Source organism: Massilia agilis (assembly GCF_024756255.1).
Classification (GTDB): domain Bacteria; phylum Pseudomonadota; class Gammaproteobacteria; order Burkholderiales; family Burkholderiaceae_D; genus Telluria; species Telluria agilis.
In genome coordinates this window covers 1-57,671 of sequence record NZ_JANUHB010000004.1, presented here as the reverse complement: position 1 = coordinate 57,671, position 57,671 = coordinate 1, and the positions used below count along the sequence as shown (strand labels likewise).

General features: G+C 66.9%; 30 protein-coding genes (1 of these 30 running past the window's edge). 18 read left to right on the top strand and 12 right to left on the bottom strand.

Annotation, left to right across the window (positions count from 1 at the left end):
* From NX774_RS16780 to NX774_RS16765, 4 genes are all read left to right on the top strand, one after another.
* Positions 1–1,389: the 3' portion of a M20/M25/M40 family metallo-hydrolase gene (locus NX774_RS16780; RefSeq protein WP_258823405.1), read on the top strand. The gene continues 9 nt to the left of window position 1, outside the view; 1,389 of the gene's 1,398 nt are visible here — the last part of the coding sequence; its start codon lies off the left edge, out of view; the stop codon is at positions 1,387–1,389.
* A gap of 143 nt (positions 1,390–1,532) precedes the next feature.
* Positions 1,533–3,542 carry a S9 family peptidase gene (locus NX774_RS16775; RefSeq protein ID WP_258823404.1) on the top strand — a complete coding sequence of 670 codons (2,010 nt, stop codon included), beginning with the start codon at positions 1,533–1,535 and terminating at the stop codon, positions 3,540–3,542.
* Positions 3,543–3,677: 135 nt separating this feature from the next.
* Positions 3,678–4,892: a 6-phosphofructokinase gene (locus NX774_RS16770; protein ID WP_258823403.1), complete on the top strand. Its 1,215-nt coding sequence runs from the start codon at positions 3,678–3,680 to the stop codon at positions 4,890–4,892.
* Positions 4,889–5,401 (top strand): GNAT family N-acetyltransferase, encoded by a 513-nt coding sequence (locus tag NX774_RS16765; protein ID WP_258823402.1) that lies wholly within the window; start codon positions 4,889–4,891, stop codon positions 5,399–5,401. Before NX774_RS16770 ends, NX774_RS16765 begins: the two co-directional genes overlap by 4 nt.
* Positions 5,402–5,413: 12 nt before the next feature.
* Here NX774_RS16765 and NX774_RS16760 read toward each other — a convergent pair whose 3' ends face one another.
* From NX774_RS16760 to purM, 3 genes are all read right to left on the bottom strand, one after another.
* On the bottom strand, positions 5,414–17,176 hold the full coding sequence (locus tag NX774_RS16760) for an Ig-like domain-containing protein (protein WP_258823401.1): 11,763 nt from the start codon (positions 17,174–17,176) through the stop codon (positions 5,414–5,416).
* A 244-nt stretch (positions 17,177–17,420) separates the two neighbouring features.
* A complete protein-coding gene (locus tag NX774_RS16755; RefSeq protein ID WP_258823400.1) occupies positions 17,421–25,451 on the bottom strand; it encodes an Ig-like domain-containing protein in 8,031 nt (2,676 codons plus the stop codon).
* Between the two features lie 194 nt (positions 25,452–25,645).
* On the bottom strand, positions 25,646–26,689 hold the full coding sequence (purM, locus tag NX774_RS16750; protein ID WP_258823399.1) for a phosphoribosylformylglycinamidine cyclo-ligase: 1,044 nt from the start codon (positions 26,687–26,689) through the stop codon (positions 25,646–25,648).
* 116 nt (positions 26,690–26,805) lie between these two features.
* Here purM and NX774_RS16745 point away from each other — a divergent pair, with 116 nt between their 5' ends.
* The 9 genes from NX774_RS16745 (at position 26,806) to NX774_RS16705 (ending at position 34,706) form a co-directional block, all read left to right on the top strand.
* The gene (locus NX774_RS16745) at positions 26,806–27,879 is read left to right on the top strand and encodes an AI-2E family transporter (protein WP_258823398.1); all 1,074 of its coding nucleotides are present in this window, start codon (positions 26,806–26,808) and stop codon (positions 27,877–27,879) included.
* 34 nt (positions 27,880–27,913) lie between these two features.
* The gene (hda, locus tag NX774_RS16740; RefSeq protein ID WP_258823397.1) at positions 27,914–28,606 is read left to right on the top strand and encodes a DnaA regulatory inactivator Hda; all 693 of its coding nucleotides are present in this window, start codon (positions 27,914–27,916) and stop codon (positions 28,604–28,606) included.
* Positions 28,603–29,277, top strand: coding sequence for a histidinol-phosphatase (locus tag NX774_RS16735; RefSeq protein WP_258823396.1), 675 nt, complete (start codon positions 28,603–28,605; stop codon positions 29,275–29,277). Before hda ends, NX774_RS16735 begins: the two co-directional genes overlap by 4 nt.
* Positions 29,270–30,655 (top strand): polynucleotide adenylyltransferase PcnB, encoded by a 1,386-nt coding sequence (gene pcnB / locus NX774_RS16730; RefSeq protein ID WP_258823395.1) that lies wholly within the window; start codon positions 29,270–29,272, stop codon positions 30,653–30,655. Before NX774_RS16735 ends, pcnB begins: the two co-directional genes overlap by 8 nt.
* Positions 30,652–31,125, top strand: coding sequence for a 2-amino-4-hydroxy-6-hydroxymethyldihydropteridine diphosphokinase (gene folK, locus NX774_RS16725; protein ID WP_258823394.1), 474 nt, complete (start codon positions 30,652–30,654; stop codon positions 31,123–31,125). The genes pcnB and folK overlap by 4 nt, the downstream gene beginning before the upstream one ends.
* 2 nt (positions 31,126–31,127) lie before the next feature.
* Positions 31,128–31,475 (top strand): DMT family protein, encoded by a 348-nt coding sequence (locus tag NX774_RS16720; protein ID WP_258823393.1) that lies wholly within the window; start codon positions 31,128–31,130, stop codon positions 31,473–31,475.
* A gap of 170 nt (positions 31,476–31,645) precedes the next feature.
* Positions 31,646–32,503, top strand: a complete 858-nt coding sequence (gene panB, locus NX774_RS16715) for a 3-methyl-2-oxobutanoate hydroxymethyltransferase (RefSeq protein ID WP_258823392.1) — start codon at positions 31,646–31,648, stop codon at positions 32,501–32,503.
* A 16-nt stretch (positions 32,504–32,519) separates the two neighbouring features.
* Entirely contained in the window at positions 32,520–33,026 is a 507-nt protein-coding gene (thpR, locus tag NX774_RS16710) for an RNA 2',3'-cyclic phosphodiesterase (RefSeq protein WP_258823391.1), read from the top strand.
* A gap of 90 nt (positions 33,027–33,116) precedes the next feature.
* The gene (locus NX774_RS16705) at positions 33,117–34,706 is read left to right on the top strand and encodes a response regulator (RefSeq protein ID WP_258823390.1); all 1,590 of its coding nucleotides are present in this window, start codon (positions 33,117–33,119) and stop codon (positions 34,704–34,706) included.
* 84 nt (positions 34,707–34,790) lie between these two features.
* Here the strand turns inward: NX774_RS16705 and NX774_RS16700 are convergent, their stop codons facing one another.
* The 3 genes from NX774_RS16700 to NX774_RS16690 all read right to left on the bottom strand — a co-directional run bounded on the left by NX774_RS16700 (position 34,791) and on the right by NX774_RS16690 (position 39,935).
* Positions 34,791–36,128: a glutamine synthetase family protein gene (locus NX774_RS16700; RefSeq protein ID WP_258823389.1), complete on the bottom strand. Its 1,338-nt coding sequence runs from the start codon at positions 36,126–36,128 to the stop codon at positions 34,791–34,793.
* 343 nt (positions 36,129–36,471) lie between these two features.
* A complete protein-coding gene (locus tag NX774_RS16695; RefSeq protein WP_258823388.1) occupies positions 36,472–38,346 on the bottom strand; it encodes a transthyretin-like family protein in 1,875 nt (624 codons plus the stop codon).
* A gap of 101 nt (positions 38,347–38,447) precedes the next feature.
* Positions 38,448–39,935 (bottom strand): aldehyde dehydrogenase, encoded by a 1,488-nt coding sequence (locus NX774_RS16690; RefSeq protein WP_258823387.1) that lies wholly within the window; start codon positions 39,933–39,935, stop codon positions 38,448–38,450.
* Between the two features lie 130 nt (positions 39,936–40,065).
* On the opposite strand from NX774_RS16690, the gene NX774_RS16685 reads away from it, so the two are divergent.
* A complete protein-coding gene (locus NX774_RS16685) occupies positions 40,066–41,526 on the top strand; it encodes a high affinity choline transporter 1 (protein ID WP_258823386.1) in 1,461 nt (486 codons plus the stop codon).
* Positions 41,527–41,653: 127 nt separating this feature from the next.
* Here the strand turns inward: NX774_RS16685 and NX774_RS16680 are convergent, their stop codons facing one another.
* The 6 genes from NX774_RS16680 to NX774_RS16655 form a co-directional block, all read right to left on the bottom strand.
* Entirely contained in the window at positions 41,654–42,808 is a 1,155-nt protein-coding gene (locus NX774_RS16680; protein WP_258823385.1) for an ankyrin repeat domain-containing protein, read from the bottom strand.
* A 79-nt stretch (positions 42,809–42,887) separates the two neighbouring features.
* Positions 42,888–44,333 (bottom strand): aspartate aminotransferase family protein, encoded by a 1,446-nt coding sequence (locus NX774_RS16675; protein WP_370660450.1) that lies wholly within the window; start codon positions 44,331–44,333, stop codon positions 42,888–42,890.
* A 56-nt stretch (positions 44,334–44,389) separates the two neighbouring features.
* Positions 44,390–45,760: a glutamine synthetase family protein gene (locus NX774_RS16670; protein ID WP_258823383.1), complete on the bottom strand. Its 1,371-nt coding sequence runs from the start codon at positions 45,758–45,760 to the stop codon at positions 44,390–44,392.
* 118 nt (positions 45,761–45,878) lie between these two features.
* Entirely contained in the window at positions 45,879–46,637 is a 759-nt protein-coding gene (locus NX774_RS16665; protein ID WP_258823382.1) for a gamma-glutamyl-gamma-aminobutyrate hydrolase family protein, read from the bottom strand.
* Between the two features lie 248 nt (positions 46,638–46,885).
* Positions 46,886–48,778, bottom strand: coding sequence for a S8 family serine peptidase (locus NX774_RS16660; RefSeq protein ID WP_258823381.1), 1,893 nt, complete (start codon positions 48,776–48,778; stop codon positions 46,886–46,888).
* Between the two features lie 90 nt (positions 48,779–48,868).
* On the bottom strand, positions 48,869–50,500 hold the full coding sequence (locus NX774_RS16655; protein ID WP_258823380.1) for a S41 family peptidase: 1,632 nt from the start codon (positions 50,498–50,500) through the stop codon (positions 48,869–48,871).
* Between the two features lie 180 nt (positions 50,501–50,680).
* On the opposite strand from NX774_RS16655, the gene NX774_RS16650 reads away from it, so the two are divergent.
* From NX774_RS16650 to NX774_RS16630, 4 genes are all read left to right on the top strand, one after another.
* A complete protein-coding gene (locus tag NX774_RS16650; RefSeq protein ID WP_258823379.1) occupies positions 50,681–52,135 on the top strand; it encodes an NAD-dependent succinate-semialdehyde dehydrogenase in 1,455 nt (484 codons plus the stop codon).
* 333 nt (positions 52,136–52,468) lie between these two features.
* A complete protein-coding gene (locus tag NX774_RS23405; RefSeq protein WP_307731323.1) occupies positions 52,469–54,067 on the top strand; it encodes a methyl-accepting chemotaxis protein in 1,599 nt (532 codons plus the stop codon).
* Between the two features lie 162 nt (positions 54,068–54,229).
* The gene (locus tag NX774_RS16635) at positions 54,230–55,810 is read left to right on the top strand and encodes a methyl-accepting chemotaxis protein (protein ID WP_258823378.1); all 1,581 of its coding nucleotides are present in this window, start codon (positions 54,230–54,232) and stop codon (positions 55,808–55,810) included.
* Between the two features lie 243 nt (positions 55,811–56,053).
* Positions 56,054–57,670, top strand: a complete 1,617-nt coding sequence (locus NX774_RS16630; RefSeq protein WP_258823377.1) for a methyl-accepting chemotaxis protein — start codon at positions 56,054–56,056, stop codon at positions 57,668–57,670.
* Position 57,671 lies beyond the last annotated feature (1 nt).

Genomic DNA, 57,671 nt, shown 5'->3' with positions numbered 1-57,671 from the left:
CGCACCCTGTTGAAGATCCTCTTGCTGGCCTTGCCGGCCGCCGTGCAGGCGACACCCCAGAACGACCAGTGGCACGCCAAGGCGCGCGCGCTGCTCGAGCATGCGGTGAACGTGCCCACGGTCGCGGGCCGCGACCGGGTGCCCGAACTGGCCAACTGGCTGGCCGACCAGTACCGCGCGGCCGGCATCCCGGATGCCGACATCCACGTCATGCCCTACGAGAAGACGGCCGCCCTGATCGTGCGCTGGCGCGCGCCCGGCAAGCCGGCCGCCAAGCCGATCATGGTCATGGCCCACATGGATGTGGTCGAGGCCAAACGCGAGGACTGGTCGGACACCGATCCGTTCGTGTTCACCGAAAAGGACGGCTACTACTACGGCCGCGGCACCACCGATATCAAGTCGGGCATTGCCGCCACCACCGCCGCCATCCTCAAGCTCAAGGCCAGCGGCTTTACGCCCAGGCGCGACATCATCGTGTTCTACACCGGCGACGAGGAGACGGTCGGGATCGGCGCCACGCTCGGCGCGACCAAGTGGCACGACCTGCTGGACGTCGAATACGGCCTGAACGCCGACGGCGGCGGCGGCGGCTTCACGCCGGACGGCCGCGCGCTGGGCTTCACCATGCAAAGCGCCGAGAAGACCTTCGCCGACTACACCTTCACCGTGAAGAACCGCGGCGGCCACTCGTCCAAGCCGCGCGCCGACAACGCCATCTACCAGCTGGCCAACGCCTTGCATCGCCTGGAGACCTATCGCTTCGAGCCGGTGCTCAATGAAACGACGCGCGCCTACTTCGCGGGCCGTGAAAAGACCGAGACCGGCCCGCTGGGCGACGCGATGCGCGCCTGGCTGAAGAACCCTGCGGACGGCAAGGCTGCCGACTTCATCGAAGCCGATGAAGGCGAGGTTGGCCTGACGCGCACGCGCTGTGTGGCCACGCTGCTGTCCGGCGGCCATGCCGACAACGCACTGCCGCAGACGGCCACCGCCAACATCAACTGCCGCATCATGCCGGGCGTGTCGCCGGATGCGGTGCGCGCCGAGCTGGAAAAAGTGGCGGCCGATCCGGGCGTGGCGGTCACGCGCGCCGACAAGTACGTGACCTCGCTGGCTTCGCCGCTGCGTCCGGACGTGGTGGCCGCGTTCACCGAGGCGGTCCACACGCACCATCCGGGCGCGCCGGTATTCCCCGAGATGAGCACCGGCGCCAGCGACGCGCGTCCGTTCCGCGAGGTGGGCATTCCGGTGTACGGCGTCGATGGCGCCTGGTCGATCGTGCCAACCGACCTGCGCGCGCACGGCCGCGACGAACGGCTGCCGGTGAAGGCGCTGGACGACAACGTGGACCATTGGGTGGTGCTGCTGAAAAAGCTGGGCGGGTAGGATCGCCGGCTGGGCGCGTGGGCAGGGGGCGTCATCCGCCGCGCATGAAATGGCAACAGCGCATAGCGTCATGGAAACCTAGCTGTTATTCTTGAGCGAGCCGCCCGGCGGCACAACGACCAGAATAACAAGGACGAAAACCCATGCCGTTCCCTTTCCGTACCGCGTGCGCCAGCATGCTGCTCGCGCTTGCCATTTCCACCGCCCACGCCCAACCGGTCGCCGCGCCCGCCGCGCCGCCATCGGTCGAGGCGTTCTTCGCCAGTGCCAAGTTCGGCGGCGCGACCCTGTCGCCGAGCGGTAAATACATCGCCGCCCGCGCCGGCGCCGAAGGCCAGCGCGACATGCTGATGGTGGTAGACCTGACCACCAACACCGGCAAGGTGGTGGCCGCCTACAACGATGCCGACATCGACACCTTCCGCTGGGTGAACGACGAGCGGCTCGTCTTCAACGTGCAGGACAAGGACCTGGGCACGGGCGACAAGTACTACGCGCCCGGCCTGTTCGCGGTGAACCGCGATGGCAGCAACCTGGTTCAGCTGGCGGATCGCTTCCGCGGTGCCCAGTCGCTCGGCCGCAAGATCCTGCCCTTTTACACCTACCTGTTCGAGCAGCCCGGCCCCAGGAATTCCGAATGGGTGTACGTGTTCCAGCCGGAGTGGGCCGAAACCGGAAAGCTGAGCCATATCTCGCTGATGCGCCTGAACACGGTCACTGGCCAGACCGAGATGGTGCCGCGGCCGGCCAAGGTGCAGGGCTGGATGCTCGATGAGAAGGGCGAGCCGCGCCTGGCCACGGGCACGGACAAGAACCTGACCACCATCTACTACCGCGATCCCGCCAACAACGAATGGCGCAAGCTGGCCAGCTTCGACCCGTACAAACAAGACACCGACAAGATCCTCCCGGTCGGTTTCGGTCCGGACGGCACGCTGTACGTGACGGCCCAGGCCGGCAAGGACACCCGGTCGCTGTACACCTTCAACTTCAAGACCGGCAGCATCAACCCGGATCCCGTGATCGTCACCGCCGGGTACGACTTCAACGGCAAGCTCATCACGAGCAAGGACAAGGTGCTGGGCCTGGACTTCACCACCGATGCCCATTCGCAAGAATGGCTCGACCCGGGCATGAAGGCGCTCCAGCAAGAGGTGGACAAGGCCCTGCCGGCCACCGTCAACCTGCTGCTGTCCACGCCCAAGAAGGAAGCGCCGTGGGTGCTGGTGGTGGGCTATTCGGACGTGATTCCGCCCGCCTACTGGCTGTACAACAAGGACACCAGGCAGGTCAGCAAAGTGGGCGACTCGCACCCCGCCATCAACCCGCGGCAGATGGGACACCAGCAGCCCATCCGCTACAAGGCGCGTGACGGCCTCGATATCCCTGCCCTGCTGACCCTGCCGCCCGGCGGCAAGAGCAACCTGCCGCTGGTGGTGCTGGTCCACGGCGGCCCGTGGACCAACGGCACCGCCTGGGGCTGGAACCCGATCAGCCAGTTCCTGGCCTCACGCGGCTATGCGGTGCTCGAGCCGTCGTTCCGCGGCACCACCGGGCTGGGCTCCAGGCACATGCTGTCCAGCTTCAAGCAATGGGGCCTGGCCATGCAGAACGACGTGGCCGACGGCACCCGCTACCTGATCGGCAAAGGCATCGCCGACCCGAAGCGGATCTGCATTGCCGGCGCCAGCTACGGCGGCTACGCCACACTGATGGGCCTGGTCAACGACCCGGACCTGTACAAGTGCGGCGTGAATTGGGTTGGCGTGACCGACATCAACCTGATGTACAAGGGCAGCTGGAACTACCGCTCGGACATGACGGACGAATGGAAGCAGTACGGCATGCCCGACATGATCGGCGACCCGGTCAAGGATGCGGCCCAGCTCAAGGCGACCTCGCCGATCGAACAGGCGTCGCGCATCACCCAGCCGGTGCTGATGGCCTACGGTGGCGTGGACGAGCGCGTGCCGATGTACCACGGCAAACAGTTCTATGATGCGGTGACCAGGACGAACAAGAACGTCGAATGGATCGAGTATCCGGACGAGGGACACGGTTGGCATCTGCCGAAGAACAATTACGATTTCTGGACCCGGGTCGAGAAGTTTTTGGACAAGAACATCGGGCCGGGCTCGCAGAAGCAGCAATAACCAGCCGTCGTTCCGGCGAAAGCCGCGGCCCATGCTGAGCTTGCGAAGTTGTCGGCACTGCTGTACTGCGAACTCAGCATGGGTCCCGGCCTGCGCCGGGACGACGTATCAACGCTAACAAGTCGCGAGGATGCTATGTCGTCAGGCAAAATATTGGTCGCACAGGGAGGCGGTCCCACCGCCGTCATCAACCAGTCGATGGTCGGGGTCACGCTCGAGGCGCGGCGCTTTCGCAACGTCACCCGCATCTATGGCGCGCTGCATGGCGTGCGCGGCATCGTCAACGAGGACTTCCTCGACCTGACCCAGGAGACCAGCCACAACCTCGAGCTGGTCGCCGCAACCCCGTCGTCGGCGCTCGGCTCGACGCGCGACAAGCCGGACATGGCTTACTGCCAGAGCATCTTCGAGGTGCTGCGCGCGCACGAGATCGAGCACTTCTTCTACATTGGCGGCAACGACTCGGCCGACACCGTGCGGATCGTCAGCGAAGAGGCGCGCAAGGCCGGCTACCCGCTGCGCTCGATCCACATTCCCAAGACCATCGACAACGACCTGGTCGGCAACGACCACACGCCCGGCTTTCCGTCCGCCGCGCGCTTCGTGGCGCAGGCCTTTGCCGGCGCCAACCTCGACAATGCCGCGCTGCCGGGCGTGTATGTCGGCGTGGTGATGGGGCGCCACGCCGGCTTCCTCACGGCCGCTTCGGCATTGGGCAAAAAGTTCCCCGACGACGGCCCACACCTGATCTACGTGCCCGAACGTACCTTCGAGCTGGAGCGCTTCCTTGCGGACGTGAAGGCGATGTATGAGCGCCATGGCCGCTGCGTGATCGCGGTGTCCGAAGGCATCCACGACGCCTCGGGCCAGCTGGTGGCCACGCTGCTGGCCAAGGAGATCGAGCGCGACCAGCACGGCAACGTGCAGCTGTCGGGCACCGGCGCGTTGGCGGACCTGCTGTGCGACGAGATCAAGTCCAAGCTGGGCATCAAGCGGGTGCGCGGGGACACCTTCGGCTACCTGCAGCGCTCCTTCATCGGCTGCGTGTCGGACGTGGACCAGCGCGAGGCGCGCGAAGTGGGCGAGAAGGCGGTGCAGTTCGCGATGTGGGGCGACCGCGACGGCTCGGTGGCGATCCGCCGCACCGGCTTCTACTCGGTCGATTACGAACTGCAGCCGCTCACCGCGGTGGCGGGCAAGACCCGCACCATGGAGGACGAGTTCATCGCGCCCTCGGGCACCGACGTCACCGATGCGTTTCGCCTGTACCTGCGGCCCTTGCTGGGCTCGGGCATGCCGGACGCCTTCCGCCTGCGCGGCGCAACGGTCGAGAAGGTGCTCAAGCGATGAGCTTCCCCCTGCCTTCCCCGCTCACCCTGCGCGCGGCCACGGACGCGGACGCGGCCTTCTGCCGCGCGCTGTTTGCCTCGACGCGGGACGACCTGCGCCAGTTGCCGCTGCCGGCGCCGATGCTCGAACAGCTGATCGACATGCAGCGCCACGCGCAGGAAACGAGCTGGCAGATGGCGTTCCCGCACGCCGCCGCGCTGATCCTCGAGTGCGACGCCCGGCCCATCGGCCGCCTGTTGCTCGATGCCTCGGGACGCGACTGGCGTGTGGTGGACATAGCGCTGGTGCCGGGCGAGCGCGGACGCGGCCATGGCGGCGTGCTGCTCGCCGCGGTGCGCGACCAGGCGCAGGCGGCGTGCGCATCGCTTGCCCTGTCGGTCTTACGCAGCAACGAGGCCGCGCTGCGCCTCTACCAGCGGCTGGGCTTCACGCTGGTGCGCAGCGACGAGATGCGCCACGAGCTGCTGTGGCAGGCCGGCGCCGGCGCTGAAGCGGCGCCGGCACGGTAGCACCAGGACGCCTCAGACCAGGAAGTCCCAGTTCGTTACCATCTCGCGGTGCCCGTTCATTTCGGGCGCCTGCACCATGAAGTCGGCCACTTGCTCCAGGCTCAGGCCATGCTGTTTCATCACGCCGACCCAGAAGTCCAGGCCCGCGGCGTCGGCCTTGCGGCTGAACAGCGCTTCGTACAACACTTCGACGTCGTGGCTGCTGCTGCCGTTGAGGGCCTCGTGGTGTGCGTTCCACTCGCCCTGCGTGATCATCATCATCGCCATTTTGCCCCAGCTCATGCCGTACTTCTGGTGCGCATCGGCCCAGAACTCGAAGCCGTACAGGTCGGCCTGGCGGCCGTAGATGCCCTGGTACAGGCCGGCAATGGTGGTGAGGTCGTCGCCGGTCGGGACGGCGACGGCGCTGTCGCCGAACTGCAGGGTCTCGACGTTGACCACCAGCGCCTTCACGGACGGCTGGGCCTTGGTGCTGACCACCTGGTAGCCGTTATGGAACTCGATGTTGAAGCTGTCGCGGTTGCCGTTGAAGGTGATCGTGTCGCTGCCGGCGCCGCCGTGCAGAAGCGTCTGCGTAGCCACAGGTGCCACGTCCGCCCGCACGTTCGCGCCGTTCTGCGCTGGCGGCAAGCCCCAGGTGAAGCCGTCGTTGCCGCCGCCGGCGTAGATCGCGCCGGAACCGCCGGTGGCCACCGTGAAGTGCTGGCTTGCCGCATCGCCCGACAGCAGCTGCGAGCGGCCGTCGGAAACCACGTTGGCGCCGCCGATCACTGCCGCAAAGTCCACGTTCTGCAGCCCGATGGTGGAACCGCTGGGCAGCCTGCTGGTGTCGATCACCAGCGCCACGTGCTGGTCCGGGCCGGTGGAACCGCTCAGGCTCAGGCTGCCCGTCGGAGCCGTCGGGCCGGACACCACCGGCACCACCGTTTCGACCAGCAGCGGCTGCGCCGCCGGCAGCTTGTCCAGGAAGCTCTGGCCGTTGCCGGTCAGGTGGCCCTGGTCGTCGATCGGGTGGTCAGGCGTGGCGGCCTTGATCGCGGCGATCAGCGTGGCACTGGCGTTCGCAGCCGGCTGGCTCGGCGTACCCGTGGCCGTCAAGCCGTAACCCGGTGCCACCTGCGCGGTGAGCACGCTGCCGCCGGCGTTGCTTGCCAGCGGAATGTCGGCCACGCCGGGGCTGCCGGTGCTTTCGACACGGGTCGGCGTGACGATCGGGATAACGACGGCCGTGCCGGCCTGGCCCCCCGGCAGGGTCACCTGGGTGGTTGCAACCTGCACCCCATCGACCAGGTTCGTCTGTACCGATCTCTCCACGACGTGCAGCGTGAAGGTTGCGCTGGCGCCGGACAGGTTTCCGGCTGCGTCGTACTGGCGCGCGGTCAGGCTGTGCGTACCGAGCAGCATATTGGCCGGCGCGATCGTCCACTTGCCACTTGCATCGGCGGTGGCGACGCCAATCCTGGCCGCGCCGTCATACAGCTCAACCTTGGCATTGGCGAGCGCGCTGCCCTCGAACGCCGGCACGTATTCGGTAACGCCGTCGCCCCGGGTATCGGAGTCGGAGGCAGCCGTCAGCGCGGGCGCGGCTGGCGCGGCCGGTGCGGTGGTGTCGATCGCCAGGTTCAGCGGCGCGCTGGCCGCGGAGACGTTCCCGGCGGCGTCGGTTTCCTTGACGCTCAAGTTGTGGCTGCCTTCGGCCAGCGCGCTGGCGGTGATTTGCCAGGCGCCGGTTGCATCCGCCTGCACGCTGCCCAGCAGCGTGGCGCCGTCGGTGTCATACAGGCTGACCTGTGAGAACGCCTCGCCGTGGCCGGCGACGGTCGGCGTGGCCACGTTGGTCAGCCCGTCGCCCACGGCGCCGCTGTCGCTTGCCGCCAGCAGGACCGGCGCGGCCTGCGCCGCCGGCGCCGTCAAGTCGATGTCAATGTGCAGGCGCGCGGGCGCGGCGCCCGTGTTACCTGCGGTGTCGGTCGCGGTCGCGCTGACATCGTGGCTGCCGCCCGCCATCGCCGACGCGGTGATCGTCCAGTTGCCCGCGCCGTCCGCGGTCGCGCTGCCCAGCAGCGTGGTGCCGTCTGTGTCGAACAGCTTGACCAGTGCGCCCGCTTCCGCGGTGCCGTTGAAGGTCGGGGTGGCCAGGTTGGTCAGCTTGTCGGTGCTGGAGGCGCCGGTGTCGGACGACGGCGCAAGGCCGCCGATCTCGACCGCCGGTGCAGCGGCGTCGAGCACGTAGGCGCGCGAGACGACCGCGCCGTCATTGCCGGCGGCGTCGGAGACTTTCACCTTGACGGTGCCGCTGCCGCTCAGCACCTGCCCGGCCAGCGTCCAGGTGGACTGGCCAGCGGTCGCCGTCGCGGCGGCCCAGGTCGAGCCGTTGTCCAACGAAACGTACACAGTGTCGCCAGCAGCCAGATTGGCCGAGAGGTTGCCGCTGATGACCTGCGCCGCGGCGCTGGTCACCAGGTCAGTGCCGGAGGCACCGGTGTCGTTCGAGAACGCCACGCTGCTGACGGTCACGCCCGGCGCGCTTGTGTCGAGCACATACGCCTGCGTGGACACGGCGCCGTCGTTGCCCGCGGTATCGGTCACTTTCAGCTTGATGCTGCTGGCGCCTGCCAGAAGCGCGCCATCCCAGGCGAGCGTGGTGCCCGTGACCTTGGCCGTGATGTCGGTCCAGGTGGCGCCTCCGTCGAGCGAGCCGTACACCGCGTCGCCGGCCTCCAGCGGCGCGCTGAGGGTGGCGCTGATGGTCTGGGTGGTGGTGTTGGTGACGAAGTCGCTGGCCGATACGCCGCTGTCCGTCGACAGGGCCAGGTTCGAGAAGGTGACGCTTGAAGCCGCCGTGTCCAGCGTGTACGCGTGCGAATACACGACGCTGTCGTTGCCCGCGATGTCGGTGATCTTGACCTTCAGCGTACCGCTTGCGGTGAGCGTCTGGCCAGCCAGCGACCAGGTGCTGCCGCTGGCGCTGGCAGCGGTCCAGCTGGCGCCGGCGTCGAGCGACACGTAGACGGTGTCGCCGGCTGCGATGCTGGCCGACAGCGTGCCGCTGATCGTCTGGGCCGCGCTCTTCGTGACGAAGTCCGTGCCGGAGGCGCCGGTATCGTTGGAGAAGGCGGCCACGGTGGCCGTCGCGGCCGGGGCGAGCGTGTCGAGCACATAGGCTTGCGAGTACGCGGGGCCATCATTGCCGGCCGCGTCGCTCACCTTCAGCTTGATGGTGCTGGAGCCGGCCAGCAGCGCGCCGTCCCACGCCAGCGTGGTGCCGGAGACCTTCGCCGTGATGTCGGTCCAGGTGGCGCCGCCGTCGAGCGAGCCGTACACGATATCCCCAAGCGCCAGTGCCGCGCTGAGGGTCGCGCTGATGGTTTGGCTGGCCGCGTTGGTGATGAAGTCGGCGCCCGAGCTGCCGGTGTCGACCGACAGGTGCAGGCCGCTGAAGCTGAGGACCGGCGCCGTGGTATCCACCGTGTAGGCTTGGCTGGCCGCCGCGCCATCGTTGCCGGCCAGGTCGCTCACCTTGAACTTGATCGTGCTGCTGCCGGCGAGCGTGACGCCGTCCCACGCGATGGTGGTGCCGGTGACCTTGGCCGTGATATCGGTCCAGGTGGCTCCGCCATCGAGCGAACCGTACAGCGCGTCGCCGGCGCCCAGCACGCCGCTAAGGGTGGCGCTGATGGTCTGGCTGGCGGTCTTGGTGACAAAGTCGGAGGACGACGCGCCGCTGTCCGCGGATAAGGCGATGTTCGCGACCGTGGTCGCGGGCGCGGTGGTGTCGAGCACATAAGTGTGCGAATAGATCGCGCCGTCGTTGCCGGCGGTGTCGCCAACCTTGACCTTGATGGTGCTGCTGCCCGAGACGGTCTGCCCCGGCAGCGACCATGTCGCCTGCCCGACCGACGCGTTGGCCGTGGCCCAGGTCGCGCCATCGTCGAGCGAGACATACACGGCTTCGCCGCTTGCCAGCACAGCGGTGAGCGTGCCGGTGATGTCCTGTGCCGTAGTGTGGGTGACCAGGTCGGTGGCCGAAGTGCCGGTGTCGCCGGAGAAGCTGACGCTCGCCCCGGTCTTGGCCGGGGCGGTGGTGTCGAGCACGTACGACTGTGCGGCCACCGCGCCGTCGTTGCCGGCTGCATCAACGACCTTCAGCTTGATGCTGCTGCCGGTAAGCGTTGCGCCGTCCCACGTGAGCGTCGTGCCCGAGACCTTGGAGGTCACGTTGGTCCAGGTGGCGCCGCCGTCGGTCGAACCATACACGATGTCGCCAAGCGCAAGGCCACCACTCAACGTTGCGGTGATGGTCTGGCTGGCCGTGTTGGTGATGAAGTCGGTGGACATCGCGCCGGTGTCGGCCGAGATGTGCACGTCGCTGAAAGTGAGCGCCGGCGCGGTCGTGTCGAGCGTGTACGCCTGGCTGGCGACGGCGCCATCGTTGCCGGCAAGGTCGCTCACCTTGAACTTGATCGTGTTGTTGCCGGAGAGGGTGACGCCGTCCCACGCGATGGTGGTGCCGGTGACCTTGGCCGTGATGTCGGTCCAGGTGGCGCCACCGTCGAGCGAACCGTACAGCGCCTCGCCCGCGCCCAGCGCGCCGCTCAGGGTAGCGCTGATGGTCTGGCTGGCGGTATTGGTGAAGAAGTCGGTAGCCGACGAACCCGTATCCGCGGACAGGACGATGTTCGCGATCGTGGCCGTGGGCGCGGTGATGTCGAGCACGTAGGACTGGGCGCTCACCGCGCCGTCGTTGCCGGCTGCATCAACGACCTTCAGCTTGATGCTGCTGCCGGTAAGCGTTGCGCCATCCCACGTGAGCGTCGTGCCCGAGACCTTGGCCGTGACATCGGTCCAGGTGGCGCCGCCGTCGGTCGATCCGTACACGATGTCGCCAGCCGCCAGGCCGCCGCTCAGCGTGGCGGTAATGGTCTGGCTGGCCGTGTTGGTAATGAAGTCGGTGGACATCGCGCCTGTGTCCGCCGAGATGTGCACGTCGCTGAAAGTGAGCGCCGGCGCGGTCGTGTCGAGCGTGTACGCCTGGCTGGCGACGGCGCCATCGTTGCCGGCAAGGTCGCTCACCTTGAACTTGATCGTGTTGCTGCCGGCGAGCGTGACGCCGTCCCACGTGATGGCGGTGCCGGTGACCTTGGCCGTGATGTCGGTCCAGGTGGCGCCGCCATCGAGCGAACCGTACAGCGCTTCGCCAGCGCCCAGCGCGCCGCTCAGCGTGGCGCTGATGGTCTGGCTGGCGGTCTTGGTGACAAAGTCGGAGGACGACGTGCCGCTGTCCGCGGACAGGGCGATGTTCGCGACCGTGGTCGTCGGTGCCACGGTGTCCAGAACATAGGTGTGCGAATAGATCGCGCCATCATTGCCTGCGGTGTCGCTCACCTTGACCTTGATGGTGCTGCTGCCCGCGAGCGTCTGCCCCGGCAGCGACCACGTCGCCTGCCCGACCGACGCGTTGGCCATGGTCCAGGTCGCGCCATCGTCGAGGGAGACATACACGGCTTCGCCGCTTGCCAGCGCGGCGGTGAGCGTGCCTGTGATGTCCTGTGCCGTAGTGTGGGTGACCAGGTCGGTGGCCGAGACACCGGTGTCGCCGGAGAAGCTGACGCTCGCGCCAGTCTTGGCCGGGGCGGTGGTGTCGAGCACGTAGGACTGGGCGCTCACCGCGCCGTCGTTGCCGGCTGCATCAACAACCTTCAGCTTGATGCTGCTGCCGGTAAGCGTGGCGCCGTCCCACGTGAGCGTCGTGCCCGAGACCTTGGCCGTGATGTCGGTCCAGGTGGCGCCGCCGTCGGTCGATCCGTACACGATGTCACCCGCCGCCAGGCCGCCGCTCAGCGTGGCGGTAATGGTCTGGCTGGCCGTGTTGGTTATGAAGTCGGTGGACATCACGCCGGTGTCGGCCGAGATGTGCACGTTGCCGAAGGTGAGCGCCGGAGCGGTCGTGTCGAGCGTGTACGCCTGGCTGGCGACGGCGCCATCGTTGCCGGCAAGGTCGCTCACCTTGAACTTGATCGTGTTGCTGCCGGCGAGCGTGACGCCGTCCCACGCGATGGTGGTGCCGGTGACCTTGGCCGTGATGTCGGTCCAGGTGGCGCCACCGTCGAGCGAACCGTACAACGCTTCGCCAGCGCCGAGCGCGCCGCTCAGGGTGGCGCTGATGGTCTGGCTGGCGGTATTGGTGACGAAGTCGGAGGACGACGTGCCGCTGTCCGCAGACAGCGCGATGTTCGCGATCGTGGTCGCGGGCGCGGTGGTGTCGAGCACATAAGTGTGCGAATAGACCGCGCCGTCGTTGCCCGCGGTGTCGCCAACCTTGACCTTGATGGTGCTGCTGCCCGCCAGCGTCTGCCCCGGCAGCGACCACGTCGCCTGCCCGACCGACGCGTTGGCCATGGTCCAGGTCGCGCCATCGTCGAGCGAGACATACACGGCTTCGCCGCTTGCCAGCGGGGCGGTGAGCGTGCCTGTGATGTCCTGTGCCGTAGTGTGGGTGACCAGGTCGGTGGCCGAGACACCGGTGTCGCCGGAGAAGCTGACGCTCGCGCCAGTCTTGGCCGGGGCGGTGGTGTCGAGCACGTAGGACTGGGCGCTCACCGCGCCGTCGTTGCCGGCTGCATCAACAACCTTCAGCTTGATGCTGCTGCCGGTAAGCGTGGCGCCGTCCCACGTGAGCGTCGTGCCCGAGACCTTGGCCGTGATGTCGGTCCAGGTGGCGCCGCCGTCGGTCGATCCGTACACGATGTCACCCGCCGCCAGGCCGCCGCTCAGCGTGGCGGTAATGGTTTGGCTGGCCGTGTTGGTGACGAAGTCGGTGGACATCGCGCCGGTGTCGGCCGAGATGTGCACGTCGCTGAATGTGAGCGCCGGCGCGATCGTATCGAGCGTGTACGCCTGGCTGGCGACGGCGCCATCGTTGCCGGCCTGGTCGCTCACCTTGAACTTGATCGTGTTGCTGCCGGCGAGCGTGACGCCGTCCCACGCGATGGTGGTGCCGGAGACTTTGGCCGTGATGTCGGTCCAGGTGGCGCCGCCGTCGAGGGAACCGTACAACGCTTCCCCCGCGCCCAGCGCGCCGCTCAGCGTGGCGCTGATGGTCTGGCTGGCGGTATTGGTGACGAAGTCGGAGGACGACGTGCCGCTGTCCGCAGACAGCGCGATGTTCGCGATCGTGGTCGCGGGCGCGGCGGCGTCGAGCACATAAGTGTGCGAATAGATCGCGCCGTCATTGCCTGCGGTGTCGCTCACCTTGACCTTGATGGTGCTGCTGCCCGCCAGCGTCTGCCCCGGCAGCGACCACGTCGCCTGCCCGACCGACGCGTTGGCCATGGTCCAGGTCGCGCCGTCGTCGAGCGAGACGTACACGGCTTCGCCGCTTGCCAGCGCGGCGGTGAGGGTGCCGCTGATGTCCTGTGGCGCAGTGCGGGTCACGAGGTCGGTGGCAGAAGTGCCGGTGTCGCTGGAGAAGCTGACGCTCGCGCCGGTATTGGCCGGGGCGGCGGTATCTAGCACGTACGACTGGGCGCTCACCGCGCCGTCGTTGCCGGCCGCGTCAACAACCTTCAGCGCGATGCTGCTGCCGGTGAGCGTTGCACCGTCCCACGTGAGCGTCGTGCCCGAGACCTTGGCCGTGACGTCGGTCCAGGTGGCGCCGCCGTCGGTCGATCCGTACACGGTGTCACCAGGCGCCAGGCTGCCGCTCAGCGTGCCGGTGATCGTCTGGCTGGCCGTGTTGGTGATGAAGTCGGTGGATATCACGCCGGTATCGGCCGAGATGTGCACGTTGCCGAAAGTGAGTGCCGGTGCGGTCGTGTCGAGCACGTAGGCTTGCGACGTGACGGTTCCGATGTTACCGGCGCTGTCCACGGCTCTCAGCTTAAGCGTGCCGCTGGAGGCCAGCGTCACGCCGTTCCATGTCAGTGTGGTACCGGAGATTTTGGCGGTAATGTTGGTCCAGGTAGCGCCGCCGTTCAGCGAGCCGTACACGGTGTCGCCTGCCGCCAGTGCCTGGCTGAGCGTTGCAGTGATGGTCTGGGCCGCCACGTTGGTGACGAAGTCGGTGCCGGACCGGCCGGTGTCGCCCGACAGCTGCAGGTTGCTGAAGGTAATGGCCGGCGCGACGGTATCGAGCACATACGCTTGGGTGTACACGGGGCCGTCGTTGCCAGCCGCGTCGCTGACCTTGACCTTGAGCGTGCCGCTGCCAGCCAGGAAGACGCCGGCCAGCTGGCTCCACGCGTTGCCGCTGGCGCTCGCGGCGGACCAGGTACTGCCACCGTCGAGCGATACCCAGACCGTTTCGCCGGCACCGATGTTGGCGCTGAGCGTGCCGCTGATGGTTTGCCAATCGTCGTTGGTAACGAAGTCCGTGGGCGATGAACCGGTGTCGTCGGAGAGGAATGCGCTGGCGATTGTCGTGGTCGGCGCGCTGGCGTCCACCGTGTAGGACTGGGTTGCCACGGTGCCGTCGTTGCCCGCCAGGTCGGTCACCTTGAACTTGATTGCGTTGGTGCCATTGGCAAGCGTCACGCCGTTCCAGGTGAGCGCCGTGCCCGACACCTTGGCCGTGATATTCGTCCAGGTGGCGCCGCCATCGACCGAGCCATACAGCGTATCCGTTCCTGCCAGTGCCGCGCTCAGGCTTGCGGTGATGGTCTGGCTGGCAGTCTTGGTGATGAAGTCGGTGGACGAATTGCCGGTGTCGGAAGACAGGGCAATGGCGCCAACCGTGATGGCCGGTGCGACCGTGTCGATGACATAGCTCGCCGAATACACGCTGCCTTCGTTGCCGATGGCGTCGGCCAGCTTGGCCTTGAGGGTGCCGCTGCCGGCCAGCGTCTGGCCAGACAGCATGAAGGTGGTCGTGCCCGCGCTGGCGCTGGCGGCAGTCCAAGTCGAACCATTGTCGAGCGAGACCAGGACCGTCTCGCCGGTGCCAAGCGGCGCCGAGAGCGTGCCCATGAGGGTCTGCGAGGCTATCTTCGTCACCAGGTCGGTGGGCGAGGCGCCGGTGTCGCCGGAAAACGCGACGCTGGTAACGGTGGCGGCGGGCGGGGTGGTGTCAATGACGATAGCCTTGTTGGCGCCGAGCGAGCCAGCGGTCCCCGGCACAGGCAGCGTCGTGTTCGCGTCCAGGTTCCCGACGGCGGTGCTCTTGATCGTAGCGCCATTGAGCGACAGTGCTGCCATCGAGCTGTAATCCAGGTCGGCCGAGTTCTCGCCATTGCCGACCACATAGCTGAAAGTCAGGGTTGAAGTGCCCGAGCCGCCGCTGTAGGTGGCCGCGCCGCCGCTCGCCAGCGCAAGGGTGGGCGTGCCGCCGCTGGTATCGACCGTGACCGCGTTGCTCATGGTGACCGAAATCGTCAGGGTCGAACCGGCTTTGTATGCGACATCCGCATCGGACGAGGTGACGTTGGTGATGGTCGGGATTTCCAGCACCTGCGACCACGCCGAGCGGGTTTGGGTCAGGCTGCCATAGCCGTCGTTCGCCACCACGTAGACGCTGAGGTACTTGTCCTTGTCCGACAAGGCCGGGGTATAAGTGGCGGTGTTGGCCCCGGTGATAAGAGCCGCGTTGGTGCCGTTGCTGTCGTCGGCACGGAACCACTGGTAGTTGTAAGTGAGCGAGTCGCCATCGATATCGGTCCAGCTGCCGCTGGCAGCGCCCGCCGCGCTGCCGACGGCCACCGTTCCCGTAATCGTGGGGCGCGCGGTGCAGACCGGCGGCGTATCGGTCACGGCGGTCCATCCGGAATAGCCCGGGGTGGAGCCGCCATAGCCATCGCTGGCCGTCACCTGCAGCCGCACGTACTTGTGCGCGTCACCCGCGTCGAGGACATAGCTTGCGCTGGTCGCGCCGCTGATGGCGGTGGCGCCGGTGCCGCTGCTGTCGTTGGCGCGGTACCACTGGTAGGCATAACCGGTCAGCGAATCGCCGTCGGCGTCAGTCCAGGTGCCGTTGGTGCCTGTCAGGGTCGCCCCGACCAATGTGTCGCCCGAGAGCGATGGCGCCACGCTGTTTGCCGGTGCGGAGTTGCCCACTACCGTCCACGCGGTGCTGGCGACGCTCGTGCCGCCGTGGTTGTCGTCGGCTGTCACCCTCAGGCTCAGGTACTTGTGCGCGTCCGCGCTGCCGGGCGTGTAGGTGTACATCCTGGCGCCCGTGATCGCGGCACTGCCGGTGCCGCTGCTGTCGTCGGCGCGGAACCACTGGAAGGTGTATAAGATGCTGTCATGGTCGATATCGGACCATGTGCCGATATTGCCAGTGATCGTGCTGCCAATCTGGGAGGTGCCAGTGACGTATGGCTGCACGCTGTTGACCGGGGCGGTGTCGGCCACGGCAGTCCATCCGGAAACGGCCACGGTCGAGTTGCCGGTGCCGTCGTTGGCCGTTATCTGGACTGCCAGGTACTTGTGCGCATCGGCGTCCCCGAGCGCGTAGGTGCTGGAGGCCGCGCCGGTGATGAGCGTGGCGGAGGTGCCGCTGCTGTCGAGGGCACGGAACCACTGGTAACTGTAGTTCAGCGGGTCGCCATCCGGGTCGGACCAGGTGCCAGTGCTGGCAGTGAGCACGTTGCCCAGCTTCGCGCTCCCGCTGAGGGATGGGGCAACCGTGTTGATGGGCGGACTGTTGGACTGCTTGAGGTCGTTGATCTGGATGTTGTCGAACAGCGGCGAATAGCTGGCGTTGTCCTGCAGCGTGATCCGGAACCCGTGGATGTCGTTGTACAGCAGCGTCAGGTAGGCCGGAACCAAAGCTTGCGTGAAGGTCGGCGCGGCGGAGCTGGTGCCATTGGCCGCGACGATAAATGCTGAGCCAGGAACCACGTTGTTCGACGCGTCGATGGCCTGGATCGTGAATACGCAGGCGCCTGGCGTGGGCGCCAGGTCGAACGATTGCAGGTCGAACGTGTACGTGCTGTCGTTCAGTTTCCAGTCGATATAGGTGATGTTGTTGCCCTGGACGCGAACGAACTGCTGGGTGCCGGTGGTGACACCTTTGACGGTCACTGGAATCGTGCTGCCGGAACTGGCCGCAACCAGGTTCCAGCCGCTGGCGTCAATATCGGTGGCAGTTACCGTACCGTTCACGCCCACGGAAAGCGTGCCGTAGGTAGTGGCGGTGGTGATGTCGGAGAAGGTGGTCAGCAGGGATGCCCTGGTCAGCACGCCGGCGTAGGCATCCTGGTGGCTGGCATCGATAATGCTGGCGCTGTCGATCTGGCCAGCGCTGTATTCAAGGTTCCAGTTGCCGCCCTTGCTGGCGGCGCCCGTGATGTCGGTGGAGACGGCCACATCCGCATGGGCTGCCGCGGCAATGTCCGCCGCCAACTGCTGCCCGGCCGTGCCGGCGCCAATATCGCAACCGTACAGCAGCAGGTCGCCGCCGGCATTGAGCGCTCGCCCGAGCGTGGCGAACTGGTCGCGCACCGAGGGCAAGGCCAGGCTCGCCGCAGTCACTTCGTCGGTGCCCAGGTGGAGTGTCGCTCCCGAACCATGCGACAAGATGTGAATCGCATCGTAGCCGCTGTGGGTTTGCGCCCAGCTGGCAAGCTGCGCCAGCCCGCCCTGCCCGCCATCAATCCTGACCACCTCAACGCCGGGGCGAACCGCCGCTTCCAGCGACAGGAAACCGGCGACGGATGTGTCGATGAACACGACTTCCTTGCGCACTGGGTTGCTCGTGGTTTGGCTTGCGGGGGTCGCGTCGTCCTCGGCGGCTGCATTGGGTGCGCCGGTGCCGGCATCGATCGGGTTGCGGTTCATTCTTCTTCTTTCTTTTTTGGCTGGGCGACGACGTGCGGCGCACTGGCGTGCGTCACGAACGCCAGGACGGCGGTGGACTGGACTTGGCCACGTCGCGCCCCCAGCAAGGGCTGTTCAGAACCGGGAATATACTGGCGAAAGTAACTATATGGCAACAAATCCGCAGCATTGCTGTCGGGAAATGGGCGGCACGGGGAGGCAGCCCCCGTAGCCGAGGCTGCCGTCCCGGGCGCCGGCCCGCGTCCTAGACCAGGAAGTCCCAGTTCGTTACCATCTCGCGGTGCCCGTTCATTTCGGGCGCCTGCACCATGAAGTCGGCCACTTGCTCCAGGCTCAGGCCATGCTGCTTCATCACGCCGACCCAGAAGTCCAGGCCCGCGGTGTCGGCCTTGCGGCTGAACAGCGCTTCGTACAGCACTTCGACATCGTGGCCGCTTTCGCCGTTGAGCGCCTCGTGCTGTGCGTTCCACTCGCCCTGCGTGATCATCATCATCGCCATCTTGCCCCAGCTCATGCCGTACTTCTGGTGCGCATCGGCCCAGAACTCGAAGCCGTACAGGTCGGCCTGGCGGCCATAGATGCCCTGGTACAGCCCGGCGATGGTAGTCAGGTCGTCACTGGTCGGGACGGCCACCGAACCGTCGCCGAACTGCAGCGTCTCGACGTTGACCACCAGCGCCTTCACGGACGGCTGGGCCTTGGTGCTGACTACCTGATAGCCGTTGTGGAACTCGATGTCAAAGCTGTCGCGGTTCCCGTTGAAGCTGACCGTATCGCTGCCTGCGCCGCCGTGCAGCATGGCCTGGACACCCGCGCTTGCCCCGCCGGCCGGCGGGTTCGCGCCGTTCTGCCCTTGCGCCGGGGCCCAGGTGAAGCCGTCGTTGCCACCACCGGCGTAGATCGCGCCGGAACCGCCTGCCCCCACCGTAAAGTGCTGGCTTGCCGCGTCCCCCGCCAGCACCTGCGACTTGCCGTCGGAAACAAGGTTGGCGCTACCGATCACCGCGGCGAAGTCCACGTTTTGCAGGCCGATGGTCGAACCGGCGGGCAGGCCGCTAGCGTCGATCACCAGCGCCACATGTTGCCCCGGGCTCGTGGAGCCGTTCAAACCGAGGCTGCCGGCCGGGGCGGTGGAGCCGCCAGCAACCGGGGTCACCGTCTCGACCAGCAGCGGCTGGGTTGCAGGCAGCTTGTCCAGGAAGCTCTGGCCGGTGCCGGTCAGGTGGCCCTGGTCGTCGGCCGCATGGCCGGGGGTAGCGGCCTTGATTGCGCCGAGCAGCATCGCACTTGCATTTGCAGCAGACTGGCTGGCACCGCCGATCGCAGACAGTCCAAAGCCGGGCGCCACTTGCGCGGTGAGGATGCTGCTCCCGGCGTTGCTTGCCAGCGGAATGTCGGCCACGCCGGGGCTGCCGGCGCTGTCGACACGGGCCGGCGTGACGATCGGGATAACGACGGCCGTGCCGGCCTGGCCTCCCGGCAGGGTCACCTGGGTGGTTGCGACCCGCACCCCATCGACCAGGTTCGTCTGTACCGATCTCTCCACGACGTGCAGCGTGAACGTTGCGCTGGCGCCGGACAGGTTTCCGGCTGCGTCGTACTGGCGCGCGGTCAGGCTGTGCGTACCAAGCAGCATATTGGCCGGCGCGATCGTCCACTTGCCACTTGCGTCGGCAGTGGCGACACCAATCCTGGCCGCGCCGTCATACAGCTCGACCTTGGCATTGGCGAGCGCGCTGCCCTCGAACACCGGCACGTATTCGGTGACACCGTCGCCCTGGGTATCGGAGTCGGAGGCGGCCGTCAGCGCCGGCGCGGCTGGCGCGGCCGGTGCGGTGGTGTCGATCACCAGGTTCAGCGGCGCGCTGGCCGCGGAGACGTTCCCGGCGGCGTCGGTTTCCTTGACGCTCAAGTTGTGGCTGCCTTCGGCCAGCGCGCTGGCGGTGATTTGCCAGGCACCGGTTGCATCCGCCTGCACGCTGCCCAGCAGCGTGGCGCCGTCGGTGTCATACAGGCTGACCTGTGAGAACGCCTCGCCGTGGCCGGCGACGGTCGGCGTGGCCACGTTGGTCAGCCCGTCGCCCACTGCGCCGCTGTCGCTTGCCGCCAGCAGGACCGGCGCGGCCTGCGCCGCCGGCGCCGTCAGGTCGATGTCAATGTGCAGGCGCGCGGGCGCGGCGCCCGTGTTACCTGCGGTGTCGGTCGCGGTCGCGCTGACATCGTGGCTACCGCCGGCCATCGCCGATGCGGTGATCGACCAGCTGCCTGCGCCGTCCGCGGTCGCGCTGCCCAGCAGCGTGGTGCCGTCTGTGTCGAACAGCTTGACCAGTGCGCCCGCTTCCGCCGTGCCGTTGAAGGTCGGGGTGGCCAGGTTGGTCAGCTTGTCGGTGCTGGAGACGCCGGTGTCGGACGACGGCGCAAGGCCGCTGATCGCGACCGCGGGCGCAGTTGCGTCAAGCACATAGGCTTGCGTGTACACCGAGCCGTCGTTACCGGCGGTGTCGCTCACCTTGACCTTGAGGACGCCGCTGCCCGCGAGGGTCTGCCCCGGCAGCGACCACGTCGCCTGCCCGGTAGACGCGCTGGCCATGGTCCAGGTCGCCCCATCGTCGAGCGAAACGTACACGGCTTCGTCGCTCGCCAGCACAGCGGTGAGGGTGCCACTGATGTCCTGCGCCGCGGTGCGGGTCACCAGGTCGGTAGCAAAAACGCCGGTGTCGCTGGAGAAGCTGACGCCCGCTCCGGTCTTGGCCGGGGCGGTGGTGTCGAGCAGGTACGACTGGGCGCTCACCGCGCCGTCGTTGCCGGCCGTATCAACGACCTTCAGCTTGATGCCGCCGCTGGTGAGCGTCGCGCCGTCCCACGTGAGCGCCGTGCCCAAGACCTTGGACGTGACATCGGTCCACGTGGTGCCGCCGTCGGTCGATCCGTACACGGTATCACCAGGCGCCAGGCTGCCGCTGAGCGTGGCGGTGATGGTCTGGCTGGCCGTGTTGGTGATGAAGTCGGTGGACACCACGCCGGTGTCGGCCGAAATGTGCACGTCGCCAAAGGTGAGCGTCGGCGCGGTCGTGTCGAGCGTGTACGCCTGGCTGGCGACGGCGCCATCGTTGCCGGCAAAGTCGCTCACCTTGAACTTGATCGTGTTGCTGCCCGCGAGCGTGACGCCGTTCCAGGCCAGCGTCGTGCCGGTGACCTTGGCCGTAACGTCGGTCCAGGTGGCGCCGCCATCGGCCGAGCCATACACGATGTCGCCTGGCGCCAGCGCAGCGCTCAGCGTCGCGGTGATCGTCTGGGCCGCGGTGCGGGTGATGAAGTCAGTGCTGGAACTGCCGCTGTCGGCCGACAGCTGCAGGCTGCCGAGGGCCGCTGCCGGCGCGACGGTGTCGAGCACATAGGCTTGCGTGTACACCGGGCCGTCATTGCCCGCCACGTCACTGACCTTGACCTTGAGGGTGCTGCTGCCGGACAGCGTCACGCCGCCAAGGATCCATGTGTTGCCGCTCACAGTGGCAGCCGACCAGGTGCCGCCATTGTCGAGCGACACCCAGACCGCCTCGCCGGCAGCAAGGCCGGCGCTGAGCGCGCCCATGATGGTTTGCGCCGCGCCGTTGGTGATGAAATCCGCAGGCGAGACGCCACTGTCGAAGGAGAACTGGGCGGAAGCGATGCTCGTGGACGGCGCGCTACTGTCCACCGTGTAGGACTGAGTCGAGACGGCGCCGTCGTTCCCCGCCAGGTCGGACACCTTGAATTTGATCGCGTTGGCGCCGTTCGCCAGCGTGACGCCGTCCCAGGTGAGCGTCGTGCCCGATACCTTGGCCGTGATGTCAGTCCAGGTGGCGCCGCCGTCAGTCGAACCGTACACGATGTCACCAAGCGCCAGTCCGCCGCTCAGCGTGGCGGTAATGGTCTGGCTGGCGTTCCTGGTAATGAAGTCGGAAGACGAACTGCCGGTGTCGGAAGAGAGCGCGACGGCCCCGACCGTGATGGCCGGGGCCACGGTATCGAGCACATAGCTGGCCGAAAACACACTGCCTTCGTTGCCCGTGGCGTCGACCAGCTTCACCTTGAGCGTATTGCCGCCGCTTAGCGTCTGGCCGCTGAGCGTGAACGTGCTTGCGCCGGCGCTGGCGTTGGCGCTGGTCCAGGTGACGCCGTTGTCGAGCGAGACCTTGACCGCCTCCCCGGCACCCACCGGGGCCGAGAGGCTGCCGCTGATCGTCTGCGCGGCCGTCTTCGTCACCAGGTCGGTGGCGGATACGCCCGTGTCGCTGGAAAAAGCGACGCCGGTCGCGCTGGCGGCGGGCGGGGTGGTGTCGATGACGATGGCCTTGTTGGCGCCAAGCGAGCCGGCGGTGCCCGGTACTGGCAGGGTCCCGTCGGCGTCGGCGTAGCTGGCGGCGATGTCCTTGATCGCCGCGCCGTTCAGTGACAGTGCCGCGGTCGAGGTGTAGTCCAGGTCGGCCGTGTTCTGGCCAGCGCCGACCAGATAGCTGAAGGTCAGCGTCGAGCTGCCCGAACCACCCGTATAGGTGGCGGTGCCGCCGCTCGACAGCGCCAGCGTGGGCACGCCGCCGCTGGTATCGACCATGACGGCGCGGCTCATCTCGACCGTGATCGTCAGCGTCGAACCGGCCTTGTAAGCCACATTCATGTCGGGCGAGCTGACGTTGGTGACTGTCGCCACGGTGCCATCGACCAGCACCGCAGCCGTGGAACCGACGGCATTGAGCGTGAGGCTGGCATCGTTGGTGGCGGCATCGCGGATCACCCCCCCTTGCAGGGAAAGCGAGCCGACGGTGATGCCCGAGGCGTCGAATTCGCCGGGTGCCACGGTGTGGCGGAACACCAGTGCGCTGGTGCCCGAGCCGGACAGGTAATTCGCGTAGACCGTGCCGCCCACGCCCAGCGTGATAGCGATGCGCGGAGTGCCGCCGGCGGTGCCGACCACCACAGCCTCGTTGAAATTGACGGTGAAGTCGAGGTTCTGCCCGCAGTAGTAGCTGCCGGCAGCGGGCACGCTGACGGAATTGACGGCCGGGGCGCTCGTGTCCACGGTTACACCTGGCGCCGAGACGGCGGCGTTGAGCACGCCGTTGAAGACGTTGCCCGCGGCGTCGGTCAGGTTCGCGCCGATCAGGTCCAGGTTGCTGGCGTCGATGCCGTCGCTGTCGGTCTCCCCTGCCTGCACCGTGTACTTGAACTGCAGCGCGCTGGTGCCGGCGCCGGAGACATATTGTGCCGATCGCAGGACGCCGCCGACGGACAAGGGCAAGGTCGGCGCGCCGCTGTTGACGTACACGGCCTCGCTGGTGTGGACGGTGAAGGTCAGCACGTCGCCTTGCTTGTACGCGCCATTGGCCGGGACATCGACCGACGCGACGCCGGGGGCGGTCTTATCGACGGTTACCGACAGCGGGGACGACTGCGCCGAGGTGTTGCCGGCCGCGTCGCTGACCGTCGTGGTGATCGCATGGCTGCCTTCTGACAGCGCGGTGGGCAGGCTGTAGTTCCAGATGCCAGCGCCGGCTGTGGTGGTGCCCACGATGGCGCCATCGACGAGCACCGACACCGTGCTGCCCGCTTCGGCGGTGCCTGTAAAGGCCGGCGTCTGGTTGCTGGTGATGTTGTCGGCGTTCGAGGTGCCGCTGTCGGTGGCCGCCGTCATGTCGGGCGACGACGTGGCCGGCGCGGTGTGGTCGACGGTGTAGGTCTGGCCGGCGCTATAACCGGAGGGGATGGCCACGCCGTAAGCATCCTGGATGCCGGTACCCGCGCTGTTCAGGTCCACGCGCAGGGTGCCGTCGCCGGCCACGCTGTCGACGGTGACCGTATAGGTGGAGCCGCTGCCGCTGACGCCGGTGATGGCGCCGATGGCGGTACCGGAGGGAGCGAGCGTGAAGTCGGCCGCGTCCACGCCGGTAACCGGGTCGGTGAAGGTAACCGTGAACTGGACCGAGGTGGAGCTGTGGTCCGGCGTGGCCGCGGCGCCTCCCGCGCGCACGATCGAGGCGACGGCAAGATTGTTCGGCACCAGCGACCAGGACGAGGACGCCTGGACCTGGCTGCCATAGCCGTCGTTGGCGGTGACCTTGACGCCGACGTACTTGTTCACGTCAGACCCAGCCAGCGTGTAGTTGCTGCTGGTTGCGCCGGTGATGACGGTGGCGTTGGTTCCACTGCCATCGTCTGCCCGGTACCACTGGTAGGTGTAGCTGAGCGTATCGCCGTCGGCGTCGGTCCAGCCGCCGGTGGTGCTGGCAAGCGCATTGCCGACGCCGACCACGCCGCTGATGACAGGGACTGCGGTGTTGACGGGCGCCGCGTCGAGCACCGGCTTGAGCCAAGGAGCGAAGCTAGCCCTGGATCCACCGTGCCCGTCGTACACATTGAATTTCATTTGCAGGTACGTGTGGGCGTCGAGGCTGGTGGGCGTATAGCTTCGGGAATTGGCCCCGCTGATGTTGACGAAGTTCAGGCCGCTCGTGTCGAAGTGACGTACCCACTGGTAGGTATAGGTCAGCGTGTCGCCATCGGGGTCGTCCCAGGTGCCGGTATCGGCGGAAACAGTGGAGCCGACCATGGCGTTACCCGTGATCGAGGCCGTGGAGACAATGTTGGGCTTGGTATTGGCCAGCACCGTCCACGCGGAGCTTGCGGACGGCGCGTGGCCCTGGCCGTCGTCTGCAGTGACGACGACCTTCAGGTACTGGTGCGCATCGTCGGTGGTTGGCGTGTACGTGGCTGATGTCTGGCCGCTGATGGCCGCGGCGCCGGTGCCACTGCTGTCGCTGGCCCTGTACCACTGGTAGCTGTAGTTGAGCGTGTCGCCGTCGAAGTCGCTCCAGGTACCGCTCGTGGCGCTGAGTGCCCCGCCCACTACGAAAGTACCGGTGACCGAAGGCGCCGTGCCGTTGGTGGGGGCGACGTTAGTGGTGTTGTAGGTGATGGTGGACAGGCTGGCCGCGGCTCCACCATTGCCCGGTGCATCCGTGTACGAGTTCGCGGCAACCGAAATCGTGGCGGTGCCTGACGCCACCCCATCGGTCGGTGTGAAGGTCGCGGTACGCGTGGTCCCGGTGCCGCTCAGCGCGCCGATCGTGCCACCGGTGACCGTCACGTCGGACGCGGTGAAGGTGTTGTTCGGATCCTCGGTGAATTGAAACGTGATGGTGGCCGTTTCGCCGTGCTTCAGGCTGGCCTTGTCGGTGCTGATCGCGAGCGTTGGCGCCGTCGTATCCAGCGGGCCGACGTAATTCAAGGTCAGGTTGTCGATGTCGAACGTATTCACCGTCGAATACAGCGGGTCCCCCGACGCAATGGCCAGCGTGGTGATGTTGACGAAATCGGGGAAATCCACCGTCAGCAGCGAGGAATACGAAATCGTCTTGGTCAGCGTACTGCCCACCTGGTTGTTGTTCGCGTCCCAGCCGGTGATCGTCAGCTTCATCGAAGCGGCATTCACTGAGATGAACCCCAGCGAGGCCGGGGTAAACACTTCGCCACCGGTCAGCTTGATGTAGACGTATTGTTCGTGCCCCTTGGGCGACAATCTCACCCGGGCGGCAGACATGATCACTGCCTCGGCTGCGCCGTCGATCATGAAGGTGTGCTTTACCGGCGATTCCATGGAATCGTAGAGGTCAACCTGCACGTCGGTCGTATAGTCCGAGCCGTTGCCGGTCAATACCGCCATGCTGGTGCCGGTATTGCTGAAATCGATGGTCACCGGCGCCGTGATCGCCAGCAGGTGCGGGTAGTCGGCGCCGCTCGCCATGCTCGATTCGACCGTGCCCGTTTGTACCTCCAGGCTCCAGTCGCCGCCCAGCGCGGCGGCGCCCGTCGCGTCGTCGGAGGCGGCGACGTCGGCACCGGTGGCGGCAGCGAGCTGGTCGACGAACACGCGGCCGTTTCCGGCGCCCACGTCGCAACCGTAGAGCAAGATATCCGCGCCGGGAGCCAGGCTGGCGCCGATCGACTGCAGCTCGGCCTGGTAGGCGTCCAGGTTGTCCGCGGTCAGCGTGACCGAGCCAAGATCGACCGCTCCCTGCGCCCCGTGCGACACGATGTGCAGCGCGTCGATGCCGGAGCGGCCATGCAGGGCCTGGGCAATCTGGCGCACGCCGTCGCGCGTCGAATCGAGCACCACCACTTCCTTGCCGGCGCCGGCGTGCGCGACCAGCCAGTCAAGGTCCTGGACATCGTCCTCGATGAAGACGATTTCGGTACGGGGATGGGAACTGTCGGGGGAAAGGAGGGCTTGTTCGGTCACGGTTTCGCTTCAGGTCGTGGTAGGACGCGCTGCTGCCGCTGGGGCAGCAACGCGGGCCATGATGAAGCAAAAATTGTAATGGAACAAGAAAAATGTTAACTGGAGGTCACATTTATGAAGCAGGCATGACCACCGTGGGCCCGCAGCGCCAGGCAGGCGCGCGGGCGAGGGGGAAGGTTACAACAACGTCACAGTTACACGACGATGGTTTGCGCTTCGCCCTGCTGGCGCTCGCGGATGGCGCCGATGCGGTACACGGTTTCACCAGCCGCCTGCAGTTGGGCGCTGGCGGCGTCGGCATTCTCGGCCGACACGATCACGCACATGCCGATGCCGCAGTTGAACACGCGGTGCATCTCGGCATCTGCCACGCCGCCATGCTGCTGCAGCCACTGGAAGAGCGGCGGCAGCGTCCACGACTTGCCATCCAGTTGCGCGGTCAGGTTCTCGGCCAGCACGCGCGGGATGTTCTCGACCAGGCCGCCGCCGGTGATGTGGACCATGCCCTTCACTTCCATCGACTGCATCAGCGCCAGCAGCGGCTTGACGTAGATGCGGGTGGGCGCCATCAGCACGTCGGCCAGCTTCTTGCCGTGGAAGTCGGCTTCCAGGTCGGGCTTGGCCACTTCGATGATCTTGCGCACCAGCGAATAGCCGTTCGAGTGCGCGCCCGACGAGGCCAGGCCCAGCACCACGTCGCCCGGGCGGATCTTGGTGCCGTCGATGATCTGCGACTTTTCAACCGCGCCGACGGCAAAGCCGGCCAGGTCGTATTCGCCTTCCGGGTACATGCTCGGCATCTCGGCGGTCTCGCCGCCGATCAGGGCGCAGCCGGCCTGCTCGCAGCCGGCGGCGATGCCCTTGACCACGCTGGTGGCGGTCGGCACGTCCAGCTTGCCGCAGGCAAAGTAGTCGAGGAAGAACAGCGGCTCGGCGCCCTGCACCAGGATGTCGTTGACGCTCATGGCCACCAGGTCGATGCCGACCGTGTCGTGGCGGTTCAGCTCGAACGCGAGCTTGAGCTTGGTGCCGACGCCGTCGGTACCGGACACCAGCACTGGCTCCTTGTACTTCTTGCTGATCTCGAACAGGGCGCCAAAACCGCCAATACCGCCCAGCACGCCCTCGCGCATGGTGCGCTTGGCAAACGGTTTGATCGCTTCGACCAGGGCATCGCCGGCGTCGATATCGACACCCGCGTCACGGTAGGAAAGGGAGACGTTGGATGGTTGGCTCATGGTATTTGGCAGCGGAGGCGGTAAAATAGAAAGCGGAACGCCAAAATCTGGCTAGTCCGCTATTTTAGCAAAACGGCCTGTCTCGACGCCGATCCACCGACATAACAATAACGAGAATGTCCTTTTCCCTGACTCCGGAGCAGAAACAAACCACCTTCTGGTTGGCACTCTGGCTCGCGTTGGCGGGGTTGCTCTACCTGCTTGGCCCCGTCCTCACCCCCTTCATCGCGGCCGCGATCCTGGCCTACGGCCTCAATGGCGGCGTGGACCGGCTGTGCGCCTTGCGCATCGGCCGCTTCACCATGCCGCGCGCGCTGGCGGTGGTGCTGGTGATGCTGCTGGCGGGCGCGGTCATCGGCGCGCTGGCGCTGACCGTGGTGCCGGTGCTGCAGAAGGAAGTGCCGATGCTGGTCGGCCAGATCCCGGCCTTCCTGGCCAAGATCGATACCGTGCTCGCGCCGCGGCTGGCCCAGTACGGCATCGACCTCAATCTCGACGGCAGCCGCCTGCGCAGCCTGCTGACCCAGCAACTGGCCGCCGGCGACTGGACCAGCGTGCTGGCCAGCGCGCGCGTGGGCGGCAGCGCCCTGCTCGGCTGGGCCGCGACCGTGTTCCTGGTCCCGGTGCTGCTGTTCTACCTGCTGCTGGACTGGCACCGCATGCTGGCCCAGGTCCAGGGCGCCATCCCGCGCCGCTGGGTGGCACAGGCCACCGGCATGGCGCGCGAGGTCAACGTGCTGCTGGCGCAATACCTGCGCGGGCAGCTGCTGGTGATGTTCGTGCTGGCCGTGTACTACTCGGCCGCGCTGGCGCTGGCCGGGTTCGACGTGGCGTTGCCGGTCGGTATCCTGACTGGGCTGCTGGTGTTCATCCCCTACCTCGGCTTTGGCCTGGGCCTGGCGCTGGCGCTGATTGCGGCGGTGCTGCAGTTCCCCGGCCTGTCCGGGCTGGTCTATGTGGCGGCCATCTATGGCGCCGGGCAAGTGATTGAAGGCTTTTTCCTCACCCCGCGGCTGGTGGGCGAGCGCATTGGCCTGAACCCGCTGGCGGTGATCTTTGCCCTGCTCGCGTTCGGCCAGCTGTTCGGCTTTGCCGGGGTGCTGCTGGCGCTGCCCGCATCGGCGGTGCTGATGGTCGCGTTCCGCCACCTGCGCCACCACTATCTGCGCAGCACCTTCTATAATGCCTGATGCACATGATATTTTTTGTTTTGAGAACATCGGCATGAAACAACTGGTGCTCGACTTAGGCGCGGAGCCGGCACACCGCCTCGAGACCTTCCAGGTCGGGGAAAATGCCGAGCTCGCGTACATGATGCACCTGTTCGCGCAGCGCACCTCGCGCGAGCATTTTGCCTACCTGTGGGGCGAAACCGGCGCCGGCAAGACCCACCTGCTGCAGGCGCTGGCTGCCACGCCGGGCTCGCGCTACATCGCGCACGACGCCCCCGCGGACCAGTTCGCCATGGCCCCTGGCGTGAGCCTGTACCTGCTGGACGACACCAACCTGCTCTCGCCCGAGCGCCAGATCGACGCCTTTGCCCTGTTCAACCAGATCCGCGAGCACGGCGCCGCCTACCTGGTCGCCACCGGCCCGGTGCCGCCGGCCGTGCTGCACGTGCGCGAGGACCTGCGCACGCGCATGGGCTGGGGCCTGGTGTACCAGGTGCACGGGCTGTCCGACGACCAGAAGATCGCCGCCCTGACCCAGGCCGCCGAAGCGCGCGGTTTGACCTTGTCGGCCAGCGTGTTACCCTATTTGCTGTCCCATTTCAAGCGCGACATGCGCTCTTTGTCGACGATGCTCGATGCCCTCGACCAGTATTCCCTCGAGACCCAGCGGCCGGTCACGCTGCCGCTGCTGCGCGATTTGTTGCTTCAAGGGACACCGAATCCACCTGCGGAACCCAAGGAATGACCAATCTCGCGCTGTTTGACCTCGACCATACGCTGCTGCCGATCGACTCGGACTACGAATGGGGACAATTCCTGGTGCGCATCGGCGCGGTGGACGCGGCCGAATATGCGCGCCGCAACGACGAGTTCTTTGCCCAGTACCAGGCCGGCACGCTCGACCCGGTGGAATACCTCGAGTTCGCGCTGGGCACGCTGGCGCGCTACCCGCGCCGCGAGCTCGACGCCATGCACCAGCAGTACATGCGCGAGGTGATCGAGCCGGCGATCCGCCCGCGCGCGCAGGATCTGGTGCGGCGCCACCAGGACGCGGGCGACCTGGTGGGCATCATCACCGCCACCAACCGCTTTGTCACCGAGCCGATCGCGCGCGCCTTTGGCGTGCCGCACCTGATCGCCGCCACGCCCGAAGTGGACGCGCAGGGCAACCTGACCGGCAAGCTGGCCGGCACGCCGACCTCGGGCCCGGGCAAGGTGCACCACATGCACGCGTGGCTGGACAAGCTGGGCATGCGGTTCGAGGACTTTGGCAGCAGCCACTTCTACAGCGATTCGCACAACGACATCCCGCTGCTGTCGGTTGTCTCCCATCCGGTGGCGACCAATCCGAGCGCGAAGCTGGCCGCAATTGCTGCCGAACAAGGCTGGCCTTTACTCCATCTATTCAATGATTAAAAAATTCATCCGTAAAATTCTTGGTGTGAAAGACCAGCGCGATCCAACCGAACCCGTAGTCCTTGGTCCCGACCAGCACGGGATCGACCCCAAGCTCGTCTCGCCCAATGCGATCCGGGTGACCCAGACCTTGCAGGAAGCCGGTTTCAAAGCCTTCGTGGTGGGTGGCGCCGTGCGCGACCTGCTGCTGGGCGTGAAGCCCAAGGATTTCGACATCGCCACCGACGCCACGCCGGAAGAGGTCAAGCGCCTGTTCCGGCGCGCCTTCATCATCGGCCGCCGGTTCCAGATCGTGCACGTGATGTTCGGCCAGGAGCTGCTGGAGGTGACCACCTTCCGCGGCAACGGCAGCAACAACGCGCCTAAGGACGAGCACGGCCGCGTCCTGCGCGACAACAATTTCGGCCCGCAGCACGAGGATGCGGCGCGGCGCGACTTCACCATCAACGCCATGTACTACGACCCGGCCACGCAGTCGGTGCTCGACTACCACGGCGGCACCGAAGACATCCGCGCCAAGGTCCTGCGCATCATCGGCCAGCCGGAAGCGCGCTACCGCGAAGACCCGGTCCGCATGCTGCGCGTGGTGCGCTTCGCGGCCAAGCTCGGGTTCACCATCGAGCCGGCCACGCGCGCGCCGATCCCGGTGATGGCGCCGCTCATCAACAACGTGCCGACCGCGCGCGTGTTCGACGAGATGCTCAAGCTCCTGATGAGCGGCCAGGCGTTGGCCTGCCTGAACGAGCTGCGCGCCGCCGGCCTGCACCATGGCCTGCTGCCGCTGCTGGACGTGGTGCTGGAGCAGCCGATCAGCATGAAGTTCGTCACGCTGGCGCTGGAATCGACCGACAACCGGGTCAAGGCCGGCAAGGGCGTCTCGCCCGGGTTCTTGTTCGCGTCGCTGCTGTGGCACCAGGTGCTGGAAAAGTGGAACGCTTACCGCGCCGCCGGCGAGTCGCCGATTCCCGCGCTGCACCTGGCGGCCGACGACGTGCTCGATGCGCAGACCGAGAACCTGGCCCTGCAGCGCCGCATTGCGTCGGACATGCGCGACATCTGGGCCATGCAACCGCGCTTTGAGCGCCGCACCGGCAAGAGCCCGTTCAAGCTGCTGGAAAACCCGCGCTTTCGGGCCGGCTACGACTTCCTGGAGCTGCGCTGCCAGTCGGGCGAGCTCGACGCCGAACTGGGCGCGTGGTGGAAGGCGTTCGTCGAAGGCGACAACGCCGAACGCGAACGCCTGCAAAGCAGCGCCAGCCAGCGCGGCGAAGGCCCCAAGCGCAAGCGCGCCCCGCGCCGCTCGCGCAACCGCGGCGGCAGCGTTGACGCCGCCAACGACAGCGGCCAGGCCGCGGCCGCCGCGCCGCGCGAGGAATGATCGCGTTCGTTGGCATAGGCGCCAACCTGGGCGATGCGCGCGCGGCCGTGGCCGACGCCATCGCGCGCCTTGCGCGCCTGCCCGGCACGCATCTGGTGCGCCACTCGTCCTGCTACCGCACCGCGCCGATCGACTCGTCCGGCCCCGACTACATCAACGCGGTCGCCTGCATCGACACCGAGCTGGAACCGCACGCGCTGCTGGCAGCGCTGCTGCAGATCGAACAAGCGCACGGCCGTGAACGCCCCTACCGCAACGCGCCGCGCACGCTCGACCTGGACGTGCTGCTGGCGGACGATCGTGTCATCGACAGCCTTGAGCTCACGGTGCCACACCCGCGCATGCTCGAGCGCGCCTTCGTGCTGGTGCCGCTGCTGGAGATCGCGCCGGCCGTCGAGGTACCGGGCCGTGGCCCCGCCAGCGCGTTCCTTGCGAACGTGGCCGGGCAGACCATCACCAAACTGAACTGAAGATGCAGATTCCCGTAATTGTCCAGACCGGCGGCCTGCTGGTTCTTTCCAACGTTTTCATGACCTATGCCTGGTACGGGCACCTGAAGAACCTGCACAACCGCGCCTGGTGGATTGCCGCGCTGGTGAGCTGGGGGATCGCGCTGTTCGAATACCTGCTGCAAGTGCCGGCCAACCGCATCGGCAATACGCAGTACAGCGTGGCCCAGCTGAAGATCATGCAGGAGGTGATTGCACTGACGGTGTTCGTGCCGTTTGCCATGCTGTACATGGACCAGCCGTTCAAGCTCGACTACGTGTGGGCGGGGCTGTGCCTGATGGGCGCGGTCTACTTCATCTTCCGTGCTTGACCGGTCCGCGGCAGGATTTCTGCGGCGGCATTAAACTCGTAGGGTGGGCAGGTCCTCCTGCCCACGCGTTCAACCAGCGTTAATACCGTCGTGGCAGCACGTTCTTTCGTCGGACGCGTGGGCAGGAGACCTGCCCACCCTACCGTTTTTTTGATTTGTGAAGGATAACTATGAGCGGATATCTGCAGGGTAAGGACATGAGTGGCGGCGAGACCCCGGCGCCGGTCCAGCCGGTGGCCAAGGCCGTGACCGTCCCGGCATTGCAGGCAATGCGGTCGGCCGGCTACAAGATCAGCATGCTGACCTGCTACGACGCCAGCTTCGCCTCCCTGATGGACCGTTGCGGCGTGGAAGTGCTGCTGATCGGCGACTCCCTCGGCATGGTGTGCGCCGGCTACGACTCCACCCTGCCGGTGACAGTGGCCGACGTCGCCTACCACACCTCCTCCGTGGCGCGCGGCAACAAGAACGCGCTGGTGCTGGCCGACATGCCGTTCGGCAGCTACGGCACGCCCGAGCAGGCGCTGGCCAACGCCGTCATCCTGATGCAGGCCGGCGCGCACATGGTCAAGATCGAGGGCGGCTCCTGGCTGGTCCCGACCGTCCGCTTCCTGACCGAGCGCGGCGTGCCCGTGTGTGCGCACCTGGGCCTGACCCCGCAGTTCGTGCACCAGCTGGGCGGCTACAAGGTGCAGGGCAAGACCGAGGAATCGGCCGAGCGACTCAAGCGCGACGCGCTGGCCCTGCAGGAAGCCGGCGCCACGCTGGTGGTGCTGGAAGCCATCCCGACCGGGCTCGGCAAGGAAGTCACCGAGATGCTGGCCATCCCGACCATCGGCATCGGCGCCGGTCCCGATTGCTCGGGCCAGGTGCTGGTGATGCACGACATGCTGGGCGTGTTCCCCGGCCGCAAGGCGCGCTTCGTGAAGAACTTCATGGAAGGCCAGACCACGATCGAAGGCGCGGTGCAGGCTTACGTTGCCGCCGTCAGGGACGGCAGCTTCCCGGCCCAGGAGCACTGCTTCTAAGCCCACGGGGCCAGGCATGGAGCGTCCCGCCACCACCCGCCTGTTCCTCGCGCTCTGGCCAGACCCGGCCATCCGCGAGGCGCTGCGCGCGTGGCGCGACGCCTGGACCTGGCCGGCTGGCGCCGCCCCGGTATCGACCGACAAGCTGCACATGACGCTGCACTTCCTGGGCAACCAGCCGGGCGAGCGGGTGCCGGAGCTGGTCGAAGGGCTGGCGGTTCCCCTCGCCCCGTTCCAGCTCGAGCTGGGTAAGCCGAAGATCTGGCCCGGCGGCATTGCGGTGATCGAGCCGCATGCCGAACCACCCGAACTGCTGCGCCTGCACGAAGACCTGGCGGCCGCCCTGCTGTCGCTCGGACTGCCCCTTGAGCCGCGCGCCTACCGGCCGCACGTGACCATGGCGCGCCGCGCCGGCCGTGCGGCCCTGCCCCCGCCGGCGCCACTGCTGGCCTGGGATATCTCGGGCTATGCGCTGGTCGCCTCGCGCCGCGGTACCTACGACGTACTGGCCCACTACGGCTAAACAACACTGTTGTTGCGACGCGCCGTCCGGGCCTCCTGACTGGTGCGTAGTTTGTTACACTGGCGGAAACTTTCTCGAAAGCATTTCCCCATGGACAAGTCCGCCGCCATCCTCATCGTCGACGATTACCTGCTGATCCGTACCGCGGTGCGCCAGGTGCTGGCCGAACTGGGCTTCGTCAACGTGTTCCAGGCCGACAACGGCAAGGCCGCGCAGGACGTGATGCTCAAGCAGCGCATCGACGTGGTGATCGGCGACTGGGGCATGCCGGTGATGAGCGGCATCGACCTGCTCAAGTGGATGCGGCGCGACGCGCAGTATGCCGACACCCCGTTCATGATGCTCACTGCCGAAGCCAACCCGGCCTCGGTGCGCACCGCGCTGGCGGCGGGCGTGAACGCGTACATGATCAAGCCGTTCACGGTGCACAGCTTCGCCAGCAAGTTCATGGCCATGGTCGGCCCGATGCTCGAAGGCGGCCCGGCGGCCCAGCTGGTGGCGCCGGCTGCGCCCGCGGCCCCGGCCGTGCTGGCCCGCCCCGCCGCCAAGCCCGATGGCGCGGCGGCGACCGACGTGATCGGCCTGGAGCCGCCGATCGCCGAGCGCTTGCGCAAGTGCACGGTGCTGATCGTGGACGACATTGCCACCAACATCGAGGTGCTGGCCGGCGCGCTCAAGGACGAATATGCGATCAAGGTTGCCATCAACGGCAAGAAGGCGCTGGAGATCGCCAACGCCTTCCACGTTGACCTGATCCTGCTCGACATCATGATGCCGGTGATGGATGGCTTTGAAGTGTGCCGCCAGCTCAAGGCCAACCCCAAGACGGCCAATATCCCGATCATCTTCCTGTCCGCGCGCGACGGCGTGGAGGACGTGGTGGCGGGCCTGAAGCTGGGCGCGGTGGACTACGTCTCCAAGCCGGCCGACCCGACCATCCTCAAGGCGCGGCTGTCGGCGCACCTGACGCTTGCCACCGCGATGGCCGACCTGAAGCGCCAGAACGACCTGCTGGTGGAAAACGCGCACCTGCGCGAGGACGTCGAGCGCATGACGCGGCACGACCTGAAAAGCCCGATCGCGGTCGCGCTGCACGGCGCCCAGGCGCTGCTTGGCAGCGAGCTGACCGATGCCCAGCGCGAGAGCGCGCGCATGATCGAGCAGGCTGCCGGCAACGCACTCGAGATGATCAACCGCACGCTCGACGTGTACAAGATGGAGCAGGGCCAGTACCAGCCGCGGCTGGAGTCCTTCGACCTCGTTGCGCTGCTGGACAAGGTCGCGCGCCAGACCGAGCTGGCGTTCGGCGCGCGTGCACTCACGGTCAAGGTATCGAACATGCCGGCCGACGTGCGCTGCCTGGGCGAGCCGATGCTGTGCTACTCGCTGTTCAACAACGCACTGAAGAATGCGGCCGAGGCTTCTCCCGACGGCGCCGCCGTGACGGTGGAGTTCGCGCCCGGCTACGGCTCTTTGCACGTGGTGATTGAAAACCAGGGCGAAGTGCCGGCGGCGATGCGCGGGCACTTCTTCGACAAATACGCGCCGTCCGAGAAGGTCGGCGGCCACGGCCTGGGGACCTATTCGATCCGCCTGATGGCCGAGGTGCAGGGCGGCGACGCCACGATGGACACCGGCGACGGTGTGACGCGGCTGACCATCACCCTGCCGTCGGCCTGAGCATCGTCGTCCCGGCGCAAGCCGGGACCCATGCGGAGCCTGTGGCAACGCGACTTGTCCATGGCCCCCGGCGCGCGCAAACAATCACACCAGCAGCATCAGGTGCTCGCGCTCCCACGAGCTGATCACCCGGCTGAAGGTCGCGAACTCCAGCTCCTTGACCTCGCAGAACGCCTGCACGAAGAGCTCGCCGAGCATCTGGCCCAGCGGCCGGCACTGGCGCATGCGCAGGATCGCGTCTTCCAGGTTGCGCGGCAGGCCATCGTGCACCTGCTCGGCGCTCTCGGCCGTTGGCGCGGACGGCCGCAGCCCTTCGACCATGCCCAGAAAGCCGCAGCTCAGGGTGGCGGCCATCGCCAGGTAGGGATTGACGTCCACCCCGGGCACGCGGTTCTCCACGCGCCGGTTTTCTGGCGTGGAGTTGGGAATGCGGATGCCGCAGGTGCGGTTGTCGTAGCCCCAGTGCACATTGGTGGGGGCGGACTGGAAGCGCGACAGCCGCCGGTACGAGTTGACGTGGGGCGCGAACATCACCAGCGCCGACGGCACGTACTTCTCGAGCCCGGCGATGAAACTGAAGAACAGCGCGCTCTCGCTGCCGTCCGGGTTGGTGAAGATGTTCGATCCGCTGTGCACGTCCACCACGCTCTGGTGCACATGCATCGCACTGCCCGGCTCGGTTTCCATCGGCTTGGCCATGAAGGTGGCGAAGATGCCGTGCCGCAGCGCCGTCTCGCGCACCGCGCGCTTGAACAGGAAGGCGCGGTCGGCCAGTTCCAGCGCGTCGCCGTGCGCAAAGTTGATTTCCATCTGCCCGGCGCCGGCCTCGTGGATCAGGGTCTCCACGCCCAGTTCGTGCTCCTTGCAGAACGCCGACAGTTCCAGGAAAAACGGATCGAAGTCGTTGACCGCATCAATGGAGTACGACTGCCGCCCGAGCTCGATCATGCCGCTCCTGCCCATCGGCGGCATCAGGGGCTCGTGCGGATTGGCGTTGCGGGCGACGAGGTAAAACTCCATTTCGGGCGCCACCACCGGCTTCCAACCGCGCTCGGCATAGCACGCCAGCACGCGGCGCAGCACGTTGCGCGGCGCCAGGGAGACCGGGCTGCCGTCGAAGTTCTGGCAATCGTGGATGACCAGCGCCACCGACTCGGCGGCCCACGGCACCACGCGAATGGTGGCGGGGTCGGGCATGCACACCATGTCCGGATCGGTATCGCCGACGTACGGGGCGTTGTTGGGCTGCTCGCCGTTGACGGTATTGAGCAGCACGCTCTTGGGCAGGCGCATGTGGTCGGCGCCGAGGAACAGGTCCTTGGGCAGGATCTTGCCGCGCGCGATGCCGGTCATGTCCGTGATCACGCACTCGACTTCGTGGATGCCATGTTCGCGCAGAAATTCGCGCATGCCGTCACTCATCGCTCTCCCCGGCCGCTGCCGAAGGGGCGACTATAGCACCGGCAGATGGCGGCCCGCGCGCGGAAGGTGTGCGTAGGGTGGGCGGGTCTCCCGCCCACGCGTTCAACCGGTGCATGCCGGAACGCTCAGGTTCTGCCAGTGATGCGTCCTCGCGTGCTGTGGGCGAACGCGTGGGTATCTCCGAGAACACTGGCGCGTCCATGCACGCCCTGGCTGAACGCGTGGGTATCTCAGAGAACACTGGCGCGTCCATGCACGCCCTGGCTGAACGCGTGGGTATCTCAGAGAACACTGGCGCGTCCATGCATGCCCTTGCTGAACGCGTGGGCAGAATCTGCCCACCCTACTTGCAGTACAACCTGTCGATGCTGTGCGTATCGGCCAGGTAGTGCCGCGTCTTGTACGACAGCGCGCAGCGGTAGGCGCAGTGCGGGTCGTTCTTGACCACCACCTTGAACCCGCCGTCGTTGCCCGGCGTGTGCGGCCCGCCCGCGCCGCCCCTGAACAGGTAGTTGGCGGGCGGCGGCGGTGGCACGAAGCTGGCCGTCGGCAGTTCCGGCGGCTGGTGCAGCAGTCCGCCGTTGTTGCCAATGGTCAGGCTGAACGTGCGCAGGTGCGGGTGGTCGATCGTGTACAGGATGTGCACGTTTTCGCCCGACACCGGATTGCAGGCATTGGTGCGCAGCTCTTCCAGGTCCAGCGCCAGCACCGGCGGCGTGTTGTCCAGTACGATTGCGCCCAGCGTGTCGCTGGCCAGTGTGGCCAGCGAGGTGGCGTCGCGCGCTTCGAACATCAACCGGTAGCGGCGCACCGGCTCGCGCTCGGCGCTCGTGAGCGCGCGGCCCGCCTGCGACAGCGGTAGCCCGCCCGGCATGCGCAGCGGATGCGCGCTGGTGATGGCCGGCGTGTTGAGCATGAACAGGTCGAAGGTGCGCAGGAACTTGTCGGTCTCCACATAGCGAATCGCGTTGGTGCCATTGCGCATGTCCACCACCACCGCCTTGCCGTCCACCTTGATCCAGCCGTCCGCGCCCACGTCCGCAGGGCCGACGATGACCGGCGCCGAATCGGCCATGCCGAGCGCGTTGGTGTAGAACAGGTAGCCGACGTGGGTCGGCAGCAGCTGGGTGACCGGGCTCATCGTTGCCGGGGGAATGCTGGGCAGCGCCGCCGGGTCCTCGGTGCCGCCCGGCCAGCTCCATTCGCCGATCAGGAAGCGGTATTCGACCGAGTGCGCCAGGTCGGCCGCATTGCGCAGCGGGCAATTGCCGCGCAGCGTGACGGCGCCGCCAAACACGTAGGATTCGGCGGCGGTCCCGGCGTAGCCCTCGGCCGAAAAGCCGCTCGCGGACGGGAAAGGATGGATGTCGAACACTTCCACCTGTTGCCAGTGCGGCGTGGTTTCGACCGAGCCCGGGCGCACCTGGTCGGAGCACAGATCGACGCACAGGCAGGGCCCCACGTTCTGGCGACCCGGCTTGCGGCCGTCGAGCTGGGTTTCGGTCAGGATCGCCATGCCGCCCAGTTCTGCGGTGAAGTACACGTCCGGGCCGCCCACCCATTCCAGGTTGATCAGCGGCGAGAACGGCGTGACGCGGAACTTGGCGCTGGTGTAGTCGATGCGAAAACGGCCGGCGGCATCGGTCACCGCCGTGCCCAGCGTGTCGTCCTGCCACCAGTCGGCGTCGTAGGCGCGGATCGTGGCGCCGCCGATCGGCTGGTGCGGCTCGGCGCAGGTGGTGAGGCGGCCACAGATGGTCCAGGCGCCGAACAGGCTGCGGATGTAGCACCAGATGCGTTGCGGCAGGCAGTAATCCCAGACGGCGACGTAGCCGTCCTGGTTCTGGCGCCAGCGCGGCTGAAGGGTGGTGATCGAAAACTGCAGCGGCTCGCGTTCCGGCTTGCCGGCGTGGCCCGGCACGTCGGTGACGAGCACGTCGATCTCGAACGCCTCGCCGTGGTAGTTCTGCTTTTCGCCGAGCTGGAAGCTGAAGTTGCCGTCGGCGTCGGCCTGGGCCTCGGCCAGCAGCGCCACCGCCTTCTGCCCGGCCTCGGCAGCCGGCAGCAGGGCAAACGTGTCCTTCGGCTGCGCGGCCACGCGCGCGGTGACCGTCTCCAGGTCCTGGTTGCGGTACAGCCTCACCGTCACACCCGCCAGCCCTTCCTGGCAGTCGTCGCATATCAGGCCGCACAGTCTTCCGCGAAAGGTATATCCCATGGCTGTTCTCCTGTTAAGAAGCAGCCATTTTGTTCCCCGAGCAAGCTCGTCTATTGAGCCAGCTCAAACGCCGGTTGAGTGTTGCCGTTGCGGCACAGCGGCTACCCGATCTGGATCCAGGTCGTCTTCAGTTCGGTGTACTTGTCAAACGCATGCAGCGACTTGTCGCGCCCGTTGCCGGACTGCTTGTAGCCGCCGAACGGCACGGTGATGTCGTCGTTGTCGTACTGGTTCACGTGCACGGTGCCGGCACGCAGCGAGCGGGCGGTCTGGATGGCGCGGCTCATGTCGGCGGTCCAGACCGCAGCGGCCAGTCCGTAGGGCGTGGCGTTGGCCTGGCGTACCGCCTCGCGCACGTCGGTAAAGCTGAGCACCGACAGCACCGGGCCGAAGATTTCCTCGCGCGCGATGCGCATGCGCTGCTCGACGCCGTCGAACAGGGTCGGCTCGACGTACAGGCCGCCGCTGTCCTGGCGCGCGGCGCGGCCGCCCGCCAGCAGCCGTGCGCCCTCCTCCTTGCCGGACTCGATGTAGCCCAGCACGGTCTTCATCTGCGCCTGGTCGACGATGGCGCCCATGACGGTCGCTTCGTCCAGCGGGTCGCCCGGCGCAAAGCGGGGCAGCAGCGCCAGCGCCTTTTCCATGAACGCATCCTTGATCGACGCCTCCACGAACAGGCGCGAGGGCGCATTGCAGCTTTCGCCCTGGTTGAAGTAGATCGAACCGATTGCGCTGGATACGGCGGCGTCCAGGTCGGGGCAGTCGGCGCAGACGATGTTGGCGGACTTGCCGCCGAGCTCGGTCCAGGCGCGCTTGAGGTTGGACTGGCCGGCCATCTGGATGATCTCTTTGCCCACCCGGGTGGAGCCGGTGAAGGCGATGCAATCGACGTCCATGTGCAGGCCGAGCGCGCGGCCCGCTTCGTCGCCAAAGCCGGGCACCACGTTGAACACGCCGGGCGGCACGCCGGCCTCCAGCGCCAGCTCGGCCAGCTTGAGCGAGGACAGCGGCGCCTTTTCGGAGGGCTTGAGCACCAGGCTGTTGCCGGCGGCCAGCGCGGGGCCGATCTTCCACGCGGCCATCAGCATCGGGTAGTTCCACGGGATGATGGCGGCCACCACGCCGACGGGCTCGCGCGTGATCAGGGCCAGGCTGTCCTCGGGGCTGGGCGCAATCTGGTCGTAGATCTTGTCGATCGCCTCGCCGTACCAGCGGATGCAGTTCTGGGCCAGCTGCACGTCCACGCTACGGCTGTAGCGGATCGGTTTACCCATGTCGAGCGTTTCCAGCAGCGCCAGCTCGTCGCGGTGCGCGAGCATCAGGTCGGCCAGGCGCACCAGCACGCCCTTGCGCTCGGCGGGCGCCTTGCCGGCCCAGCGCCGGTCCTCGAACGCGGCACGGGCCGCCGCCACCGCGGCGTCCACGTCCTGCGGGCCGCAACGCGCCACTTCGGCCAGCTTGCGCCCGTCGATGGGTGAGATACAGTCAAAGCGCTGGCCGGTGCAGGAATCCACCCGTTTTCCGCCAATAAAGGCGCGGGCGTCGATCTGCAGGGATGCGGCACGGTCGTGCCATGTTGGCGTTGCCATACGGTCTCCTCCCGGGCTGGACAGAATCGTTCGATCAATATACCAAAACCCCGCCCACGGCCGATTTTCGCAGCTATAATCGCCCAATTTTCTAGCAGCAACCAACCGCCCGGTGGAGCAAGCAAGCCAAATGAACCTCACCCTGATCACCTGTGTCGTCCTGTACCTGCTCGGCACGCTTGGCCTTGGCGTCTGGGCCGGCTCGCGCATCAAGAACACCAGCGACTTCGCCGTGGCCGGCCGCAGCCTGCCGCTGGTCATGGTCATTACGACCACCTTCGCAACGTGGTTCGGCGCCGAGACGGTGATGGGCATTCCGGCCAAGTTCGTGCAGGGCGGCCTGAACTCGCTGATCGAAGACCCGTTCGGCGCCGGCACCTGCCTGATCCTGGTCGGCCTGTTCTTCGCCACCCGCCTGTACAAGCTGAACCTGTTGACCATCGGCGACTACTACCGCCAGCGCTACGGCAAGGGCATCGAGGTGTTCTGCTCGGCGGCGATCATCCTGTCCTACCTGGGCTGGGTGGCGGCGCAGATCACCGCGCTGGGTCTGGTGTTTTCGGTGCTCACCAACGGCGCGATGAGCGAGACGGCCGGCATGATCGTCGGCACCCTGGCCGTGCTGATCTACGTGGTGGTGGGCGGCTTCCTGGCCGTCGCGCTCACCGACTTCATCCAGATGATCGTGCTGGTTATCGGCCTGTCGATCATCGCGTTCTTCTCGGCCGACCTGGCCGGCGGCGCCGGGACGGTGGTCACGATGGCCAGCAAGGCCGACCTGTGGAAGTTCCTGCCGGAGGCGAAGTTCACCGACCTGGCGTTCTTCCTGGCCGCGGGCGTGACCATGATGTTCGGCTCGATCCCGCAGCAGGACGTGTACCAGCGCGTGATGTCGGCCAAGGACGCCGGCACCGCCCGCGCCGGCGCCGTGATCGGCGGTGCGAGCTACATCGTCTTCGCCGCGGTGCCGATGTTCATCGTCGCCTGCGCGGTGGTGGTGATGGGCCAGAACGCGCTCGACCTGGCCAAGAACGACTACCAGCGCCTGCTGCCAACCTTCGTGATGACCAGGATGCCGCTGGTGATGCAGATCCTGTTCTTCGGCGCGCTGCTGTCGGCGATCAAGAGCACCTCGTCGGCCACGCTGCTGGCGCCGGCCACCAGCTTCGTCGAGAACATCCTGAAGAACCTGCGTCCGCAAATGAGCGACCGCCAGCAGCTGTTCGCCATGCGCGCGACCATCGTCGTGTTTGCGGCCATGGTGCTGCTGTACGCGATTGCGATGAAAGGCACCTCGATCTACGACATGGTCGGCCAGGCTTACCAGATCACACTGGTGGCGGCCTTCGTGCCGCTGGTGATGGGCCTGTACTGGAAGCGCGCGACCACCCAGGGCGCGATCTTGTCGCTGGCGGCGGGCCTGTTCACCTGGCTGGTGTTCTTCCCGCAGATCTCGTCGCTGGGCGAGCACTTCCCGGGGCAGCTGGCGGGCCTCCTGGCCGCGTTCGCGGGCATGCTCCTTGGGTCGCTGGCGCCGCAGGTCCTCAAGAACCGGCACGAGCCGCGCCAAGTCGCCGAAGTGAGCGTTTGAGCGTCGGTTGAACGCGTGGGCAGGAAAACCTGCCCACCCTACGAGGATCTACCAGGCGTTCCCGCATTTGTAGGGTGGGCAGATTCTGCCCACGCGTTCAACCAGCGATAGAACTCCCTGCGCCCGTTCAACCACCCTTGGGCTTGCGCGCCGCGATCGCTTCCTGCAGCTCGGCCATCTTGCGCTGTTCGGCCAGCGCGCGCGGCGTGTCGCCGGTGTTGGACGGGATGTCCGGATCGGCGCCCATCTGCACCAGCTGCACCGCCAGTTTCGGTTGCTGGTTGGTCGCCCACATCAGGGCGGTGGCCTGCTCGATATCGCGCGCGTTGATGTCCGCGCCGTGCGCCACCAGCAGCTTGACCAGTTCGCCGTGACCGCCCGCCGTGGCCAAATGCAGCGCGGTCAGTTCCAATCCGTTGGCTTTTGCGCGGTGCGACACGTCGGCGCCCAGTTCGATCAGTTTGGTCGCGGCTTCCATATGCCCGTCGCGCGCCGCTTCCATCAAGGGCGTAAAGCCGATCGGGTCTTGCGCGTCCAGCCGCGCGCCGACGGCGGCCAGCACCCCGATCGTCTTTTCGTCGCCCAGCCGCGCGGCCAGCCCCAGCGCCGAGCGGCCAGTGGCGTCCGTGGCGTTGACGTTGGCGCCACCGGCAAGCGCCTGCCTGACTGCCTGCGCGTTCCTGGACGCAGCCGCCTCGAACAGCGGACGGTTACGCGCCTGCACTGGCTGGCGCCGGCCCAGGTAATCGGTGTAGCGCTCCACCAGCTTCTGGTGCCCGCGCCGCAGCGCCACGTCGAGCGCGTTGCCATGGCCGTAGAGGGTGGCGTCGATCTTGCGCGCAAGGAGCAGTTCGGCGATCGCTTCGTCCCCGTAGAAGGTGGCCCAGTTGAGCGCCGAGTCGCCCAGCTTGTCGGTCAGGTTCACGTTCGCGCCGGCGTCGAGCAGCAGCTTGACCATGTCCGCGTCGCGGTTGTTCACGGCCAGCATGAGCGCGGTTGCGTTGTAGTAGGTGGCATGGCGGGCGTTGACGTCCGCGCCGCGCGAGAGCAGCAGTTGGGCGATGTCGCGCTTTTTGAGCACCACCGCCAGCACCAGCGGCGGCGACTGCTTGTCGGTGCCGGCCACCATCGGCGACAGCCCGCCGTCGAGCAGCGCCTGCACCTGGGCCTGGTCCCCGGCCTTGACCGCCGCGGCCAGGTCCGCATACGTGCTCGCCTGCGCCGCGCCCGCGAAGCACAGCGCAGCCAGCGACAGCACGGCAATGGTGTTCCCGACTCTCATCCGCACACTCCTTCGATTGACATGCGCAGATTGTACCGCCACGGATACCGCTGGTAGCCGAATTATTTTGACGAGAAGGCTATTCAATCCAACCGCGCGCGCGCAGGTCGGCGTGCGTGAGGTCCAGGCAAGAGCGAATCCGTTCCAGCATCTCGTCGATCTGCGCGCAGGTCATCACCAGCGGCGGCGCGACGATCATGCGGTCACCGACGGCGCGCATGATCACGCCATTGTCGAACATATGGCCGCGGCAGACCATGCCGACCGCCAGCGCCGGGTCGAAGCGCTCGCCGTCGTGCACAGCGCTGCCCTTGCGCCGCACAAGATCGAGCCCGGCCACCAGGCCGCAGGTCTGGGCATGGCCAACCAGCGGATGCGCGGACAGCGCCGCGAACCCGGCCTTCAGGTGCGGCCCGGTCTCCTGTGCCACGCGCTCGACCAGGCGCTCGTCGCGCAGGATGCGGATGTTCTCCAGCGCCGCCGCGCACGCGACCGGATGGCCCGAATACGTGAAGCCGTGGTTGAAGTCCCCGCCCTTCTCGACCAGCACCTGCGCCACGCGCTCGGCCACCAGCACGCCACCCAGCGGCACATAGCCGGAGGTGACGCCCTTGGCAAACGACATGAGGTCCGGCTTGGTGCCCATCAGTTCGCAGCCGAACCAGCGCCCGAGCCGGCCGAAGCCGCAGATCACTTCGTCCGACACCAGCAGCACGCCGTACTTGTCGCAGATGCGCTGGACCTCGGGCCAGTAGGTCGGCGGCGGAATGATCACCCCACCCGCGCCCTGCACCGGTTCGCCGATGAAGGCGGCCACCTTGCCCGGGCCGAGCTCGAGGATCTTCTCTTCCAGCCAGCCGGCTGCCTTGATGCCGAACTGCGCCTCGCTCATGCCCTGCCCGTGTTCCGCGTAGTTCGGCTGCCCGATGTGCACGATGCCGGGAATCGGCAACCCGCCCTGCGCATGCATGCCGGCCATGCCGCCCAGCGAGGCGCCGGCCACGGTGCTGCCATGGTAGGCATTGTGGCGGCTGACGATGACGTCGCGCTGCGGCTGCCCCATCACGTCCCAGTAGCGGCGCACCATGCGCACCACGGTGTCGTTGGCTTCCGAGCCCGAGGTCGTGAAAAACACATGCCGGAACTGCGGCGGCGCCAGCTCGGCCAGCAGCGCGGCCAGCCGCACGGCCGGCACGTTGGTGGTGTTGAAGAAGCTGTTGTAGAACGGGAGCGTGGTCGCCTGCCGGTGCATCGCGTCGGCGATGCTGTCGCGCCCATAGCCCACGTTCACGCACCACAGGCCCGACATGCCGTCGATGACGCGCTTGCCGTCCGAGTCCCACAAGTAGATGCCGTCGCCGCGCACCATCACGCGCGCGCCGCCGCGCGCGCGCAGCTGCGCGTGGTCGGTGAACGGGTGCAGGTAGTGCGCCGAGTCGAGCCGCTGCAGCGCCTGCGTGTCGTACGCCTCGGGCGCCGCGCGCGCCGTGGTCCCAGCCGTTGCGGCGCCCGGCGCCTCGTACATCGCAGCCATGATGAACCTCCCCCGTTTCTACGAACCAGACAGGCCTTGCGGATGACTCAGACGTGCAGCAGCAGGTGCTCCCGTTCCCACGGGCTGATCACGGTCATGAACTCCTGGTGCTCGAGTTCCTTGATCGCGGCGTACACGTCGATGAAGCGCTCGCCCAGCACCTCGCGCAGCTTGTCGTCGCCGCGCAGCAGCGCGAGCGCCTCTGGCAGGCCCTGCGGCAGCTCGACCTGCATGTTGTAGGCGCTGCCCTCGACCATCGTGGTCGGCTCGATCTGCTCGACCATGCCAAGGTAGCCGCAGGCCAGCGTAACGGCCAGCGCCAGGTAGGGGTTGGCGTCGGCCCCGATGACGCGGTTCTCCACGCGCCGGTCCTGCGCGCCCGACACCGGCACCCGGAAGCCCACGGTGCGGTTGTCCACGCCCCACTGCAGGTTGATGGGCGCGGCGGTGTGGCGCACGATGCGGCGGTACGAGTTGACGTAGGGCGCGACGATCGCCATCGCCGACGGCATGTAGCGCTGCAGGCCGCCGATGTAGTGATGGAAGATGCGCGCCGGCGAGCCGTCGGGATCGCTGAAGATGTTCTGGCCGCTGGCGGCATCGACCACGCTCTGGTGCACGTGCATGGCCGAGCCGGGCTCGCCGCCCATCGGCTTGGCCATGAAGGTGGCGTACATGTCGTGCTTGAGGGCCGCCTCGCGCAGCGTGCGCTTGAAGTAGAACACCTTGTCGGCCAGGCCAAGCGGGTCGCCATGCTGGAAGTTGATCTCCATCTGGCCCGCGCCGATCTCGTGGATCAGGGTGTCCACGTCCAGGTTCATCATGTCGCAGTAGTCGTAGATGTCCTCGAACAGCGGGTCGAATTCGTTGACCGCGTCGATGCTGTACACCTGGCGGCTGGTCTCGCCGCGGCCGCTGCGCCCGATGGGCGACGTCAGCGGCAGGTTGGGGTCGATGTTCTTGGCCGTCAGGTAGAACTCGAGCTCGGGCGCGACCAGCGGCTTCCAGCCCTTCTGCTGGTACAGCCTGAGCACGCGCCGCAGCACCGAGCGCGGCGCAAAATCGACCAGCTTGCCGTCGGCGAAATAGCAGTCGTGGATCACCTGCGCGGTCGGGTCCACCGCCCACGGCACGGTGGTGATGGTGGTCGGGTCGGCCTTGAGGATCATGTCGCGGTCGGTGCTGGAAATGGCACGCTCGAACGCGACGTCGCCGCTGGGCGAGTTGCCGGTCACGGTCATGCCCAGCACCACTTCGGGCAGGCGCATGCCGCGCTCCTCGGTGAACTTGACGCGCGGCAGGATCTTGCCGCGCGCCACCCCGGTCAGGTCGGGGACCAGGCATTCGATTTCGGTGACTCGCTTCGCATTGAGCCACTCTTCCATGTCGTTGTAAGTAAAGTTTTCGCGGATTGCCATCATCGCCTCACTGTCTGTTGATCGGGCCGAGGGGGCGCACCTGCGCCGCGCCGCGGGACGCTACGAGGGACGAGATGACACTACGGGACAGGGCGCGCCGCCCATTTTTCATAGGCGGTCATGGCCGGCTCCTGCGCTGCGCCTGGTACTCGCGGCAAGCCTGGCCGAAAGCACCGAACATCTTCATCGAATACGGGTTGTGCGTGATGCGCCACTCGGGGTGCCATTGCACCGCGAGCGTGAAACCGGGCGCGGTGCGCACCGAGAACGCCTCGACCAGCCCGTCCTCGGCGGTGGCCTCCACCACCAGGCCGCTGGCCAGCTCGTTCACGCCCTGCCCGTGCAGCGAGTTGACGGGAATCTCCGCCACGCCCAACAGGCGCTCGAGCATGCCGCCCGGCGCGAGCTGCACCTTGTGCGCGTCGCCGTACTGCTCGTCCAGGCCCAGTGCGGGATTTTCGCGGTGGTCCATCTTGCCCTCGACCGTCTGCACCGCCTGGTGCAGGCTGCCGCCGAGCGCCACGTTCATCTCCTGGAAGCCGCGGCAGATCGCGATGATCGGCACCCCGCGCGCCACCGCCGCGCGAATCAGCGGCAAGGTGGTCTCGTCGCGCGCCAGGTCTTGCGGCAGCGAAGGATCGATCAGCTCCTCGGAATAGAAGCTGGGATGGACGTTGGAGGCCGAGCCGGTGAGCATGATGCCGTCGCACAGGCCGAGCACGGTTTCAAGGTCGAGCGCCGCGCCCAGCGACGGCAGGATCATCGGCGCGCAATCGGCCCCAAGCACGACGGCATCGACGTACTTGTACTGCGCCGCGTGATACGGATGCTCTCCGAAGTCGCGCGTGCAAGCCGGAACGATAACGATGGGGCGCATGGTCTCTCTACCCTCGTAGTGTGACGCACACAGACCATCATAGTTGCTATCTGGTCCGAATGCGAGTAGCCATTAATGCAGATCAAGCGGCGCGCAAATATGCCGCGCGCATGGCCCGGATCTGCTATCTGGAGCGGACCTTGCTAGGCTGGGGTCCGTAACAAAAGCTTAATGGCAAGCGAGAAACCATGCCAACACAAAAGGCCGGCCGGCAGCCCGGCCTTCCGCGAGGCAACCCTAACGCAGGCTCAGCCGTGCAGCGGCGTGTAGGCGAAACCGTTGCCGATGATGGCGGCGGCGTTGGCGATATTTTCGGTGCTGTCGCTGAACGCCGTCACCAGCGTCGCCGGGCTGTTCAGGCCGCGGCTCATGGTGTCCACCCAGAAGTCGTGGCCGCCCTGGTCCGGCGCGCGGTGCAGCACGTTCTGGTACACCGAATTGACCAGGGCCTCGGCCGACGGGCTGGCGCCATACAGGTCGACCGCCTCCTTGGACGCCATGAACTGGCGCGCGATGTCGACCAGGGCCATGCCGCCATCCTTGGCGCTGATCCAGTAACCGAGCCCGCCTTCGTCCGGCACCCGCCCGAACGCGGCCTGGTACAGCCGGTACACCTGGCCGGCATCGCCATTGATGTCGAGCGCGACGTTCTTGTCGGTGAACGCCAGCCGCTCGATGCCGGCCAGGGTGTCCACGCCGTCCTTGCCGGTCAGGTCGGTGACGGTGGCCTGGCTGCCGCTTTGCGCAATGCTGTAGTTCGCACGCGGGCCGAGGAAGACGACGGTGTCGAGCCCGCCCTTGCCGTCGATACTGTCGTTCGCCGCGGTGCTCACGAAACGGTCCGCCATCGCGGTGCCGGTCTGGCCGGATGCAGCCGCCGCAGTCGCCGCGCTGGCGCTGATGGATGCGCCGCCGATGATTTTGGCGATGATGTCCTTGACCGTGGCGTTCGGGCTTTGCTGGAACAGCAGGGCCGCCAGGCCCGCCACATACGGCCCGGCGAACGAGGTGCCGCCGTCGGCGCGGTAGGTGTAGCCGCCGTCCGCGTTGGGCAGGTAGCCGCTGGAACTGGCCATCACCCACGGGAACGGCGTCGCGCCCGGGGTATTGGACGACTGGAACGGCGTGGCCGCCATCGCGTCGAGGTTACCCACGGCAAGCGCCTCGCCGGTCTTGGCGATCAAGGCCAGTCCGGTTGCCCCGTAGGTGCTGAAATTGCCGCCGATGATCACGGTAAGCACGTTGTGCTGGTAGGCGTAGTGCACCGCATCGGCCACCACCGGATCGGGGCTGGCGCTGTTGTTCTGCAAGGGCATGCAGATGACCTTGGCGCCCTGGTCCACCGCCCAGCGAATGCCGCTGGCGATGTTGGTGGACGGCGAGCCATTCGACGAGCCGACCCGCACGTTGAGCAGTTGCGCATCCGGCGCCACGCCCATCGCGTCCTGCCCGGCGTGCGGCGCATGGCTGGCGGCGATGATCGCGGCCACGCCCAGCGAATGGTCGCGGTAGTTGCCGTTGTCCGGCGCCGGGTTGGTGTCGTTGTCGAAAAAGTCGTAACCGCCGACGATGCTGGCGTTGACTTCGGAATTGCTGGCAATGCCGGAATCGATCACGGCCACTTTCACGCCCTTGCCGGTGATCCCCGCCGTCCAGGCCGAGGACGCGCTGATCACGTCCAGCGCCAGGTTGTTGCCCTGGGCGTTGAGCGGCAAGGTGTAGCCAAGGTCGGGCACGCCCAGCGACTTGGCCACGTTGATGACGCCATACCCTTCCGCCGTCGACCAGTCGCCCTGCGCGGTGTGGATGATGCGTTCGGAGAAATCGGTAAATCCCGGCGTGCCGCTGCCGGTCACGTCGATCGCGCCGGCAACGGTCGCGAAGAACTTGAAGCCGATCGCGCCATCCTTGGACTTGATCTCCCATGCATGGCTGGAGAACGTCGGCTGGTTGAAGCTGGCCCCCGGCTGCACTTCGCCATACAGCTGCTCGGTGCCCGCGCGGTCGATCCAGAACACCTGCAGCACCTGGTTGCTGTGATTGGCCAGCGTGAACTGGCTCGGCGAGCCGCTGTCCGTCGAAAGGATGGAAGCCGTCAGCGGCTGGAAGTTGAGGCTGGCGCCACCGGCGGATGCAGTCATCAGTATTTCCCGTTGAAAACAAAAATTAAAAACGGGAAATACTAGCAGGATTATTGAACGGCGTGGCCCACGCCGTTCACCTCACCGCCACTACTTGCGCAAGCTGGCCAGTGCGGCTTCCAGCACCGTGTCGCGGCCCTTGCGGATATCGGCCACGGTCGGCGCCACTGTCACATTCGGCGCGATGCCCTTGCCGATCCAGACGCGCCCGTCCGGGTAGGTGACGCTGCGGGTGCAGATGCGCGCGTGGCCGCCGCCGGGCAGGTCGAAGAACAGCGGCTGGCCGGTGCTGCCGCCGGTCGCTTCGCCGATGATCTGCCCGCGCTGCATGATGTCGAACGCGAGCGCAAAGTCTTCCGCCGCCGAGTAGGTGCGGGCGGAGGTCAGCACCACCACCGGCTTGCTGTACTGGTGCGCCATGTCCGGCCCACGCGGCGTGTCCAGCTCCTCGTGGTCGGGGTTGGCCATCTGCCACGCGCGGTAGGTGGGCCGGTAGTCGCGCGTGCCCCACTTGCCCGGCACGTAGGTCTTGTCGGTGAGCGTGGACAGCACGCGGTAGCCCTCGCCCGAGTTGCCGCCGCCGTTGTTGCGCACGTCGATGATCAGCGCTTGCGACTTGGCGATCTGGTCGAACGCGGCAAGGAAACCGTCCGCCGCTTTGCTGTTGCCGAAGCTGTTCAGCGCCACGTAGGCCACATTGCCGGGCAGCATGCGAAACTCGAACGCCTCGATCTTCGGCGCCAGCTTGCCGTACTCCTGGAAGCTCACGCGCTTGACCGGCGCGTCGAACACCTTGCCGGCGGCGGTGCGAAAGCTCACCCGCGGCGCCACGTCCACCGGCCCTTGCAGGAACTGGTAGCCGTACACGCGCTGGTTCATGTCATGCTCGCTGGACGCGCTCACGTAGGGCCGGATCTCGCGCTCGGCCCAGGCCTTGACCGGCTCGCCGTCCACCGCGGTGATCTCGGTGCCGCGCACGACGCCCCTGGCCACCAGCTCCGGGTCGAACACGGCGTCCACCAGCACTTTCCCTTCGACCAGCCGGGTCTTCAAGAGCGGCTTGGCCCAGTCCTTGTTGAGCAGCTCGTCCGCGCCCCAGATCCCGGTATGGCCGTCACGCAGCCGGGCGCCAAGCTGGATCAGCACGCGGTAGTACTCGGCCGTGGACTTGGTCGCGCGCACCTTGGGCAGCGTTTCCAGGTAGAGCTTGTCCCAGTCCAGCTCCTTGAGGGTGTCGGTGTACACGAAGTTGTACTTCACCTCGGACCAGAATTTCGACAGCCCGGCCACCTTCTCGTCTTCCGGCAGGTCGTCGCGGTAGGGCGAGCGCAGCGCCGCCGAGTTGAACAGGCGCGCCTCCAGCACTTCCTTCTGCTTCATCTGTTCCAGCAGCGCCGGCCAGCGCGGGTCGCCGTGCAGCGCGGCCAGGTCGCTGTCCTTCTCGGCCAGCGTGGCGTTGAAGAAGCCGTTGGCCAGCGCGCGCTGGAGCGTGCGCATCGCCTGTTCCTTCTGGCCGCCCAGGGCGTAGGCGCAGGCCGCGTTGTACAGCTGGGCCGGCTGCGGCTGGCGCTCGAACGATTGCTCGAGCAGCGTGCCGGCGCGCTCGTAGTCCCTGGACGCGAAGGCCATGTTGGCCTGCATCTGGAGGTCAGCGGCGGTTTGCGCCAGGCTGGCAGAGGCGGCAGCCGCCAGCGCGGCGGCCAGGATGAGACGTCGTGGCATCGGCAATACTCCTCGAAATTAACATGCTGGCAGCGTAAATATTGCCGGGATAGAAAGCCACGACGATGCGACAGACTGCACAAATCCCGGAGCAGGCTGTACCGAACGCACCCGGCGGCGCGAGCAAAAAAGCACTACCATGAGCGAATTGCATGCTTATCGAACAAGGACGAGGACCCCATGCTGAACCTGAAAGACCCTTCCCTGCTGCGCCAGCAGGCCTACATCGACGGCGGCTGGTGCGACGCCGAGGGCGGCGCCACGGTGGACGTGCGCAACCCGGCCACCGGCGAAAAGATCGGCACCGTGCCGCACATGGGCGCGCAAGAGACGCGCCGCGCGATCGAAGCGGCCAACGCCGCCTGGCCGGCCTGGCGCAAGAAGACGGCCAAGGAGCGCGCCGCGATCCTGCGCAAGTGGAGCGACCTGATGCTGGAAAACGCGGACGACCTCGCCGTGTTGATGACCGTCGAGCAGGGCAAGCCGCTGGCCGAGTCCAAGGGCGAGATCGGCTATGCGGCCTCGTTCTTCGAGTGGTTCGGCGAACAGGCCAAGCGCGCCGACGGCGACGTGATCCCCTCGCCGTGGCCGGACCGCCGGATCGTGGTGACCAAGGAGCCGATCGGCGTGTGCGCCGCGATCACGCCGTGGAACTTCCCGTCCGCGATGATCACCCGCAAGGTCGCGCCGGCACTGGCGGCCGGCTGCCCGATCGTGCTCAAGCCTTCCGAGCTCACGCCCTACTCCGCGTTTGCGCTGGCCGTGCTGGGCGAGCGCGCGGGCGTGCCGCGCGGTGTGTTCTCGATCGTGACCGGCGACGCGCAGGCGATCGGCGGCGAGATGACCGGCAACCCGACCGTGCGCAAGATGAGCTTTACCGGCTCCACCGCCGTGGGGCGCCTGTTGATGCAGCAGTGCGCGCCGACGGTGAAGAAGATTTCACTGGAACTGGGCGGCAACGCGGCCTTTATCGTGTTCGACGACGCCGACCTCGATGCCGCGGTCGAGGGCGCGATCGCCTCCAAGTACCGCAACGCCGGCCAGACCTGCGTGTGCGCCAACCGGCTGTACGTGCAGGACGGCGTGTACGACGAATTTGCGCGCCGGCTGGTGGCCAAGGTGCAGGCGCTCAAGGTCGGCAACGGCCTGGAGCCGGGCGTGACCCAGGGGCCGCTGATCAACGCCAAGGCAGTGGAAAAGGTGGAAGACCACCTGGCGGACGCGCTGTCCAAGGGTGCGCAGGTGGCGGTGGGCGGCCAGCGCCACGCGCTCGGGCACAGCTTCTTCCAGCCCACGGTGCTCACCGGGGTGACGTCGGACATGAAGGTCGCGCGCGAGGAGACCTTCGGCCCGCTGGCGCCGCTGTTCCGCTTCCGCACCGAGGAAGAAGTGATCGGCATGGTCAACAACACCGAGTTCGGGCTGGCGTCGTATTTCTACTCGCGCGACATCGGCCGCGTGTGGCGCATCGCCGAGGCGATCGAAACCGGGATGGTGGGCGTGAACACCGGCCTGATCTCGAACGAGCTGGCGCCGTTCGGCGGCGTCAAGCAGTCGGGACTGGGACGCGAAGGATCGAAGTACGGGATGGACGACTACCTGGTCATCAAGTACATCTGCATGGGCGGCATCTGAGCGTCTGCGCAGGCATCGTTGCAGCATCCGCCGGCCCGGTTCCGGCGGGTGTTATTGCCTCCGTGACTTATTGCGTCCCCTTTCTTGGCTCGGTGCAAGAATTCTGTCTCCTGCCGGAGACAGTTCTTGAAATACCTCCCCTGACCGCCGCCACACTGTTTTGCGTGTAGGATTTTCCCTACTAAAATTTCCTCCCGGTTGCACCGAATCCGCAACCACCACTCGTTCCGCAAGTCCGTCCACTGCCCTGCCGCGCGTCGGTTCGACCGTCGCCAGGCGCATCTGTCCAGGCTAAAGCGCCGTCCGAAACGCGATACCAATCAAGAGGAAAGAATGAACATGCATGCACTCAAGGTGGGCACCCGCCTTGTGATCGGTTTTGGCTGCCTCAGCCTGTTGCTGGTCATTATTATTGCAGTCGGCGTCAACAAGGCCTCTACGCTGAACGCGGCCAGCGCGCAGATCGCGCAGCAAGAGCTGCCCAAGCTCGAACAGTCGAGCATCCTGCTCGCCCAGGTGGACAGGATCGCGATCGCGCTGCGCAACATGATGCTCAATCCCGACCCGCAGGACCGCAAGAACCAACTCGCCACGATCGCGGAGGCGCGCAAGACGGCGGACGCGCAGCTTGACCTGCTGCGCGCCAAGCTGGACACGCCGGACGCGCACGCCCTCGTGCAAACGGCGCAAGAGGCGCGCGCGCGCTACCGCGCCGGCCAGGACGCGCTGATCGCGCTGATCCAGGGCGGCAAGGACGAGGAGGCGAAAACCTACCTGGCCACGCAGCTGCGCCCGGCGCTGGCCAACTACAAGGGCACGGTCGAAAAACTGATCGCGCACGCAACCGGCCGCATCGACGCGGCCTCGCGCGATGCCGCCGCTACCTATGCCACTTCGCGCAACACCATGCTGGGACTAGGCGCGCTGGCACTGGCACTGGCGGCCATCGTCGGCGCCACGATCAGCCGCAGCCTGCTCAAGCAGCTGGGCGGCGAACCGGATTACGCCGCCCAGGTCGCCGGCGAGATCGCCTCGGGCAACCTGACGGTGCAGGTGGAGCTGAAAGCCGACGACGAGTCGAGCCTGCTGGCCGCCATGCAGGACATGCGGCGGCAGCTGGAGGGCGTGGTGCGGCAGGTGCGCGCCGGGACCGACACCATCAATACGGCCGCCGGCGAAATCGCGGCCGGCAACTACGAGCTGTCGGCCCGCACCGAGCACCAGGCCAGCGCGCTGGAAGAGACCGCGTCCTCGCTGGAGGAGCTGACCTCCACCGTGCGGCAGAACGCGGACAACGCACGCCAGGCCAACCAGCTCGCGCTGTCGGCCTCGGAGGTGGCGCAGCAGGGCGGCGCGGTGGTGTCGCAGGCAGTCGAGCGCATGGCAAGCATCAACGCCGCGTCCAGGAATATCGTCGAAATCATTTCCGTCATCGACGGTATCGCCTTCCAGACCAATATCCTGGCGCTCAATGCGGCGGTCGAAGCCGCGCGCGCCGGCGAGCAAGGACGTGGCTTCGCGGTCGTTGCCGCCGAGGTGCGCACGCTGGCCCAGCGCTCGGCGGGAGCGGCCAAGGAAATCAAGACGCTGATCGACCATTCGGTGGCGCAGGTGGACAGCGGCGCAAAACTGGTGGACCAGGCCGGCGCGACCATGAAGGACATCATCGAGAGCGTGCGCCGGGTCACCGACATCATGGGCGAGATCACCGCCGCCAGCAGCGAGCAGAGCGCGGGACTGGAGCAGATCAACAAGGCGGTGGTCCAGATGGACCAGGTCACGCAGCAGAACGCCGCGCTGGTGGAGGAAGCCGCCGCCGCCTCGGCCGCCATGCAGGAGCAGGCGGCGAGCCTGGCCCGCACCGTGGGCGTGTTCCAGCTCGACCAGCTGGCCATCGCGGCCCCGTCCCGCAACCGGCTGGCATTGGCCTGAGCATGCCCTGCTGCCGGGGGGCCGCGCGCCCCGGAAAATGATAGTTATTTGTAATCTAAATATCCCGCGGGAAACTTTTTCACCTATACTTGTCCTGTTGTCTATACAAATCCCTGGAGCGGGCCGCCGTGCCCGCTCCTGCACTTGTTGACCAGGACCTGAATGAAAATTGCAGACCTTCGCATCGGCGCCAAACTGGGCGCCGGATTCGCCCTTTTGCTCCTGTTTATGACCGTGCTGACGGCCGTCGGCATCTACCTGCTGCGCGACTACCAGAGCAGCACCGAAACGATCCTCAAGGAGGACATCGCGAAGGAACGGCTGGCCACCGAGTGGATGACCGCCTCGGAGCTGAACGGCGTCCGGGCCGAGGCCCTGATCGGGGAAGACAACCCGGCGGTGCGCGCGCGCCTGGAGCAGCAGGTGAAAACCACGAGCGAACGCATCAGCAAGGTGCAGGCCGAGCTGGAACGGCTGGTCTCGAGCGACACCGGCAAGCAGCTCTACGAAGAAGCCACCGCCAAACGCGACAAATACATCCGTGCACGCGATGCCGCCGCCGCCAACGCGGGGGCGGGCCTGGACGCGATGGAAGCCGCATTGCAGGACTACGGCCACGCCATCGGCGCGCTGGCCACGCACCAGCGCGAGCGCGCCGAGGGCAATGGCGACGCGGTGATCGCGCACGGCAAGACCGGGCAGTTGGTGCTGTCCGCGCTGTGGGCATTGTCGATCGTGATCGCGATCGGCTGGACGGTGCTGGTGACGCGATCGATCACGGGCCCGCTGGGGCGCGCGATCAAGGTGGCCGAGGCGGTCGCGCAAGGCAAGCTCGATAACCGCGAACAGACCTTCTCGCGCGACGAAACCGGCCAGCTGCTGACCGCGCTCAACCGCATGAACCGCGACCTGTACCGCATCGTCAGCGCGGTGCGCGACAGCACCGGCGCGATCGCCAGCGCCTCCGACCAGATCGCCAGCGGGAACGAAGACCTGTCGGTGCGCACCGAACAGCAGGCCGGGTCGCTGGAGGAAACCGCGTCGTCGATGGAAGAACTGACCACCACCGTCAAGCAGAACGCCGACAACGCGCGCCAGGCCAACCAGCTGGCCGACGCGGCGTCCACGGTCGCGCTGCAGGGCGGCCATGTGGTCGAGCAGGTGGTCACCACCATGGGCTCGATCAACGCGTCGGCGCGCAAGATCACCGACATCATCGGCGTGATCGACGGCATCGCATTCCAGACCAACATCCTCGCGCTCAACGCCGCCGTCGAGGCGGCACGTGCCGGCGAGCAGGGGCGCGGCTTTGCGGTCGTGGCGACCGAAGTGCGCAACCTGGCCCATCGTTCGGCCAGCGCTGCCAAGGAGATCAAGACGCTGATCGAGGCCTCGGTGCAGGAAGTGGACAACGGCGCCCAGTTGGTCGGCAAGGCCGGCAAGACGATGGAGGAGATCGTGGCCAGCGTCAGCCGGGTGACCGCGATCATGCGCGAGATCACCACCGCCAGCGCCGAGCAGGAAGCCGGCATCGAGCAGATCAACGAGGCGGTGAGCCAGATGGACGCGATGACGCAGCAAAACGCGGCACTGGTCGAGGAAGCCGCGGCTGCGAGCGCGGCGATGCGCCAGCAGGCCGCCCAGCTGGAGCAGGCGGTGAGCGTGTTCCAGCTCGGGCACGGTGCGTCGGTACACCCGCTCATGCAGCCCGCGGCGCCGCCCGCGCTGCGGCTGGCAGCCTGACAGCCCGTCCGCTGTATGCAACGGTCCCCGCGCGGGACCGTTTTTTTTTTTTTGCGCCGCACGGCGTTACCTGTTGCTGCCGCGCCTCATTTCTTTCTCGTAAAACACCAATATTTACACGCCGCAAAATACCAGCCGCATAATGGTAGGCCGGCTTTTGCTATGGAAAATGGAGCGAATAGCGGGGCCGAACCAGGAACCCGGATGTAACCGGACCCATACCTTTATCCCATAACGACAACAATGATGAGACTGGATGACCTGAAAATCGGCACGCGGATGGGGGCCAGCTACGCGCTCCTGTGCCTGCTAATGACCTTGCTGACCGGCGTGGGAATGTGGCTGCTGCGCGACTTCGGCGCCCGTTCCGAGGAAATGATGACGGATGCACTGGCCAAGGTACGCATCATCAACGACTGGCGCGCCGCGACCGAGTTGAACGGCATGCGCACCACCATCATGATCACCTCGGACAACGAAGCCGAGCGCGCGGCACTGGCGCCGCAAATCAAACAGACCAGCGCGCGCATTTCGAACCTGCAAAAGCAGCTGGAACAACTGGTCGAGGACGCCGAAGGCAAGGCGCTGTACGCGAGCATCGGCACCAGGCGCAAGGCCTACATCGCACTGCGCGACAGCGCGTTCAAGGCGCGCGCCGATGGGAATACGCATGAGGCCGCCACGATCGCGCGCGGCGACATGGCGGCGGCGCAAAAGGCTTACGTGGACGAGATCGACAGCCTGGTCGAACACGCCAGGGCGATGGCGGCCGGCCAGGCGGCGCAAGTGAAGGCCCGCGGCGCGGCCGGACAGAAGGCGCTGGGCGCGCTGTGGCTCGGGGCGCTGGTGGTGGCGGTGAGCAGCGCCGTGCTGGCCGCGCGCTCGATCGGCCGGCCGCTGGCGCACGCGGTGGAGGTCACCAACGCCGTGGCGCAGGGCCGGCTGCACAACCGCGAGGAACGGCACGCGCACAACGAGACCGGGCAGCTGCTGGCGGCGCTCAACCGCATGAACCGCGACCTGTATCGCGTGGTGGGCAAGGTGCGCGACAGCAGCGCGGCCATCGCTTCCGCCTCGGGCGAGATCGCGCACGGCAACGTGGATTTGTCGGCGCGCACCGAGCAGCAGGCCAGCTCGCTGGAGGAAACCGCGGCCTCGGTCGAGGAACTCACTTCCACCGTGAAGCAGAACGCCGCCCACGCACGCCACGCAAGCCAGCTTGCCAGCAACGCATCCGGGGTGGCGGCCAAGGGCGGCGAGCTGGTGGCGCAGGTGGTGGGCAGCATGGACGCGATCAACACGTCGGCGCGCCGGATCACTGACATCATCGGGGTCATCGACGGCATCGCATTCCAGACCAACATCCTGGCGCTCAATGCGGCGGTGGAGGCGGCGCGCGCGGGCGAACAAGGACGCGGCTTTGCCGTCGTCGCCTCGGAAGTGCGCAACCTGGCCCAGCGCTCAGCCAGCGCGGCCAAGGAAATCAAGGCGCTGATCGAGGTGTCGGTGCAGGAGGTGGGCACCGGCAGCAGCCTGGTGGGCAAGGCCGGCGCGACGATGGAGGAGATCGTGTCCAGCGTACACGAGGTGAGCGCGATCATGCAGGACATCGCGCTGGCCAGCAGCGAACAGGAAGCCGGCATCGGCCAGCTCAGCCAGGCGATCAGCGGGATGGATGCGATGACCCAGCAAAATGCGGCGCTGGTCGAACAGGCCGCCGCGGCCAGCGAGACGCTGCGCGAGCAGGCGCTGGAACTGGAGGAAGCGGTGCGCGTGTTCCAGCTGGAGCAGGACGCCACCGTGCACCCGCTGAACGCACGCGGCACGGCCGACGGGCGCTCGCTGGCGCTGGCCGCTTGAG

What these genes read in the sequence shown, in the direction of transcription:
- NX774_RS16660 (WP_258823381.1), bottom strand. Translation starts at nt 48,778, where the DNA reads ATGACTGCATCCGCCGGTGGCGCCAGCCTCAACTTCCAGCCGCTGACG.
- NX774_RS16680 (WP_258823385.1), bottom strand. Translation starts at nt 42,808, where the DNA reads ATGAGAGTCGGGAACACCATTGCCGTGCTGTCGCTGGCTGCGCTGTGC.
- NX774_RS16630 (WP_258823377.1), top strand. Translation starts at nt 56,054, where the DNA reads ATGATGAGACTGGATGACCTGAAAATCGGCACGCGGATGGGGGCCAGC.
- purM (WP_258823399.1), bottom strand. Translation starts at nt 26,689, where the DNA reads ATGAGCCAACCATCCAACGTCTCCCTTTCCTACCGTGACGCGGGTGTC.
- NX774_RS16700 (WP_258823389.1), bottom strand. Translation starts at nt 36,128, where the DNA reads ATGAGTGACGGCATGCGCGAATTTCTGCGCGAACATGGCATCCACGAA.
- NX774_RS16765 (WP_258823402.1), top strand. Translation starts at nt 4,889, where the DNA reads ATGAGCTTCCCCCTGCCTTCCCCGCTCACCCTGCGCGCGGCCACGGAC.
- NX774_RS16775 (WP_258823404.1), top strand. Translation starts at nt 1,533, where the DNA reads ATGCCGTTCCCTTTCCGTACCGCGTGCGCCAGCATGCTGCTCGCGCTT.
- NX774_RS16690 (WP_258823387.1), bottom strand. Translation starts at nt 39,935, where the DNA reads ATGGCAACGCCAACATGGCACGACCGTGCCGCATCCCTGCAGATCGAC.
- NX774_RS16770 (WP_258823403.1), top strand. Translation starts at nt 3,678, where the DNA reads ATGTCGTCAGGCAAAATATTGGTCGCACAGGGAGGCGGTCCCACCGCC.
- panB (WP_258823392.1), top strand. Translation starts at nt 31,646, where the DNA reads ATGAGCGGATATCTGCAGGGTAAGGACATGAGTGGCGGCGAGACCCCG.
- NX774_RS16695 (WP_258823388.1), bottom strand. Translation starts at nt 38,346, where the DNA reads ATGGGATATACCTTTCGCGGAAGACTGTGCGGCCTGATATGCGACGAC.
- pcnB (WP_258823395.1), top strand. Translation starts at nt 29,270, where the DNA reads ATGATTAAAAAATTCATCCGTAAAATTCTTGGTGTGAAAGACCAGCGC.
- NX774_RS23405 (WP_307731323.1), top strand. Translation starts at nt 52,469, where the DNA reads ATGAACATGCATGCACTCAAGGTGGGCACCCGCCTTGTGATCGGTTTT.
- NX774_RS16670 (WP_258823383.1), bottom strand. Translation starts at nt 45,760, where the DNA reads ATGGCAATCCGCGAAAACTTTACTTACAACGACATGGAAGAGTGGCTC.
- NX774_RS16720 (WP_258823393.1), top strand. Translation starts at nt 31,128, where the DNA reads ATGCAGATTCCCGTAATTGTCCAGACCGGCGGCCTGCTGGTTCTTTCC.
- NX774_RS16760 (WP_258823401.1), bottom strand. Translation starts at nt 17,176, where the DNA reads ATGAACCGCAACCCGATCGATGCCGGCACCGGCGCACCCAATGCAGCC.
- NX774_RS16650 (WP_258823379.1), top strand. Translation starts at nt 50,681, where the DNA reads ATGCTGAACCTGAAAGACCCTTCCCTGCTGCGCCAGCAGGCCTACATC.
- NX774_RS16675 (WP_370660450.1), bottom strand. Translation starts at nt 44,333, where the DNA reads ATGTACGAGGCGCCGGGCGCCGCAACGGCTGGGACCACGGCGCGCGCG.
- NX774_RS16635 (WP_258823378.1), top strand. Translation starts at nt 54,230, where the DNA reads ATGAAAATTGCAGACCTTCGCATCGGCGCCAAACTGGGCGCCGGATTC.
- NX774_RS16705 (WP_258823390.1), top strand. Translation starts at nt 33,117, where the DNA reads ATGGACAAGTCCGCCGCCATCCTCATCGTCGACGATTACCTGCTGATC.
- hda (WP_258823397.1), top strand. Translation starts at nt 27,914, where the DNA reads ATGAAACAACTGGTGCTCGACTTAGGCGCGGAGCCGGCACACCGCCTC.
- thpR (WP_258823391.1), top strand. Translation starts at nt 32,520, where the DNA reads ATGGAGCGTCCCGCCACCACCCGCCTGTTCCTCGCGCTCTGGCCAGAC.
- NX774_RS16745 (WP_258823398.1), top strand. Translation starts at nt 26,806, where the DNA reads ATGTCCTTTTCCCTGACTCCGGAGCAGAAACAAACCACCTTCTGGTTG.
- NX774_RS16685 (WP_258823386.1), top strand. Translation starts at nt 40,066, where the DNA reads ATGAACCTCACCCTGATCACCTGTGTCGTCCTGTACCTGCTCGGCACG.
- folK (WP_258823394.1), top strand. Translation starts at nt 30,652, where the DNA reads ATGATCGCGTTCGTTGGCATAGGCGCCAACCTGGGCGATGCGCGCGCG.
- NX774_RS16665 (WP_258823382.1), bottom strand. Translation starts at nt 46,637, where the DNA reads ATGCGCCCCATCGTTATCGTTCCGGCTTGCACGCGCGACTTCGGAGAG.
- NX774_RS16735 (WP_258823396.1), top strand. Translation starts at nt 28,603, where the DNA reads ATGACCAATCTCGCGCTGTTTGACCTCGACCATACGCTGCTGCCGATC.
- NX774_RS16655 (WP_258823380.1), bottom strand. Translation starts at nt 50,500, where the DNA reads ATGCCACGACGTCTCATCCTGGCCGCCGCGCTGGCGGCTGCCGCCTCT.